Genomic DNA, 56887 nt, shown 5'->3' with positions numbered 1-56887 from the left:
AGAGAACCGTGCCGCGCGTCGGCGGCAGCAGTCCCAGCAGGCAACGGGCCAGCGTCGTCTTGCCCGAGCCGCTCTCGCCGATCAGGCCCAGGCCGTACGGCCCCTCGGGCAGCGTCAGGCTCACCCGGTCGAGTACCGCCGTGCCGCCGTACCGCACGGTCAGGTCGCGGGCTTCAAGCATCGGCCGTCCCTTCTCCGTGGGCGCACCTGCCCCCTGCACACCTGTCACCACCTGCGCACCTGCCACCACCCCCGCACCGATCACCGTTCCCGTCCCCCGGCCTGCCCCCCTCGTCTCGCGCCCTCGTTCCCGTCCCCGCTTCCGCCCTCACTCCCGTCCCTGCCTCCGCCGCCCCGGGCACCGCGGCCAGCAGCCGCCGGGTGCAGTCCGCCCGGGGTGCGGCGACCAGGTCCGCGGCGGGGCGGTCCTCGGCCACCCGCCCGCGGTGCAGTACCGCGATCCGGTCGCACAGCCCGGCCAGGAGGGCCAGATCGTGGCTGATGAACAGCACGCCCGTACCGTGCTCGGCGCGCAGCTCCGCCAGCAGCGCGCAGATCTGCGCCTGCGCCGTCACATCCAGCGAGCTGGTGGGCTCGTCGGCGACGAGCAGCCGTACCCCGAGGGCCGACGCCAGCGCGATCGCCGTCCGCTGGAGCTGGCCGCCGGAGAGCTGGTGCGGGAAGCGGGTCAGGTACGCGGCGGGCAGTCCGGCCCGCTCCATCCCGGCGGCGGCCCGCTGCCGTGCCTCCGCGCGCGTGCAGCCGTGCAGCCGCAGCGCGCGCAGCACGGTCGTACCGACCGACAGCACCGGGCTGAAGGCGGCGGCCGGGTTCTGCGGGATCAGCGCCATGACGGAACCGCGCAGCCGGCGCAGCCGCCGTTCCGGCATCCCGACCAGTTCCTCGCCGGCCAGCCGGATGCTGCCGGTCACCCGGGCGCCCGCGTGGCGGGTCAGTCCCAGCACCGTCAGCCCGGTCGTCGTCTTGCCCGCCCCGCTCTGCCCCGCGACGCCCAGGAACTCGCCCCGGCGCAACACCAGTCGGTCGATGTGCAGCACGGGCTCAGCCTGCTCGGGGCCGAACGAGACCCGTACGTCGCGCAGTTCCAGCAGGGGTGCGGCGGTCACGGCCGGATCCGTGGGGTGTGCCGCGGGTCGAGGCGGTCCCGGAGCACGTCCCCGAGCAGGAAGAAGAGGGCCGCGACCAGCATGATGGCCAGTCCGGGGAAGGTGCCGATCCACCATTGGGTGGTGAAGTAGTTCTGCGACTGCTCCACCATCAGGCCCCAGTCGGGGGTGGGCGGCTGCGGGCCGAGGCCGAGGAAGGACAGTGCGGAGGTGACGAGCAGCACCCCGCCGACATCGGTCGACGCCTGGACCAGCAGGGGGGTCGAGGCGTTGGGCAGGACGTGGCGGAGCAGGGTGCGCCGGTGGCCGAGACCGAGGGCCCGGCACGCCTCGGTGTACGGGCGGCCGGCGACCGACGCGGCCTCGCCGCGCACCAGCCGGGCGTACCACGGCCACCAGGTCACGGTGAGCGCGACGGTCAGCCCCACCGGGCCGGGCGTCAGCACCGTGGCCAGGACCAGGGCCAGCAGCAGGGCGGGCACGGCCAGGAAGACGTCGGTCAGGCGCATGAGCGCCTCGTCGATCCAGCCGCCGAAATAGCCGGCCACCAGCCCCGCCGCGGTGCCCACGAGCAGCGAGACCGTCACCACGGCCGCCGCGACGACCGGGCCGACGCGCGCTCCGTACAGCACCCGGGAGAACACGTCGCGGCCCAGTTCGTCGGTGCCGAACCAGTGGGCCGCGGAGGGCGGGCGCAGGATCCGGCCGGTCTCGGTGCCGCCGGTCGCGTCCGCCGGATACGGGGCCAGCAGCGGCGCGAGCAGGGCGACGAGCACGACGAGCGCGACGCCGGCGGTGACGAGGACCAGTGCCGTGCGGCCGCTTCCGGTGCCGCGTGTCATCGCCATCCCCTCACCGCCATGTCCTCACCGCCATGTCCTCACCGCCATGTCCTCACCGCCGTCCCCTCACCGCAGGGTGATGCGCGGGTCGAGGGCCGCCTGGGCCAGGTCGACGGCCAGGTTCGCGGCGAGGTACAGCAGGGCGACGAGGAGCGTCACGCCGACGACGGCCGGTGTGTCGAGGGACTGCACCGCGTCGGCCGCGTACCGGCCGAGCCCCGGATAGTCGAACACCGACTCCACGAGGAAGGTGTTGACCAGCGAGTACCCGAAGATCAGCGCGAGGAGCTGCAGGACCGGGTTCCAGGCGAGCCGCAGGGCGAAGCGGCCGAGGACGGTCCGTTCGGGGAAGCCGAGGGAGCGCACCATCTGGATGTGCGGTTCGCCGGCCGCGTCCAGGAGGCTCGCCCGCACCATGCGGGCGACGACGGCCGCCGGGTAGGAGGCCACGACGAGGGCCGGCAGGAGCAGGTGGTCGAAGAGGTCGGCGGCGGCCGCGCCGTTGCCGGTGAGGACGGCGTCGAGCAGGGGCAGGCCGGTGACGGTGGTCACCGGGTGCGCGGCGAGCACCGCCCGGTCGTGGCTGCCGGCGATCGGCAGCAGGCCGAGCCGGCTCGCGAGGAGCGTCTGCAGGAGGAGTGCCAGCCAGAACGTCGGGATCGCGGCGCTCAGCAGCGCGCCGGACCGCACCAGCCTGTCGGGGGTCCTGCCGTGCCACCGTACGGCCGCCAGTCCCGCGGGGAGGCCCACCGCCAGCCCGATGACCAGTCCGGCGAGCACCACTTGGAGGGAGTTGGGCAGCAGCGTGAGCAGATCGGTGAGGACGGGACGGTGGGTGAGGACCGACAGGCCCCAGTCGCCGCGCAGCACCCCGGCCACGTACGAGACGATCTGCTCGGCGACCGGGCGGTCCAGCCCCAGTTCGGCGCGGATGCGCGCCCGTTCCGCGGCCGAGGCCCGCGGTCCGGCCCAGACCCCGGCCGGGTCGCTGGGCACCACCCGGGCGATCAGGTACGTCAGCACCACCACCCCGAGGGCTACCAGGGCCGAGAGCACCGTACGGCGGGCCGCGTAACGGATCACCGGCAGGCCGCGGCCGTTCCGGGCACGCTTCATGTCCACCCCCGGGCTGGTGCAGGCGGCTACTGGTGGGTGAGGTCGTGGACGAACACGACGTTCGCGTACGCCGGGTTGTCCACGTAACCCTTGACGTCGCTGTCCAGCACCCGCTGATAGATGTTGGTGCCGAGGAAGAGCTGCACCGCGTCCCTGATGATGATCTCCTGCATCGTGCGGTAGGTCCGCACGGCTTCGTCCGGGTCCGTCGCCGTGAGCGCGCTGACTTGGTCGATGAGCCGGTCGAGCTCGGGGTTGGAGTAGTAGGCGAGGTTGTAGGAGATCTCCTCCTCGGTCCGGAACACGTTGCGGAAGTACGACAGCGGCTCGGGGTCGTCCGGCCACCACCACATGACGAAGATGTCCTGGCGCTTGTCCGGGTCCTTGCTCTTGGCGCGCGGCCACTGCGCCGACGACCAGGCCAGCCCCTGGACCTTCAGGTCGATGCCGAACGGGCGGAGCTGAGCCTTCATCAGGTCGCCGAGGGTGCGGATGGTGTCCTCGCCCGCGGGATAGGTCATCTCCAGCTCGATGGTCCGGCCGCTGCCCGGGCCGTACCCGGCCTCCTTCAGCAGCTTCCGGGCGAGGTCCTGGTCACCCGGCAGGTCCAGCGTGGTGGTGTGTCCGAACATGCCCTCGGGGATGACGCCGTCGGAGGCGACGAGGGCACCCCTGCTCGCCTTGATCAGTTCCTGGTAGTCGAGCGCGTTCGCGACCGCCTGGCGCACCCGGATGTCGTCCAGCGGCTTCTTCTGGGTGTTCATCAGGCCGATCAGGGTCTGCCACGAGGGCCGTTCGTACACGGTCAGGTTCGGCCGGCCGCGCAGCGTGTCCACGAGCTGCGGCGGCAGCCCGCCGGCGAAGGTTCCCTCGCCCGAGCTCATGAGCTGCGCCGACGTGGACGACTGCGGCACCGCCTGGAAGACCACCTTCGTGTAGCGGTTGCCGCGCCACCCGCCCCAGTAGTCCTCGAAGGCGGTCAGCTCCAGTTCGTTCTCGCTGCCCGGGTTCCACGAGGCGACCGTGTACGGCCCGGTGCCGCGGGCGGTGGCCCGGTAGTCCTTCGCGTCGTCGGCGTCGTCGGGGATCTCATAGATCCAGGCCGCGTAGGTGGCGGAGGCGATGATGTCCAGCGGCGCCGGGCGGGACAGCTCGAAGCGGACCTGCCGCTTCCCGACCGGGGTGATCTTCTCCACCGGGTCCCACACGTAGGAGGCGCTGGCCTTCAGCCTCATCGTGCGGTCGATCGCCGCCTTCACCGCGTCGGCGGTCAGCGGGCGTCCGGAGTGGAAGCGCACGTTGTCCCGCAGGGTGAAGGTCCAGGTCCGGCGGTCCTCGGACGTGGTCCAGCGGGTCGCGAGCACACCCTCTGTCTTCCCGGTCCCGGCGTTGTACCGGGTGAGGGTCTCGTACATGTTCGCCAGCGCCACGACTTCGTCGGAGTACGAGCGCGCCGGGTCCCACTCGGTCACCAGCCCCCTGCTGGACAGGTACACGAAGGTGTCGTCGTCGCTCCCTCTCTCGCCCCCGCCGGAACAGCCGGCCACCAGGAGCGCCACGACCATGGCGACGGCCGCTGCGAGAACACGGACCCACGGGCGCCGGCGCGCGGGACGACAACCGGGGAAGGGCCGTAATGACATGACTGACCGAGCCTTCCGGGACAGGTCCTGTCAGCCTGGCACGCGGGCCCGGTGGACCGGCAGCCGTCTTTGAGCTGATTCGGGCCCCGGCCGACGGGGACGCGGGGAGGGGACGCCCCGCGTCCCTCCGGCCGGGCCGGCCCTCAGCCGATGCCGAAGGCCCCGTCGGGCGGCTCGGGCGACGGTACGGCGTCCTCGTCGCGCACGGGTACGGCGGCTCCGATGAAGTCGCGCAGCGCCCCGCCGTGCTCGACGCGGGCCGGGAAGGCGTCGGCGGCGGTGCGGCGGGCGAGCGGGGCGATGTCGAGCGGGTGGTGGGCGGCGAGGAGCACGGCGTTGCCGAAGCGCCGGCCGCGCAGGACGGCCGGCTCGGCGACGAGCGCGAGTTCGGCGAAGACCGTGGCCAGCGTGGCCAGCTGGGAGCGCAGGAAGGCGAAGGGCGCGGCGTCCGCGAGATTGGCCAGGTAGACCCCGTCGCCGCGCAGCACGCGGGCGGCCGCGCGCGCGTACGCCACCGTCGTCAGGTGCGCCGGGACGCGGGAGCCGCCGAAGACGTCCGCGATCAGGATGTCGGCGGAGCCGGCCGGTGCCGCTTCGAGCCACTCCCGGGCGTCGGCGCCGTGCAGCGCGATCCGCGCGTCACCGGGCAGGGGCAGGTGCTCGGTGACCAGGTCCAGCAGCCCCCGGTCGGCCTCGACGACGTCCTGGCGCGAGCCCGGCCGGGTCGCGGCGACGTACCGCGGCAGGGTGAGCGCGCCCCCGCCGAGGTGCAGCACGTCGAGCGGCCGTCCCGGTTCGGCCACCGTGTCCAGCGCGTGCCCGAGCCGCCGCGCGTACTCGAACTCCAGATGGGTCGGCTCGTCGAGATCGACGTACGACTGCGGTGCCCCGTCGACCGTCAGCAGCCAGGCGCGCTCCCGGTCGACGTCCGGCATGAGCTTGGCGGTCCCGTGGTCGGTGACCCGGGTGACGGGTATGGGCTCGTTCACGCGACCCATTGTGCCGCCGGGACGGGGGTGCCCGTCCCGTCCGGAAGCGGACGGAACGGGCACCCTTACCACCGGTGTCACCCGTACCACTGGTGTCACCAGCGACACCGGTGTCACCAGCGCCATGGGTGACACCGCTCAGCCGACCGAGGTCACCGTCCCCGCGCCGACCGTGCGGCCGCCCTCGCGGATCGCGAAGCCGAGACCGGCCTCGAGCGGCACGTCCCGGCCCAGCTCGACCGTCATCGTGACGGTGTCGCCGGGCCGGGCGACCGCCGCCCCGCCGAGGTCGATGTCGCCGACCACGTCCGCGGTGCGGATGTAGAACTGCGGCCGGTAGCCGGTCGACACCGGGGTCGTACGGCCGCCCTCCCGCGCCGAGAGGACGTACACCTGCGCCGTGAACCGGCGGCTGGGCGTGACGCTGCCGGGCGCGGCGACGATGTGCCCGCGCCGTACGGCGTCGCGCGGGACGCCGCGCAGCAGCAGCGCCACGTTGTCGCCGGCCTGTGCCTCCTCCATGGGCTTGCCGAACGTCTCCAGGCCGGTGACCACGGTCTCCAGCTCCGCGCCGAGCACCTCCACGCGGTCGCCCACGCGGATTGTGCCCCGCTCGACGGCGCCGGTGACGACCGTGCCGCGGCCGGTGATGGTGAGCACGTTCTCGACCGGCAGCAGGAACGGCGCGTCCAGGTACCGCTCCGGCATGGGCACATACGTGTCCACCGCGTCGAGCAGCGCCTCGACGGCCGCCGTCCAGCGCGGGTCGCCCTCCAGGGCCTTCAGCCCGGAGACCCGTACGACCGGTACGGAGTCGCCGCCGTAGCCGTGCGCGGTGAGCAGTTCGCGGACCTCCAGCTCGACCAGGTCCGTCAGTTCCTCGTCGCCCGCGTCGGCCTTGTTGAGGGCGACGACGATGTGGTCGACGCCCACCTGCCGGGCGAGCAGCACGTGTTCGGCGGTCTGCGGCATGATCCCGTCGACCGCGGAGACGACAAGGATCGCCCCGTCGAGCTGCGCGGCCCCGGTGACCATGTTCTTGACGTAGTCGGCGTGACCCGGCATGTCGACGTGCGCGTAGTGCCGGGTGTCGGTCTCGTACTCGACGTGCGCGATGTTGATGGTGATGCCGCGCGCGGCCTCCTCCGGCGCCTTGTCGATACGGTCGAACGGGACGTAACGGGTGCCGTCGCCGGAACCGCGCTCGGCGAGGACCTTGGTGATGGCGGCGGTCAGGGTGGTCTTGCCGTGGTCGACGTGGCCCATCGTGCCGATGTTGAGATGGGGTTTCGTGCGGACGTAAGCCGTCTTGGGCATGGCGGTACCTCGAAGCCTGTTCAGTGGTACTCAGATGACGGTCCCGGCGCGGAACTGAGACGGCCGGAACGGGGACCCCGGGGTCTGGCCGACCCTCCCCCTGCGGGGTCCGCCGGACGATCCGGGGAGGGTCAGCTTCGGGCGCCGTCTGCGGCGGCCTCGACGATGAGAAGGGCAGCCTTCGGGGCATCCGCGACTGCCGCGGATGCTGCGAGGACGAAGGCCTGCCGGAACATGACGTCGATCATCGTCGACACGTCCGTCCGCGTCGAATGATTTTCGCGACGGGCGGGACCACGGGGGCGGACGGTCCGAAAGCGGTGCGCCGGACGTCTCCCGGCGAGAGATGCTTCACACGGTGGGGGCTCGGAGGGGGTGGCGGGAGGCACCTGCGCGTTCGCCGGGGACCCGCGGCGGCGGGTACGCCGGTCCGGCGGCCGGCCTTGCCGGAAGCGGACCGCCGATGAGCCAGGCCAAGTCCCGTGCACCCGCGTCCTACCAGGTCAGCGAGGGACGCGCGCCATGTCCCGCAGCACCACGCACGGTGCGGCAGCCCGCCCGGAACGGTCACGGGTGTGTACAGAAGGGTGGAGCGTGCCCATACGGTGCCGGCGAAAGGGGCGTACCGGCGCCTCGGCCCGCGCAGCCGCTGTTCGGCATCCTGTGACACCCCTGTGACGCCCGTGAGACGCTCCATACGGCGATCACACACATGGGTCGGTTACTGTCACCAGATGCTCGATGCCACCACCCGCTCTGGGGGCACCGCGGCGGCCACCTCCCCGCCCGTCGCATCCGTCGCACCGGTCACACCCGTCTCCCCAACGGGTCTCGCCGCACGCTGCACCCGACTGCTGCTCTCACCATGGGCGAGACTCTCGCTCCTCGTACTGCTCCTCGCGGGCGCCGCGTCGAGCGTGCTGCTGTTCGAACCACAGCGCCTGCTGGCCGACGGCTGGCCGCCCCATCTGGGCGGCGCCGCCGCGGCGGTGGTCTACGCGGCGGCGTACGGGCTGTGCACGGTGGCGTTCGTCCCGCGGCCACTGCTCAACCTGGCGGCGGGCGCCCTGTTCGGCTCCGCACTCGGGCTGGGGGCCGCGCTGGCGGGCACGGTCCTCGGGGCCGGGATCGCCTTCGGACTCGGCCGGGTGCTCGGGCAGGACGCGCTGCGGCCGCTGCTGCGGGGCCGCTGGCTGAAGGCGGTCGACGGGCAGCTCAGCCGGCACGGCTTCCGCTCAATGCTGGCGGCCCGGCTGTTCCCCGGGGTGCCGTTCGCGGCGTCGAACTACTGCGCGTCCGTCTCCCGCATGGGCTGGCTGCCCTTTCTGCTCGCCACGGGACTCGGCTCGATCCCGAACACCGCGGCGTACGTGGTGGCCGGCGCCCGCGCCTCGACGCCGACCTCGCCCGCGTTCCTGATCGCCATGGCGTGCATCGCCGTCCCCGCCCTCATCGGCGCGGTGGTGGCCTGGCGCAAGCGCCACCACCTGCGGGTCCGGTGACCGCGTCACCAGCGGCTCGTCACGTCCCCCGGTAGACGTCCAGCCGCCCGCACATCCCGAACTTCCCGTACTCCACGGGCTGTTCCGACCGTACGACCGCGTCGGCCAGGTGGGACACGTCACCGCGCTCCAGGCGGTCCAGCTGGTCACCGGTGGCCGCCGCGGCCGCGCGGGCGCCGTGCTCCCAGCGCTTCCGCCAGTGCGCGAGCCGGGGCCGTACCAGCGCGGCGGCGGCCCGGTGGAAGGCCGCCAGCGGCTCCGGACCGCCGGCGTCCCGCAGCGCCCGGTAGCCCTCCAGGGCGAGATCGCGCCGGGTGCGGACGATCCGCTCCCGTTCCTCCTCGGGAACGTCCGCCGGGACCGCGGTCGCGGCGGCGTACGTCTCCGGATCGGTGAGGTACTCCGGCGGCAGGGTGAGCACGGCGTCGCCCGCCTCGGGGAGCCCGTCGTTCTGCATGAGGACGGTGATGCGCAGGTCGTCCTCGTCGACCAGCCGGTGGACGGTGCCGGGCGTGAACCAGGCGACCGTGCCGGGCACGAGGGGCGTGACCTCGTACCCGGACACGGTCAGCGTCTGCACCGCGCCGCGCCCGCCCGTGACGACGTACGCCTCCGAACAGGTCAGGTGCAGGTGAGGGCTTCCGCCGCACACGCCGTCGGCCGCCGGCCAGTCGTACACGGACAGATGGGAGACGGCGACCGCGCCGGGCAGTCCGGGGAAGCCGGACGCGACGCGGCCGGCTCCCTCCGCACTCACCACGGGTGGTCCTGCAGGTACTTGGCGATCTCCTCCCGCTCCCAGGCCCCGTCGGCCACGACGACCCGGTAGCGGCGGGTGAGGGTGTCGCCGGGCGCGAGCTCCAGCTCGTCGAAGAAGGCCCAGGACGGGGCGACGGCGGCGAAGGGCTCGTTGCGCACGAACCAGTGGGCGGGGTGGGTACCCCCGGTTCCGGCGTGGTCGTTCTCGGGGGCGTGCGCGAAGACGAGCGTGGCGTGTCCGTCGGTGCCGTCGTGCTCCGCCGAGTAGGCGAGCCAGGGCGCCTGGCCGCCCATCAGCCCGGGACCCTCGCCCTCGGGTCCGAGGATCCGGCCGTCCCGGAAAGCCCGCGGGCCGCGCCAGAACAGACCCGTGTAGCCCGCCGTCTCGCGTCCGGCGGTGGTCGGGCTGCCGAAGCGCAGCGGTTCGTCGCGCCGGTTGGTGATGGCACTCGTCCAGGTCAGCGCCCAGGACCCGGCCGCCGGATCGGCGTCGTGCACCTCGATGCGGCGCTCCTCGTCGGCCCACAGTTCGCCGGTGTACGGGTGCCAGGTGAGCCGCTCGGCGATCACGGCACGGTCGCCGTCGGAGGACACCTCGTCGAAGGCCGCATGTGCCATCGACCCCACCCGCTCCGGGAGGGCGAGATACCCCTCACCGTGCACATATGTGTTCCCGCCCCATAGGTTCTGCCCGGACAGATGGGAGGCCGTCAGCTGCAGACCCTTGTGCCAGCGGTGGTCGTTGGGCCGGTAGTCGGTGACGACGTCGCCCTTGAGGGTGCGGACCGGGTGCAGATACGGCTTGGGCGCCTCCCAGGCCGCCTCGGGCCGGTACACGTAGCTGAACAGCTCGACACCGGTGGTGGGTTCGGTGACCGTGATGCGGTCGCCGTGGGCGTGGACGATGCGCAGGCCGTCGCAGGCGGTCATACGGAGACCTCCTGGCTCTCGGCGGTCGCGGAGGTCCCGACCGTGGCGGCGTCGGTCGCGGGCGCCCAGCCGGGCGCCCCTCCGTGCAGCGCGGTGTAGTACGGGTCGCCGGGCCCGATCTCCCCGGCCCGTACGGTCGTGTCCGTGAACGCGGACTTGTAGAGCGCGGTGATCAGCTCCAGGCTCGTCCGCCCGTCGGCACCGCTCGCGCGCGGCCGCGTCCCGGCGCGCATGCTCGCCACCAGGTCCCGCAGCTGCGCCAGATGCGAGCTCGGCACGTCCGCGCCGAAGTCCCGCCAGGCCGCCACGTCCGCGTCCGGCACGTCCGGAGCCGGGGTGATGCGCCAGTTGTCGTTGCTGTGACCGTACAGGTGGGTGAGCTCGACGGTGGCGCGCTCACAGTCGATACGTATGCGGCTGACCTCGTCGGGGCTGAGGACGCTGTTGACGATCGTGGCCATCGCACCGTTCTCGAAGCGCACGAGGGCGGTCGAGACGTCCTCGGTCTCCAGGTCGTGCACCAGCCGCCCCGCCATGGCGCGCACCTCGCTCCACGGGCCCAGCAGGTCGAGCAGCAGATCCATCTGGTGGATGCCGTGGCCCATGGCGGGGCCGCCGCCCTCGGTCTGCCAGCGGCCGCGCCAGGGCACGGCGTAGTAGGCGGCGTCGCGGTACCAGGTGGTCTGGCAGTGCGCCACGAGCGGGCGCCCCATGGTCCGCTCGGCGAGCAGCCGCCGTACGTGCCGCGACCCCGAGCCGAAGCGGTGCTGGAAGACGATCGAGGCGTACGGGCCGCCGTCGGGGCCCTCCTCCGCCTCCACGGCGTCGAAGTCCGCGAGCGTGGGGACCGGCGGCTTCTCGCACCACACCCAGGCCCCGGCCCGCAGCGCGGCCACGGTCTGCTCGCGGTGCAGGGTCGGCGGGGTGCAGACGGTGACCAGGTCGGGGCGCTGCTCCGCGAACATCCGGTCCAGGTCGGTGTACGGGTGCGGGATGCCCGCGTCGGCACAGAAGGCCCGTACCGCGTCGGCGTCGATGTCGACCGCGGCGACGACCTCCGTCTCGCCCTCCTCGGCGAGCGCGGTCAGCGCGGGCAGATGGCAGCCGCGGGCGATGCCGCCGGTGCCGACGATCGCGACCCGGATGCGGCGGCCGTCCGGAACGGGGCCCGGTGAGTTGTCGGGACCGGATGTGTCGCTGGGTGTGGGCATGGACGTGATCAGCACTCCATCGGTCGTGACGGCACAGGTGGTGAGGGCGCCAGCCCTGGGCGGCATGGCGGATCACCCATGGCGGACCACCCATGGCGGACCACCCATAGCAAGCGCTTTCTCCCCGCTGCAACGTATGCCGCGCCACAATGACCGGTCAACACCCCGGACCCGCCCGCTCCGCCGGGGCCACACCCCGCGCCCAAGCCCGGAACGGCGCCTTCCGGACACCGCACGGGAATCTGTGGGGTTCCCGCGAAGCCCCTGTGGCGAGCCCGTCATCTTGGGGCGCTACGCTGCCCCCCAGCACCCGTGATCAGCGCGCACAGCGGCCACGGCGTGCCCGTCGGCCCTCCCCCGAGCAGCGCTTGGACCACGTACTCCATGTCTTGGTTTGAATCCCTCATCCTTGGACTCGTCCAGGGGCTGACGGAGTTCCTCCCCGTCTCCTCCAGCGCCCATCTGCGCCTGACCGCGGCGTTCTCCGGCTGGGAGGACCCCGGTGCGGCCTTCACCGCGATCACACAGATCGGCACGGAGACCGCGGTGCTGATCTACTTCCGCAAGGACATCGCGCGGATCATCTCCGCGTGGTTCCGGTCGCTGACGAACAAGGAGGCGCGGCGGGACCACGACGCGCAGATGGGCTGGCTCGTCATCGTGGGCTCGATCCCGATCGGCGTGCTGGGCGTGACGCTCAAGGACCAGATCGAGGGGCCGTTCCGCGATCTGCGCATCACCGCGACCATGCTGATCGTCATGGGCATCGTCATGGGTGTCGCGGACCGGCTGGCGGCCCGTGACGAAACGGGCGGCAGACACCGGGCGGTGAAGCAGCGCAAGACACTCGACGCGCTGAACGCCAGGGACGGCCTGATCTACGGCGTCTGCCAGGCCATGGCCCTGATCCCGGGCGTCTCCCGCTCCGGCGCCACCATCAGCGGCGGCCTCTTCATGGGCTACTCCCGTGAGGCCGCGGCCCGTTACTCCTTCCTCCTCGCCATTCCGGCGGTGCTCGCGTCCGGTGCGTTCGAACTCAAGGACGCGGCGGAGGGCGGCCATGTGACCTGGGGACCGACGATCTTCGCCACGATCGTGGCCTTCGGCGTGGGCTACGCGGTCATCGCGTGGTTCATGAAGTTCATCTCGACCAAGAGCTTCATGCCGTTCGTCTGGTACCGCATCGCGCTCGGCATCGTCATCATCGTGCTGGTCGGCATGGGCGTGCTGAGCCCGCACGCGGGTGAGTCGGCGCACTGACGGAACAGCGGTGCGCGGCACGAACCCGGGGCGGATCCCGGGCACTTGACCGCGCACCGGAGGTCCTTGAACCGTGACCAACCGCATACGGTGCCCGTAGCCATCCGGTAGCGCTGTGTCAGTCGGCGGGCATAGGCTGATGGCATGTCCCCCGAATCCGCCACTCCTGGTTCCCCGCGGTCCGCCGCCGCGGTGAACGAGCAGATACGAGCGCTGTGGAAGCGCGCGGGTGGTTCCCTCTCGGACCAGGAGCGGGCCGAGTACGAACTGCTGGTCGTGGAGTGGGCCACGGCGATGCGCGGAGAGGTCGTCGAGGCGGCCTGAGACAGGACCCGGTCGGCCCGCCGACCCGTCGGTTCGCCGACCCGTCGGTTCGCCTGTGCCTGTCGCCGGCCCGCCGGGCCGCTGCTCCACCTGCCGCCGGTCCCCGCTCCATCTGCCGCCGTTCTGGCGTTCCGCCTATCGCCGCAGATGGGCGAGCACGTCGTCGTCCAGCGGGTACGGCTCCTCGGCCGGCAGCAGCCGTGCCGCGCGGTCGAGTTCGCCCTTCCCCACCAGGCCGTGGATCTCCCGTGCCAGCGGGGTCACGTCCTCGATGCCCACGATCCACTCGTCCGCGTACCGGGCCGCCGCCTCCCCGGACAGGCCGAGCTGGAGGGAGCGGTACGGCAGCGGGCTGAGCCGGAGGTCCCGCTCGGGGTCCCACTGCACCCGCGCGGGCGCCCTCCGCAGCTCCTGCTTCCACGTCTGCTCGTCCGCGTGCAGCGCGGGAACGTAGTGCGACAGACAGGAGTTCCGCAGCGCCCAGACGAAACCCTCACGTGTGATCTCGACGGCCAGGACGGTCTCCTGGTTCTCCTTCGTGCCCCAGCCGCAGCGGTACATCATCCACAGGAACGACGGCTTGATCCACGTCATGCGGTCCCGCTTCCACCGCGACGGGAACCGGCCGGTGCGGGCCGCGGCCCGGCCGATCCCCGGAGGGTACGCCTGGTAGACGGTGACCGTGGACTCCGTGTGACGGGCCCGCACACGGAACATGGGCTCTTGTACAACCGACTGATCGTTCACGGGTACAGGATCGGCGCGCCGCTGCCCCGGTGGCCAGCGAATATCCACGCGCCCCCTGGGCTCCGGCGCCCTCCCACTGTCGGTGATCGTCCACGGAGCGCACACTGGGAGCTACGCACGACCGGGGAGGGAGGCCCTGCATGAGGACGGCCGACCGGTGGCTCGCCTCCCGGTGGCGGCGCGGCGTCCTGGCCGTGCCGGCCGGCGCACTGCCCATGTTCGCGTTCCCGGCCCCGTCGCTGTGGTGGTTCGCGTACGTCGCGCTGGTCCCGTGGATCCTGCTGATCCGTTCCGCCCCGACGGCCCGCCGCGCCGCGTACGACGGCTGGCTGGGCGGCTCCGGGTTCATGCTGGCCGTGCACCACTGGCTGCTGCCGAACCTGCATGTGTTCACGTTCGTGCTCGCCGCGCTGCTCGGCGCGCTGTGGGCTCCCTGGGGTGCGCTGGTCCGACGGTTTCTGGGCGGGGCGCCGTCGGCCGGGCGCGTCACGGCGGCGCTCGTCGTCGTGCCGTCGGGCTGGCTGACGGTGGAGCTGGTCCGGTCCTGGGAGCGGCTGGGCGGCCCCTGGGGGCTGCTCGGGTCCAGCCAGTGGCAGGTGGAGCCGGCGCTGCGGCTCGCCTCGGTCGGCGGGGTGTGGCTGCTGAGCTTCCTGGTGGTGGCGGTGAATGTCGCGGTCGCCGTGCTGGTGGCGGTGCGCCCGGCCCGTGTGCCCGCCGTCGCCGGGCTCGTCGCGACGGCCGCCGCCGCCTCCGCTGCCTGGGTGGGGGCGCCGCGCCCCGCGGTGGACGGCCTCGTGCGGGTCGCCGTCGTCCAGCCCGGCGCCGCCGCCGGCATCGGCAGCCCCGGCAAGCGGTTGGCCCGTGAGGAGGCCCTCACCCGCGGGCTCGCCGGGCGGGACGTCGACCTGATCGTGTGGGGTGAGAGCAGCGTCGGGTTCGACCTCGCCGACCGCCCCGATCTCGCGGACCGGATCGCCGCCCTGTCCCGCGCGACCGGGGCGGACGTCCTGGTGAACGTCGACGCCCGCCGCGCCGACCGCCCCGGCATATACAAGAGCTCCGTGCTCGTGGGCCCGGACGGCCCGACCGGCGACCGCTACGACAAGATGCGGCTGGTCCCCTTCGGCGAGTACGTCCCGGCGCGGTCCGTCCTCGGCTGGGCCACCTCGGTCGGCGAGGCGGCCGGGGAGGACCGCAGGCGCGGTACCCGGCAGGTCGTGATGGACGTCGCGGACGGACCGCGGGGAAGCGGCAGCCTGAGGATCGGACCGATGGTGTGCTTCGAGTCCGCCTTCCCCGACATGAGCCGCCAACTCGCCGCCAACGGCGCCGAGGTGCTGATCGCCCAGTCGGCGACCTCCACGTTCCAGCGGAGCTGGGCCCCGGAGCAGCACGCCTCGCTGGCCGCGCTGCGGGCCGCCGAGACCGGCCGCCCGATGGTCCACGCGACGCTGACCGGCGTCTCCGCCGTCTACGGTCCCGACGGTGAGCGCATCGGCCCCCGGCTGGGCACGGACGCGAGTACGCGCGCGGTGTACGAGGTGCCGCCGGCGAGCGGTGTCACGCCGTACGTCCGCCTCGGCGACTGGCCGGTGTACGCCGCGCTGCTGGCGCTGGCCGTCACGGGCGCCGCCGGAGCCGTACGGACCGTACGAGCCGTGCGGCTCAGGCGGGCGGGTCCTGAACCGCCCGCACCACCCGCTCGCACAGATCGTGAGTCGCCAGCGCGTCCCGGGCGCTGAGCGTCCTGCCCGCCCGCACGGCGTCGAGGAAGGCGAGCACGGCCTGTTCGATACCGCGCTGCCGGGACACCGGCACCCAGTCGCCGCGCCGCCGGGTCGTCGGCTGGCCCTTGTGGTCGACGACCTCGGCGAGATTGACGACCTGGCGCTTGGTGTCCTGCCCGGACACCTCCAGGATCTCCTCGGCGGAGCCGCTGAGCCGGTTCATCACACCGAGCGCGGTGAAGCCGTCCCCGGACAGCTGGAGCACGACGTGGTGCAGCAGGCCGTCCGCGACGCGGGCGCGCACGGTCACGTCGTCGACCGGGCCCGGCACCAGGAAGCGCAGGGTGTCGACGACGTGGATGAAGTCGTCCAGGACCATCGTGCGCGGCGCCTCGGGCAGGCCGATCCGGTTCTTCTGCATCAGGATCAGCTCGCGCGGATGCTCCGCGCACTGCGCGTACGCGGGCGCGTGACGCCGGTTGAAGCCCACGGCGAGCGAGACGTTCCGCTCCTCGGCGAGCCGTACCAGACGTTCGGAGTCGGCGAGCTCGTACGCGAGGGGCTTGTCGACGTATGTCGGGACGCCCGCCTCGAGGAGCCGGGTGACGATCTCCGGGTGTGCCGTGGTCGGTGCGTGCACGAAGGCCGCGTCGAGGTCCTGGGCCAGCAGGGCGTCGAGATCGGAGTGCCGCTGCGCCTGCGGCAGATGCAGGCTGTCGGCCACCCGCGTGAGGGTGGCGGGCGTACGCGTCTGAAGATGCAGCTCGACCCCCGGCTGTGTGCCGAGCACCGGCAAATACGCCTTGCACGCGATGTCGCCGAGCCCTATGCAGCCGACCTTCACAAACGTCCCCTGTCCTACGGTGTGCCGACGCCTTGCGGGGTGCCGACGCCATATGTGGTGCCGACACCCTACGTCGCCTGCGGAGACATGCGCCGGATCACCCATGTGTCACCGCCCCATGACGCGATCACACACATGCGCAGGCCCCATGGCGCGTCGGCACATGTGCCGACGTTTCAGGGCACGACGACACCTGCCTCCTCGGAGGCGTACGTCCGGCGCGGCGGGCGCCAGTCGGCGATCCCGTCGAAGCCGCGCAGGAAGAGCGCAGGTCCGGCCTGGGAGAGCACGGCGATCGCCGCGTTGCGGACGGCCGTGCCGACCGGGTGGGACATCATGTTCAGCCGGGCGACGCGGACCGCCCTGCGGGTGATCGCCGTCGTACGGGGCTGCCGTGCCGCCGTGTACGCGGCGAGCGACTCGGCGACGGGAGCACCCGCGCCGGGGCGGAGCCGCGGAACGGACAGGGCGAGCACGATCGCGTCCTCGATGGCCTGGTTGCCGCCCTGACCGAGGGTCGGCGGCATGGCGTGGGCGGCGTCCCCGAGCAGCGCGACCCTGCCGCGGTGGTGGGCGGGCAACGGCTCGGCGATGTGGTGCACGTCGTGGCGCAGCACGTCCTCGGGGCGGGCCGCGGCGAGGACGGCCGGGATCGGGTCGTGCCAGTCGCCGAACCGGCGCACGAGTTCCGCCCGCTCGTCGTCCGGCGCCTGCTGCCCCTCGGGCGTGACGGCGGCGGCGTACGCGTACGTCCTGCCGTCCTTGAGCGGATGCGTGCCCCAGATACGGCCCTGGCCCCAGGTCTCGTGCGAGGCGAGGGTCGAGGAGGTCAGCCCCGGCACGGGAAGGACGACCCGCCAGGTGGTGAAGCCCGAGTAGACGGGACCGGGGTGGTCCGGGAAGAGCGCGCCGCGCACGCCCGAGCGGATCCCGTCGGCCGCGACGACCAGGTCCGCCTCCAGTTCACCGTCGGCTGTGCCCACGCGGGCGGGGCGGCCGGGACCGCCGCGGTCGACGAGCGTCGCGGCGGTGGCCAGGCGTACGGTGCCGTCGGGCAGCCGGGCCGCCAGGCGCTCGATCAGCGTGGCCCGGTGCAGGAGGACGAGCGGCCCGCCGAAGCGCTCGGCCGCGGCGGCGGTACTGGACCGGGCGAGCCAGCGACCGCTCGGTACGCGCACCCCTCCCTCGTCCCCGGCCACGCCCGTACGGGCGGGACCCGCGCCGTCCTGCCAGGCGGCGAGACCGCGGATCTCGTCGCCGAGCCCGATCACGTCGAGAGCGCGCAGCGCGTTGGGGGCGAGGGAGATCGCGGCGCCCACGGGGTCCAGGGAGCCTGCCCGCTCCAGGACGGTGACGCGCCAGCCGTCGCGGTGGAGAGCCGCCGCCGCGGTCAGACCCCCGATCCCGCCTCCGATGACGACGGCGTGCGCGGTCCGGCCCGCCGTCGTGTGCTCGTCCGCCATGACTTCTCCTTGTCGTCGTCGCGTTCCCGCGCCGTCGCGCGTCGCTCCGTCAAACAGGTCACTCCCAGCGCTCACTACAGCTGTAGTAACCGCACACCTCGACCGTACTACAGATGTAGTTCGACGGGTAGGTTGGCCCCATGTCCGCACTTTCCACCGGCACCTCGCGCACCGATCTCCTCGCCGACGCCGCCCTCCGGCTGCTCGCCGAGCGCGGGATGCGGGGCCTCACCCATCGGGCCGTCGACGAGGCGGCCGGCCTCCCCCAGGGCTCGACCTCGAATCACGCGCGCACCCGGCAGGCGCTGCTGGAGCTGGCCGTACGGCGGCTGGCCGAGCGGGAGGCGCAGGTCCTTCTGCCCGCGGAGATGCCGGCACCCGGCGGCGGACCCGACGCGCTCGCAGACGCACTGGCCCTGGCGCTGCACCGCTATGTGACCCGGCACCGCGCATTGCTGGTCGCCCGCTACGAACTCGCGCTCGAGGCCACTCGCCGGCCGGAGCTGCGGGAGGTGTTCGACACGGCCGGCAAGCGGTTCCGCGACCCGGCGACCGCCATGGTCACCGCCGCGGGTTCGGCGGATCCCGTCCGGCACATGCTGTCACTGGTGGCGTGGTGCGACGGGATGATGTTCTCCTGTGTGGCCGGGTCGTTCCACGCGACCGTGCCCACGCTCGGCCAACTGCGCGACAGCATGCGGGAGTTGCTCGGCGGGATGCTGCGCGACCGGCCCGCGCGGGACCTTCCCGGCGGGAGGGGGGAGCCGGGCCCGTAGGGAACCGCGCACCGAAAATGAGATGAGCGCCCACCACCCGCCCGGACAAGATACGGCGCATGACAATCGAACGCACCGTACCCTCCGTCACCGCCGATGAACGGACCATGCTGGAAGGGTGGCTGGACTTCCACCGCCGGACGCTCGCCATGAAGTGCGCGGACCTGGACGACGCCCAGCTCAGAACCGCCTCCGCCGCGCCTTCCGAGCTTTCCCTGATGGGGCTGGTGCGGCACATGGCGGAGGTGGAGCGGAGCTGGTTCCGCAGAGTGCTGGCGGACGACGACGCCGGGCGGATCTACAGCACCGGCGAGAACCGGGGCGGTGAGTTCCGCCTCAGCGAGTCGGACACCTGGCAGGAGGCTTACGCCACCTGGCAGGCCGAGATCGCCGTCGCCCGCGACAACGCCGCGCGCTTCACTCTGGACGGCATGAGCACCGGCCGGAACCGGTACACCGGCGAGGCCGTCAGCCTGCGCTGGATCTACACCCACATGATCGAGGAGTACGCGCGGCACAACGGTCACGCGGATCTGATCAGGGAGCGCATCGACGGGGCAACCGGGGACTGAGTGGAAGCGGGCCGGGCGCGTCCCTCCGCGCGGGCCGGGGACAAGAGACCACAGGCCGACGCGGGAGACCACGCGGGAGGGAAACGGAAGTTCACACCGGCGGGGAGGGCAAACCCACGCAGACGGCCGCAGCCGTCACCCGTGCGGGGCATCCTCCGCCTGTCCTCTCCTCAAACCGGGTCCGACGCAGCAGAGTTGCGCGGGTGCATCGTACGACCACTACAGCAACGCTCCTGGTCACCGTGGCCGTTTCGGCCGCGTCTGCCGTCTCGGCCCTCTCCGGCTGCACCGGCGGGCAGCGCCCGCCCGCACCCGACGTGCCGGCCGGCCCGCCGCGTCCGGCCGCGCCCCGCCCGGACGGTCCTGCCGAGCCGCGGATCGTGCAGGCTCCGGCACGGGAGGCACTGGAACTCATCCGCCTCCCCCGGACTGCCGAGCCGAGCACTTCCCCGAAACCCCGGGCGACCGCCTCGGTGCCCGCCGCCGCGCCGACGGCCGGCGACCCGGGCCGACCGCGCCCCACCGCCGTCCCTCCCGTGCGGCCGTAGTCCCTCCAGCGTTCGTCGTCGTCCTCGTCCCCGTTCCGGCCGTGGGCGGCCGTTCCCGGCGGCTTCTCCGGGCCTCTTCCCGAGCCCACCGACGTAGGCGCACCCTCAGCAGGCACTACGGGTGCTGTCTCGGCGGGCGAGGCGCCCCCGGCCCCGGCGGCTCCGACGATCCCTCTCCGGTCGTGCCCTCTTCCGTCGTGCCCCCTCCGTTCAGCTGGTGCTCCAGACGGTCCATCGCTGCCCGGACGCCGTTTCCGTAGGCGTCGTCCGCCAGCGCGTCGACCGCCCCCCGCGCCAGCCGGAGATGGCTGCGGGCGGTCTCGGCGCGGCCGAGTCTCGTGTAGTCCGCCGCGAGGTTCAGATGCAGCGACGGGTAGAAGGCGCGCATCACGAGCGAGCGGTGGTGCTCCGCCACTCGCCCGTCGGTCAACTCCTCGGCCGCCGCCAACGCCCGCAGATCCCAGGCGAGTTCATCGGCGGGGTCGTCCTGGGCGTCCGCCATGTAGTGGGCCAGGGTGCAGCGGTGCAGCGGGTCGCCGTCCTCGCCGATCTCGGCCCACAGATCCAGGAAGCGGCTGCGGGCCTCCTCGCGGTCGCCTCCGTGGTGCAGCATGACGACCTGGCCGATCCGCGTCATCACGGCGTCCGGCGCCGCTGTCCCCTGTTGCTCCGCCACCGCTCGTCCTCTCTGCGCTCCGTCGTTGCCACGACGCTAGCCGCAGGCGCTGACAATCACGGGCAGGCCGCTCCGTGGGCCGACGGGCCCGGGCCGGTGACGCCCTACCCGGTGACGCCCGGCCCTGGTGGACGCGCCGCGGCATCGGCCGGAACCGAGCCTTGCGGTGCGGTGCGGTACCGGCCGGAGCGGAGCCCGTACCGCGGAAGGCGCGACACCGGCCGGTCGGAGCGGAGCACGGCTGCGCCGACCGGAGGTACGGCACCGCGGGCGGCCTCGGCGGTCAGCCGAGGTTCGGAATCGTCCAGTCGATGGGCGTGTGGCCCTGCGCGGCCACCGCCTCGTCGATCTGGGTGAACGGACGGGAGCCGAAGAACTTCTTCGCGGACAGCGGCGAGGGGTGCGCGCCCTTCACCACCACATGCCGCTCCTGGTCGATCAGCGGGAGCTTCTTCTGCGCGTAGTTCCCCCACAGGACGAAGACCGCCGGGTCGGGCCGGTCCGCGACCGCGCGGATCACCGCGTCCGTGAACTTCTCCCACCCCTTGCCCTTGTGGGAGTTGGCCTCGCCGCCACGCACCGTGAGGACCGCGTTGAGCAGCAGTACGCCCTGCTCGGCCCACGGCATCAGGTACCCGTTGTCGGGGATCGGCGTACCCAGCTCCGCGTGCATCTCCTTGTAGATGTTGCGCAGGGAGGGCGGGACCTTCACCCCGGGCCGCACCGAGAAGCACAGACCGTGCCCCTGGCCCTCGCCGTGATACGGGTCCTGCCCGAGGACCAGCACCTTCACGCGCTCGTACGGCGTGGCGTCGAGCGCGGCGAAGACCTCCTCACGGGGAGGGTAGACGGGACCCTTGGTGCGCTCCTCCTCCACGAACTCTATGAGTTCCTTGAAGTAGGGCTGCTGCAGCTCCTCGCCCAGGACGCCGCGCCAGGACTCGGGCAGCATGGCGATGTCGGTCACGTCAACTTCCTCCGATACGTGCTCATTTCACGGCCGGCCGCGGAAGACACGGCCGTGGACGGCCGCGTGCGGCACGGCCGCCGTCAGAACACAGAACCTACAGGCGGCCACTGACAACCGGGGCCGCCCGGGCAGGAACCGGGGGAAACCCGGGAGAACTACCAGCTCGTCTTCCGGTAGAGCTCCCACACGACCATGATCGTCGCCGGGTCCAGGGCCTGGTCCCCGCCGCCGATCTCCTCGCTGGCGGCCACGTACTGCTTGCCCTGCCACAGCGGCAGCAGCCGCGCGTCGTCGACGATGATCTGCTGGGCCTGCTCGAACTGCTCGGCCACCTTCCCGCGGTCGGTCTCCCGGCGCGACTGGGGCAGCAGCTCGGTGGTGATCTCGGGCACCGGGTACGGCGTACCGAGGGCGTTCTGCTCGCCCACGAAGGGGGCGACGAAGTTGTCGGCGTCGGGGAAGTCGGGGAACCAGCCCCGCCCGAACACCGGGTACTCGCCCTTCTGGTACCCCTCGACGTACGTCTTCCAGGGGCGGCTCTCGAGCGTGATGCGGAACAGGCCGGAGGCCTCGAGCTGCCGCTTCAGCTCCTCGAACGCCGGCTTGGTCTGCGAGCCGTAGCGGTCGGTGGTGTACCAGAAGGTCAGCGGCACGGGCTCGGTGATGCCCGCGTCCAGCAGGAGCTCCCGTGCCTTGGCGGAGCTGGGCTCGCCGAAGTCGTCGAAGTACCCCGTGGTGTGGCCCACCAGCCCCTTGGGGATCATGGAGTACAGCGGTTCGACGGTGTCCTGGTAGACCTTGTGGGCGAGGGCAGGCCTGTCGACGAGCTGGGCGACCGCCTGGCGGACGGCGGGCTCTCCCGCCCACTCGTCCTGGGGGTTGAACACCAGGTAGCTGATCTCGGTGCCGGCGTGCTCGAGGAGCTGAAGGCCCTCCTCCTCGTGGTTGCTCTGCAGGTCGACGACGTCCGGGGCGGCCAGACCGCGGTACGTGACGTCGATCTTCTTCTTCCTGAGGGCGTCGACCATGTCGCCGGAGTCCTGGAAGTAGCGGATGGTCACCGCTTCGTTCCGGCGGTCCGCGAAGCCCTTGTAGCTGTCGTTGCGGACGAGCTCGGCCTGCTCGCCCTCGTCGTACGAGCTCAGGGCGTACGGCCCGGAGCCGGTGATGCCGCCGTCCGCACGGATCTTGTCCGCGGGGTAGTCGGCGGGGTCCACGAGGGACATGGCGGGCGTGGCGAGGACGAAGGGGAAGGTGGCGTCGGGTTCGTTCAGGTGGAAGACGATCTTGCGGTCGTCCTTCGTCTGCACGCGCGCGAGGTTGCCCAGCAGGCCTGCGGGGCCGCCGGTCACGTTGATGTTCCTGATCCGGTCGAAGGAGTGCTTGACCGCCTGCGCGTCCAGGGCGTGACCGTTGGAGAACTCCAGGCCCTCGCGCAGCGTGCAGCTGTACACGGTGTGGGAGGTGTCCGTGAACGAGCAGGACTCGGCGGCGTCGGGCTCGGGCTCGGACGCCCCGGTGGGGTAGTTCAGGAGGGTCTGGTAGACGTTGCGGAACAGCTCCCAGGAGTTGTCCCAGGAGGCCGCCGGATCCAGGGTGCTCGGAGAACTGGTCGTTCCCACGACGATCGGCTCTCCGTCGTCGGAGGAGTCCGAGGAGAGGACACCGCATCCGGCGACGAGGGATATGGACGTGATCGCCGCCAGCTGACGCAGGCATCTGTCCCGGTTGAACACGCGCACGCTCCTCGATCGGCCATGCCACAAGAGTTGGCAGACCATACCGCAGCGCCCGACCGGTTGACCGTCCCCTCGTAAAGGCCGCCTGATCAGCGCGTATGTCCTTTTGTCGACAAGCCTATGCCTGGCTCCGCGCGCCCGGCGCGACGGGCGCCCGCGCGGTCCCGGCCAGGTCCGCGCGGGCGCCTGCCGGCCGACATGGGCCGGGGACTTCGGGCGGCGACCTCGGGCGGCGACCTCGGCCGACGGCATCACCGGTTCCGGTGGGCGGCTTGGGCGGCCGGTTCCGGCGGCCGGCTCCGGGACGCGGCGCCCGGGCTCCGCCCGGAGCCCGGTACCGTCGGCCGGCTTCGTCAGCCGACGCCGGCGTTGAGGAAGATGCCGCCGTCCACGACGAGCGTCTGCCCGGTGATCCAGTCCGACTGCTCCGACGTCAGGAACGCGGCGGCGCCGCCGATGTCGGAGGGCACGCCGAGCCGTCCCATCGGGTACGAGGCGGCGGCCTCCGCCTCCCGGCCCTCGTACAGGGCCTGCGCGAACTTGGTCTTGACCACGGCGGGCGCGATCGAGTTGACCCGGACCACCGGGGCGAACTCGTGCGCCAGCTGGAGGGTCAGATTGATCATCGCGGCCTTGCTGATGCCGTACGCGCCGATGAACGGCGAGGCGGAGACACCGGCGACGGAGGCGATGTTCACGATCGCACCGCCGTTGTCCTTCTGCCAGGCCTTCCAGGTGAGCTGGGCGAACCCGAGCGCCGAGACGACATTGGTCTCGAAGACCTTGCGGGCCACGTCCAGGTCGAGGTCGGCGATGGGGCCGAAGACCGGGTTGGTACCGGCGTTGTTGACCAGGAAGTCGACACGCCCGAAGGTCTCCATCGCGCGTTCCACGACGGTGACCCGGTGGGCTTCGTCGTGCGCCTTGCCCGCCACACCGACGGCCCGGTCGGCGCCGAGCTTCTCGACGGCCTCCTTGAGGGCGTCCTCGTTGCGGCCGGTGATGACCACACGGTCACCGCGGGCGACGAACGCCTCGGCCACGCCGTAGCCGATACCGCGGCTGGCGCCCGTGATCAGCGCCACCTTGCCCGACGGCTCCGGCAGTTCCACAGCAGTCATGTGCTTCTCGTCCCCCCGGCCTCAGTTGAGCGGTCCGCCGGCGACGTACATCACCTGACCGGAGACGAAGCCCGCGTCGTCACCGGTGAAGAAGGCGATCGCGTTCGCGATGTCGTCCGGGCGGCCGACGCGCTGCACCGGGATCTGGGTCGCGGCCGCGGCCTGGAACTCCTCGAAGCCCATGCCGACGCGGGCCGCGGTGGCGGCGGTCATGTCGGTGACGATGAACCCGGGCGCGACGGCGTTGGCGGTGATGCCGAACTTGCCGAGCTCGATGGCGAGGGTCTTGGTGAAGCCCTGCAGACCGGCCTTCGCGGCGGAGTAGTTGACCTGGCCGCGGTTGCCGAGCGCGGAGGACGAGGACAGGTTCACCACCCGGCCGAACTTGGCGTCGACCATGTGCTTCTGGACGGCCCTGGTCATCAGGAAGGCACCGCGCAGGTGCACGTTCATGACCGTGTCCCAGTCACCGGCGCTCATCTTGAACAGCAGGTTGTCGCGGAGCACGCCCGCGTTGTTCACCAGGATCGTCGGCGCGCCGAGTTCCTCGGCGATCCGGGCGATGGCGGCCTCGACCTGGGCCTCGTCGGACACGTCGCAGCCGACCGCGAGCGCCCTGCCGCCGGCGGCGGTGATCTTCTCCACGGTGTCCTTGCACGCGGCCTCGTCGAGGTCGATCACCGCGACGGCGCGGCCCTCCGCGGCCAGTCGTACGGCGGTCGCGGCGCCGATGCCGCGCGCGGCACCGGTGACCACGGCGACACGCTGCTCAGTGGTGGACATTGCTGCTTCTCCTCGCCCTCGGAAAGCCTGTGGACGGTCCCCTGAACCCGGGAACAGTCCATGGTGAGCTTGCGGCTCCACGGCCGCCCCTCAGGTGAGCGACCGCTTAGTACCTTGCCCGCACGTGACGCTAGAGACCCTGGCACCCGGTGTCAACGGCGCGCGGGCGCAGTGTGATCGATTCACCTGCCGCGACGCGTGATCGAGTACCTGGCGCGACGCATGATCGATTGCCTGAACAGAAGCTCGTTGCCTCGACCAAGGGCTCGGCGGCCCGACCAGGAGGCCGCTTACCCGACCGGAAAGCTGATCACCCGACCAGGAGTCTGATCACCTGACCGAGAGACCGTGCACCTGACCGAGAGACCGCTATGTGACCCAGAGACCATTACCTGACCAGGAGGCCGAGCAGCCGCTCGGTCTCGGCGGCCGGATCGGTGGTGAACCCGGTGTGGACCGGTCCGGGCTGGATCACGGCGGAACGGGGCGCGATCAGCCAGCGGAAGCGCCGTCCGGCGTCGTCGCGCGCGGCCTGGCCCGCCGATTCGCCCCCGGCACAGAGGCTCTCGACGGCGCCCAGCGCGGCCCGTACGCCGGCCACATCGGCCTCCGGGTCCAGCGCGAGCAGCTTGGTCTCGTCGAGGTGCGTACGGGCACCCACGAAGGACTTGGCGCGGCAGTACACCAGCACACCCGCGTTGAAGCACTCGCCGCGCTCGACACGGGGCACGACGCGCAGCAGCGCGTACTCGAAGACGTCCTGCCCGGTCGACCGGGTCGCCAGAGTGCGCTCGGCCATACGCCCGGCCAGGTGCTCGGCCATGCTCTCGGCCATGTGCTCGCTCACGCGCTCGCTCACTTGATCCCCTCGATGCGGTCGTGGATGACGGCGGCGCGCGCCAGCAGCGGCTCCGCGTACGCCCGCCGCAACGCGTCCGCGGTCTCGAATCCCGGCTCGTCCGCCAGCCACACATCGGGGATCTCGGCGGTGACCTCCGCCAGCAGGTCCTCGGTGATGCGGGGCGCCAGTTCGGCGGCGGCGCTCGCGACGTCCGGCCCGAAGGGGGCGAGGGCGTGGTCGGAGGCGTCGTACGGGCGGTCGGCGAGGGTGCGCGCGCCGGACCAGTTGTGGTGCCAGATCATCGTCGCGCCGTGATCGATGAGCCACAGGTCGCCGTGCTGGACGAGAAGGTTGGGGTTGCGCCAGGAGCGGTCGACGTTGTTCACCAGCGCGTCGAACCAGACGATGCGCCCAGCCTCCTCCGGGTCCACCCGGAAGGCGAGGGAGTCGAAGCCGATCGCGCGGGTCAGGAACCGCATGCCGAGGTTGGTGCCGCCGCTGCGCCTGAGCAGTTCCTGCACCTCCTGGTCGGGCTCGCCGAGGCTCAGGACCGGGTCGAGATCGAGGGTCACCAGGTCGGGCACGCGCAGCCCGAGCCGCCGGGCGAGCTCACCGCAGACCACCTCCGCGACGAGTGTCTTGCGGCCCTGCCCCGCACCGGCGAACTTCATGACGTACGTCGCGCGGTCGTCGGCCTCGACGAGTCCCGGCAGCGAACCGCCCTCACGCAGGGGCGTGATGAACCGGGTCGCGGTGAGTTCCTTGAGCACTCGCCCAGGTTACCGGCGCGGCCCCGGGCGCCGGACGTGGCTCCCGCACGGATCCGCTGCGCGCCCCGTACGCCTTCCGCTGCGCGCCCCGCACGGATTCCGTGCGCTCCAGCACCGCACACGCTGCGGAATCACTGCGGGATCCCCCGCGGCTTACGCCACCTTGATACCAGTAAGGTCAAAGTCTCAACCATCCCTTGGACTGAGCAGCAGAGGACCACGGTCCGTACTTCCGTACAGCTCATGACGCACCCATGGAAGGGAACCCCAGCATGACCAGCGCACCGCTTCAGCCCGCATCGTCACCGGCTCGCCGCACCGTGATGACGGCTGCCGGCGCGGCGGGACTCGCCGTCGCGCTGACCGCGTGCGGATCGGACGACTCCTCAGCCTCCTCCGACGGGCAGAACGGCGGCGGCTCGGGCGGAGGCGGGAACGCCGTCGCGGGCACCGAACTGGCGAAGACCTCCGACATCCCGGAGGGCGGCGGCAAGGTCTTCGAGGGTCAGGGCGTGGTCGTCACCCAGCCCACCGCGGGCACTTTCAAAGCCTTCTCGTCCACCTGCACCCACCGTGGCTGTGCCGTGCAGAGCGTCGCCGACGGTGTCATCAACTGCCCATGTCACCAGAGCAACTTCTCGATCACGGACGGCAGCGTGAAGAGCGGCCCGGCGATGACGGCACTGCCCGCCAAGAAGATCACCGTGGACGGAGACACGATCAAGCTCGCCTGAGCGAGCACGTCTGATCAAGCTCGCCTGATCGAGCACGTCTGATCGAGCTCCTCTGACCGAACTCGTCTGATCGCTCCCTCCGGACCGTGGTGATCGGGGACGGGGTCCTGCACACTGCTGCGGAGCACCGGACCGGCGTTCCGCAGGGGCCGGGAAGATCGGCGGGAGCCGGGAGATCGGCCGGAGCCGGGAAGAGGGGACCGCATGAGCGTCACGCAGCGCCGCGGCCGGAAGATCATGATGGCGCCGGCCGAACTGGACGCGTTCCTGACCGCGCAGCGCACCTGCCGGGCGGCGACCGTCTCGGCGGACGGCTCCCCGCACGTCAGCCCGCTCTGGTTCGTCTGGGACGGCACGTCGCTCTGGCTGTACTCACTCATCCGCAGCAAGCGCTGGGCCGCCCTGCGCCGGGATCCGCGGGTCGCCGTCGTGGTCGACGCGGGTGAGGAGTACGGCGAACTGCGGGGCGCGGAGCTGTCCGGCACCGTCGAGGTCGTCGGGGAGGTCCCGCGCACGGGCGAGCCGGGCGAGCCGTGCCCCGAACTGGCGGCGGTGGAGCGGCTGTTCGCCCGTAAGTACTTCGGCATCGACGAACTGCCCCACGACGGCCGGCACGCCTGGCTGCGGCTGACACCGGAGAGGACCGCCTCGTGGGACTTCCGCAAGTCGGCGCAGCGGCTGTGAGCGGGCGGCGAAGCCCGTACTCGCCTCTCCGGCTCCCACCGTTCCTACCGCGCCGGCCCTCACCGTGACGCAGCGGCCCCCGTCGCCACTCCCGCCCCTCGCAGTGCCTCCACCGCCGCCCTGATCGACGGACGGCGGTCGGCGTCGGAGCGCCACACCGCGTAGACGTGACGGGAGACCCGGTGCCGCACGGGCACGGTGCGCACCCCCTCCGGCAGCGGATCACGACCGAGCCGGGGGGCGACACAGACGCCCAGTCCGGCGGCGACCAGAGCCAGTTGCGTGTGGTGTTCCTGGGCGCGGTGGGCGATATGGGGCTCGACGCCCTTGGCGCGCAGCATGTAGAGCAGCCACTCGTGGCAGAACTCGCCGTCGGACCAGGCGACCCACTCGTCGTCCGCGAAGTCCGCCAGGTCGACCTCGTCCCGGTCGGCCAGCGGGTGCTTCTCGGGCATCGCGATGTCCACGGGGTCGTCCAGGACGGCCGCCCTGGCGAGCCCTTCGGGCATGGGCAGGGGCTTGTTGTACCAGTCCATGACGACAGCCAGGTCGACGTCGCCCCGGACCACCGCGTTGACCCCGAACGCCGGCTCCAGTTCCCGTGAGGACACCCGGAGCGCGGGGTGCCGCTCCCGGAGCGCGCTCAGCACGGCGGGGAACAGTCCGCGCATCGCGGTGGGGAACGCGGCCAGCCGCAGCTCGCCCACCACCTGTCCGCGCTGGGCCTCCAGGTCGGCCTGGGCCAGCTCGACCTGCGACAGGATGCGTGTGGCGTGGTCGGCGAGCAACCGGCCCGCGTCGGTCAGACGTACCCCGCGTCCGTTCTTGGCGAGGAGCTGCTGCCCCACTTCCCGCTCCAGTTTGGCCATCTGCTGGGAGACGGCCGAGGTGGTGACATGCAGACCCGCCGCCGCTCCGCTGACCGAGCCGTGCCGGGCGAGGGCGTCCAGGGTGCGCAGGCGCTCCAGGTTCAACATATAAGCGATGCTACGAGGAATCGCTAAAAAAATCTCGCTTGTGCTACAGAATCATCCGAAGCATGGTTGCGTGCATGACCAGCACCGCCCCCTCCTCATCACGCGTGTCTCCGGCCGCGACCGCCACGGCCACTCCCCCAGCCACGGTTACTCCCACGGCTGCGGTTACTCCCACGGCTGCGGCCGCTTCCACGGCCAAGGCCGCTCCGACGGCTGCGGCCACCGAACGCCGCCGTCGCCCCGCCGTCGACTGGCGGCTCCGCTTCGCTTTCCTCTCCGTGGTCTGGGGGTTCAGCTTCCTCTTCATCAAGGTGGGCACCGACGGCTACGCCCCCTTCCAGGTCACCCTGGGCCGGCTGGTGTTCGGTACGGCGGTGCTCATGGCGGCGATGGCGGTGAAGCGGGAACGGCTGCCCGGCGGCGCCCGTGTGTGGGGTCATCTCGCGGTCGCGGCGCTCCTGCTCAACGCGCTGCCGTTCTCCCTCTTCGCGTACGCGGAGCTGACGATCCCGTCCACGCTCGCGGGAATCTGCAACGCGACCTCTCCCCTGTGGGGCATGGCCCTGTCCCTGGTGGCCCTGTCGGAGGACCGGCCGACACGGATACGGGTCGCCGGCCTGGGACTGGGCTTCCTCGGTGTACTGACGGTGCTGGGCGTCTGGCAGGGCTTCGACGGCCTGAACGCCTCCGGCACGGCACTGGCACTGCTGGCCTCGCTGAGCTACCCGGTCGGTTGGATCTACGTCCGCCGCACCCTGGCCGGCACCGGGCACTCGAACCTGTCGCTGACCGGAGGCCAGTTGCTGCTGGCCACCGCCCAACTGGCCGTGGTCACTCCCCTGTTCACCTCCCTGCCGACCTCCTTCCCGGTGCTGCCGCTGCTCGCGGTCGCCGCGCTGGGCGCCCTGGGTACGGGGCTCGCCATGCTCGTCCAGTACGGACTGGTCGCCGAGGTGGGGCCGACGACGGCCCAGATGGTCACGTACTTCACGCCGGTGATCGCCACGGCCGCGGGGGTGGCGCTGCTCGGCGAGTCGCTGACCTGGTCGACACCGGTCGGCGCGGTGATCGTCCTGGCGGGCGCGGCGCTGACCCAGGCCAAGGCCCGCTCACGAGGCGCCTGACGGACGACCGTACGCGGCAGGCCGCCGACAGATGACCGTGAGCGATAGGCCGCTGACGGTCGGCCGGCGCGTGAGCCCTCCTGACGGTCGACCGCAGGCGTGATGCGTAATGCGCGATGCATGATGCGGGATGCGGGATGCGGGATGCTCTTGACGGTCGACCGCGTCCACCTCGTCACCCGTAACGTCGCGTCGTCACCCGTAACGTCGCGCAGGAGCGGGACCGATCGCCGCGGCCACCGCGTCCGCCAGCCGCTCGATCTCGTCGTCGCGCTCGTCCTCTGCCAGCGACGAGACGGTGATACGGATGCCCGGTGGCGCGCTCGTCCGGAAGCGGGCGCCGGGTGCCACCGCCCAGCCGGCGTGCAGCAGCCGGGCGACCGCGCCGGTCTCGTCCGGCACGGGTATCCACACGTTCATCCCGCTGCGCCCGTGCGCCGCGACACCGCGCCGGGCGAGCGCGGCGATCAGCGCGTCCCGCCGTCTCCCGTACGCGGCCGCCACGGCCCGCCCGTCCACGGCGCCGTCGGCCCAGAGCCGGACCACGGCCCGCTGCAGGAGGCGGCTCACCCAACCCGGTCCGAGCCGTTGCCTGCCGCGCACCCGGTCGACGGTGACGGGGTCCCCGGTGAGCACGGCGAGGCGCAGATCGGGCCCGTACGCCTTGGCGGCGGAGCGAACGACGGCCCAGCTGTGCGTGGTCCCGGCCAGCGGATGCAAGGGCTGATCAACGATCTTGTATCCGTGGTCGTCCTCGATGAGCAGGGTCTCCGGATGGCCTTCGAGCACCGAACGCAGGGCACGCGCGCGTGGGGCGGTCACCGCGGCACCGGTCGGGTTCTGCGCGCGGTCCGTGACGACCAGGGCGCGTGCGCCACCCACCAGGGCACGGCCGACGGCCTCGGGGAGGGGGCCCTCGTCGTCGACCTCCACGGGGACGGTGCGCAGTCCGAGCGCCGGGACGAGGTCGAGCAGGCCGCCCCAGCCGGGGTCCTCGACGGCGACCGCGTCGCCGGGCCGGAGGTGCGCGGCCAGGACGCGCTCGACGGCGTCGAGCGAGCCGGAGGTGACGGCGACCGGTCCGTCCGGAACGCCGTCGGCGGTCAGCTCCGCGCGGGCGATGCGCGCCAGCTCCGGCTCGACGAGGGCGTCGCCGTACAGGACGGGCTCGCGGTCGCCCTGCTCGGCGGCGGCCGCGAGAGCAGGCGCGAGCGGCGGCAGGAGCGCCGGATCGGGGTTGCCTCCGGTGAGATCGCGCGTGCCCTCCGGTACGTCCACCCGGATGTACTCGCGGCCCGTGGTGGCCGGCCTCGGGCGCACCCGGCTGCCCCGGCGCCCGTCGGTCTCGATGACTCCGCGCTCGCGCAGCGTGCGATAGGCGGCCGCGACCGTGTTGGGATTCACGCCCAGCCGGACCGCCAACTCCCGCATGGAAGGCAGCAGTTGACCCGGCTCCAGCTCCCCCGAGCCCACCGCGCGCTCGACGCTCGCCGCGATATCGGCTGCACGCCGCCCCTCGATCCGATAATCTCCTAGCACAAAGTCAAGTATGCACTAGTGCAATGGAGAGCGCAATGCAGGGAGCCGAGCAGCGGACACCACCGCCCGCCGCCTACACCCCGACCGACCGCACCGTCCCCACGCGCTCCGCGCACAGGGCGTCGTACGACAAGGAACTGGTGCACGCGATACTCGACGAGGGGTACGTCTGCCACCTCGGCTTCGTGCGGGACGGTGCGCCGGTCGTGCTGCCCACCCTCTACGGCAGGGTCGGCGAGCGCCTCTACGTGCACGGCTCGACGGGTTCGCGCCCGCTGCGGACGGCGGGCAGGACGGACGCGGGGCCGGGACTCGCGGTCTGCCTGACGGTCACCCACGTCGACGGCCTGGTCCTCGCCCGCTCCGCCTTCCACCACTCGATCAACTACCGCTCCGTCGTGGTGCACGGCGTCGCCCACCAGGTGACCGACCCCGAGGAGAAGCGACTCGCCCTGGACGCGCTGGTCGACCACGTCGTGCCGGGCCGCTCGCGCGACGCCCGGCCCGCGGACGCCAAGGAGTCCGCGGCCACGGCCGTGCTCCGCCTGGAACTCGGCGAGGTCTCCGCCAAGGTGCGCACCGGCGGCGTCAACGACGAGCCCGAGGACCTGTCCCTCCCCCACTGGGCCGGCGTCGTCCCGCTCCGCAAGGGGTACGGAACCCCGGTGCCGGACGCCGCGCTGACCCCCGGCACCGAACTCCCCGGCTATCTGGCGGCTCTGTCGTCCTGATCCGTTCCTGCTCGTTCCCACCGCCCACTGGAGAGGAACGGCGCCGGGGTACGAGGCGTACGGGTCGTACGGGGCGTACGGGGCCATGAGGCCCCGTACCCGATGGGCGGTCGGCCCGACGCCGCACACCGGCCACCGTTCACTCGGCCGCCTCACCCGGCCGCCCCTCACCCGGCCGCCCCTCACCCCGTCGCCGCTCAGCCGGCCGCCCTCAACCGAGCGCGGGCTGCTCCGCGGCCGTGCCCCGCGCCTCCGCCGCGGCGAGGCCCGCGACCGAGCCGAGCATCAGCAGGGTGCCGAGGAGCGTCGCCGCCGTGAGGTGCTCGCCGAGCAGGACCACGGCGAGCACCGCCGCGCTCACCGGCTCCAGCAGCATGATCACGGAGACCGTGGCCGACCGCACCACGGCCGCGCCCGCGAAGTACAGCGCGTACGCGAGGGCCGTGGGGATCGCCGCCATGTAGACGACCAGTCCCAGCAGCAGCAACGGCCGGTCGGTGCCCGGCAGGAGCCCTTCGGCCAGGGCGAACGGCAGCAGACACCCGCTGGTCACCGCGAACGCCCACATCGTCGTACTCGCGGAGTCCACCGCGCCGTCGCGCCCCCACCACCGAGTGAGCAGCGTCATCGCGGAGTACCCCGCGGCGGACAGGACGGCGAGGAGCACGCCCGACGGACGCACGGTCGCCGCGCCACTGCCGAGCACCAGCACGGCGAGGCCCGCGAGCGCCCCGGCGACGGCGGCGAGACCGCCGCCGCCCAGCCGTTCATCCATCGTCAGCCGTGCGCCCAGCGCGATCATCACGGGCCCGGTACCCAGCGTGACAACGGTCGCCACGGCGAGACCGGTCTCCTCGACGGCGGCGAAGTAGGCGGTCTGGAAGACGGCGAGTCCGACGCCCGTCGCACCGACCCGCAGCGCCCTCCGGCCGAGGGGTTCACGGGCGGCGCGAGGTACGGCACCGGCGGACCGGGTCCGGGCACGCAGGCGGTGCACGGCGAGCAGCAGGACGACGCCGACCGCGCAGCGCCAGAAGGACAGGGCGATCGGCCCCATGTCACCGGCCCGGAAGACCAATGAGGCGGCCGCGCCCGCGGTGCCCCAGGCGGCACCGGCGACGATCAGATAAAGGAGGCCTCGCCCGACGGGCAGGCCGACAGCAGTGTTCGACACGTGTTCTCTCCGCAGACACAGAAGTGCACGAAAGACGCGAGAACGCGCTGCATGCGCTGAAGTGCGCGAAATCGCTCGGACTTCATCTGCGGGCAGCACCGTTCCCCGCTCCACCGACAGCGGAGCGTCATGTTCCGGAGGCCCGCCTCAGGCGGCCGGGGGCGGAAGGACGAGTGCGGTCGACTGCATGATCGTCACCTTACGCACCGGGCCCGCGGCCCGACAACTCCCGCTCGCCACGGCCCGCATCGGCTGCCCCGGCCGCTCCGTCCCCGTCCGCCACCGCTTCGTCGGCCCCTCCCACGACCAGCCCCTGCGAGGCCTTGGCCGACGTGGAGGACTGTGCGACGAGGGCACCCATCAGGACCACGGCGCCGCCGAGCAGCTGGGGGGCCGAGAGGTGCTCGCCGAGCAGTACCCAGGCGAGAACCGTCGCGATGACCGCCTCCAGACAGGCGACGACGCCCGCGACCTGCGGGGAGAGCCTGCGTACGGAGAGCACTCCGGTGACGTACGCGACGACGGTCGCGATCAGCACGACCCAGGCGAGCAGCAGCCACGCGGGGACGGGGGTGCCGTCCATGCGGGCGGAGCCCGCGAGCAGCGACCAGTCCATGGTCCAGGGCCGGGCGACGACGGTGAGCACGAGGGCGCCCACGAGCAGGCCGTACGCGATGACGCCGAGCGGGTGCGGCGCCTCCTCTCCCGCGTCGGCACCCTGGTCGGACAGGACGAAGTAGCCGGCCTGACAGCAGGCGGCGGCGAGGGCGAGCAGCAGCCCGACGGCGTCGAAGCCCAGCCCGGACCACACCTCGACGACGCACGCGAGCCCGCCGACCGCAAGGACGACTCCGACGGCCGCGCCGCGCGCGACCCGCCGTCGCTGTACGAACCGCACCCAGCCGAGCACCAACGCGGGCCCGAGATACTCCACGAGCAGCGCGACTCCGACGGGGATACGGGAAATCGCGGCGAAGTAGCACGCCTGGACGCCGGCCACGGCCAGCAGGCCGAACCCGGCGAGCAGCGCGGGCCGGCGGCGCAGCAGAGCACGATGCCGCACGGCCAGTGGAAGCATCACCAGCGCGGCGCCGGTCACCCGCAGCCAGACCACGTGAAGCGGGTCCAGGCCCGCCTCGATCAACGGTTTGGCCGCGATCCCCGATCCGCCGAAGGCGACCGCCGACGCGAACGCGAGCCCGAGGCCGACGCCCCTCGCACGGTGCCCCTGAGGCCCCTGAGACGTATGCACCGGCACATGATGACAGGCAACAACATGAGCGTCACTTGAAATGACACCTGTCCCAGCAACTGGGGCGCCGACGAGACCCGCCGGTCAGGCGGGTGAGAGACGCCGGACGGGCCGACGCGCCAGGACAACGGCCCACGTGACAGGCTCGACGGGCCCGCCGATGACCTACGCGTCAGGCTCGGCGACACCGAGCGCGCACCGGACGGCCCCGGCACACTTCGCCGGCCGGGACCCGTCCCGCGTCAGCCGTTCTCCCCGCCCGCCACACAGCCCGTCGCCCGGCGCTCGATCCGCTCCGGCAGCGCTTCCGTGTCGACGCCCGCGCGCCGGAGGACCTCGACGGCGCGCGCGTCGGGGGCCGCGACGAGTGCGGCGAGCAGGTCGGTCCCGCGGGCGTGCGCCTCCCCACGGCGCTCGGCGCGCGCACACGCGTCCTCCATCGCTCCGGAGGCCACCGGCGACCAGCCCGTCACCCCGGTGAACACGGGCAGGGCGCCGGAGTCCTCGGCAGCGCTCTGCCAGCGCAGTCCATAACCGATACTCCGCTGCACCAGATAGCCGAGCAGCCGCGCGACCTGCGGTCCGCCCTCGAAGACGGCACGCACCTCGGGATCCGACTCCAGGAGCGCATGGAGCAGATGAGCGGTGTCGATCTGCTGGTCCCCGTCCCTGAGCGCCCGCCTGCGCGCACTGCTGACCACCGCTGCCAGCTCGTCGGTGAGCCCGGCAACGGCCTCCACATGGCCATGGCTGTGACCATGACTGTGGTCGCGGCTGTGACCATGGCCACGGCCTTGATCGGCGGCCGCATGCCGAGGAGATCGGGATTGCACACCCCCACCCCACCAGCCGCACCGCATCGAGGCATCCTCGCCGGGCAGCATTCTCACGTCCCACGCAGGTTGGGGGTGGGCGAGAGGTTGTCCTCCTTACGGATGACTTGACGCCGCCCACGGACGGCACGGCTCCCAAGTCCTCAACCCGCAACCCGCAGTCCTCAGCCCTCAGTCCTCAGTCCTCAGTCCTCAGTCCTCAGTCCTCAGTCCTCAGTCCTCAGTCCTCATCGGCGAGGATCAGGTACAGCTTCTTCCGGGCCTCGTTGACGACCGCCAGCGCCTTGTCGCGCTGCTCCTTGCTCCCGGTCTTCCAGACCTGCCCGAACGCCTCCATCAGACCGAAGCCGGCCTGCCGGATCTCGCTCAGCGCTTCCCAGTCGACCCCGCGCGAGGCCTCTTCCCACGGCGCGTCGGAACCCTCGTCGGCCGCCGTACGGCCGGCCTCGGTGAGCGAGAACAGCTTCTTGCCCCCCTCGCTCTCACTGGCGATCAGCCCTTCGTCCTCCAGCAACTGGAGGGTCGGGTAGACCGATCCCGGGCTGGGCTTCCACGCCCCGCCGCTGCGCTCGGCGATCTCCTGGATCATCTCGTAGCCGTGCATCGGCCGGTCCTTCAGAAGGGCCAGGATCGACGCCCGGACGTCACCGCGCCGCGCCCTTCCCCTGGGTCCGCCCCTGCCGCGCCCACCCCACGGTCCCGGGCCGAAGCCGGGGAAGCCGGGGCCGCCGTGCCCCGGGCCGAAGGGCCCGAAGGCACCGCGCAGCGCCTCATGACCGCCGCCGGGACGTCCATGCGGGCCGCGCCCACCGTGACGCCCGTGTCCGTGCTCGAATCCGTAGTCCTCTCCACGGGTACGCATCGCAACCACTCCATTCCATCGTTGATCTGTCGCGATGCCTCAACGATATATCGGGACCTGGCATGCGACAACCCCCTTGGGCCTCGCCGCTGAAAACGATGCGCCGGTGATCCCGCCCGGAGCCGGCAAGCCGAGGCAGTCACTCCTCACCGTCTAGCCGAGGCAGTCACTCCTCACCGTCTAGCCGAGGCAGTCACTCATCACCGTCTGCCGTGGTCGCCGCCCCGACCGCTCGAAGCAGTGGCTCGACCGGCTGTCGTGCCCGTCGTGCCATGCCACGTTCGCGTCCGTCCGCACTTCGTCGGCACGAGCTCAAGGCTTGCCAGTACCCCCGGAGCACCGCCGAAACAGGTCCAGCGCCCGCGAATTGGCCTTGGCCTGCGACTTCACCGAGCCCTTAGCGTCGGACCATGCGCATTCGAATCGTCGACGCCTTCACCGACCGCCCCTTCTCCGGCAACCCGGCCGGGGTCCTCCTCCTCGACGCCTTCCCGGACGACGCCTGGCTGCGGAACGTGGCCCGCGAGGTCAACCACCCCGAGACGGCCTTCGCCCACCCGCTGCCCGGGGACGGCGAGGCCGACTGGGCGCTGCGCTGGTTCACCCCCGCCACCGAGGTCGCGATGTGCGGCCACGCGACGCTGGCCACGGCGCACGTCCTCGCCACCACCGGTGCCCACTCCGGCCCGGTCAGGTTCGCCACTCTCAGCGGCGTACTGATCGCGACGCCGCACGAGGACGGGTCCATCACCCTCGACTTCCCGACGGCACCCCTCACCCCGGTCGACCTGCCGGACGGCGTGGCCGACACACTGGGCGCCGAGCCGCTGACCGCCCTCGACACCGGGCCGTCCGTCGGTGACCTGCTGCTCGAACTCCCCGACGAGAAGACCGTCCTCGGCCTCGCGCCCGACTTCAAGGCACTCGGCCGGTACTCCGAGCGCGGCATCATCGCGACGGCGCGCGCCGAGGACCCTGCCGCCCGGGGCTACGACTTCGTCTCGCGCTGTTTCTTCCCGAACGTCGGCATCGACGAGGACCACGTCACGGGAAGCGCCCACACGGCCCTGGCCCCGTTCTGGTCCGAGCGGCTCGGGCACCCGGTCCTCACCGGTCTGCAGGCTTCCCCCCGCTCCGGCCTGGTCCGCACCGAGGTCCACGGTGACCGCACCCTGCTGACCGGCCGCGCGGTCACGGTCATCGAGGGCGAACTACTGGCGTGACAGCTACTGGCGTGACAACCCCCGGCGGGAACGGCGCGGCCCGATCCGGGTAGTCCCCACCGGCACCACACGCCCCACGCTTCGCGTTCCACGTCTTACGTCTTACGTCTCTCGCGTCCCGTCACCGGGTACGCGCTCACGCCGTCGGCAGCCACTCCACCTTGCCGGCCAGCAGCGCGTACCCGACGAACGCCCCGACGTCGAGCAGCGTGTGCGCCACCACCAGTGGCCCGACCCGCCCCCAGCGCCGGTACAGCCAGACGAACACCACGCCCATCACCAGATTGCCGACGAATCCACCGATGCCTTGGTAGAGGTGGTACGAGCCGCGCAGCACCGACGTCGCCATGAGCGCGGTCCCCGGACTCCAGCCCAGCTGGCCGAGCCTGCGCAGCAGGTATCCGACGACGATGACCTCCTCCAGGACCGCGTTCTGGATCGCGGAGAGGATCAGGACCGGGTACTTCCACCACACGTCGGGCAGCGCCTCCGGCACCACGGTGAGGTTGAACCCGAGTGCGCGGACCGCCAGGTAGAACGCGATGCCCGTGCTGCCGATCACCGCGGCGACCGCCGCCCCGCGCCCCAGGTCGGACCAGGGCTTCGTACGGTCGAAGCCGAGCGTGCGCAGCCCCGCGCCCTCCCGCAGCAGGAAGTGCGCCACGAGGGCCACCGGCACCAGCGCCGTGGCGATGCCGAAGAGCTGCCAGGCGAGGTCGAGCCAGGGACGGCCGGGCGCGGCGGAGGCGTTGAGCGTCGCGGCCTGGTCCTTGAGCCCTCCCGGCTTGGTGACCGACCCGACAAAGCTGATCAGGGCGGACACCCCGCTCGCACCGAGCGAGACACCCAGCACGAGCAGTGTCTCGTCCCGGAAGATCCGCCGGGTCAACCGCTCCGACGGCAAGGCACCGTCCACCGACCCCGCGTCCACCCGCACTCCCACCTTCAGTCGGACATCCCAGCCGTCACAGCATGCCCGATGACGATGAGCCCGGTACCACCGCCCCGCACCCTCGCGCCGGCCCGGCCCGGCAGTCCCTCACCCCAACGGCACAGCCTCCGGCAGCCCCACCGGCCAGTTGTGCACCGGCTCCCCGGAGTGCATCAGCTCGCAGTACCTGCGCGTGGTCGCGGCCAGCGCGGCATCGCGTCCCAGCCCCTTCTCCAGCGCGCGATGAAACGTTTCCGCTTGCCAGCTCGCCCCATTGACCCGCCGCCGGCACCGTTCCTCGATCACCCCGAGGTAGAAGTCCCGGTCCGCCGGCTCGACGCCCCAGGCGTCCAGGCCCGCCTCCGCCAGCGGCAGCAGCTCGTCCCGCACCAGACTCACCGCGTCCACTGCCACGGTCCCGCCGTACCGACCGCGCCGCGGCCACCGCAGCCGTGCCTCGATGCCGTGCCGGCACGCCTCGTCGAAGTTGGCGGCGGCGGCCTCGAAGGGCAGCCTCGTCCACACGGGCCGCGACTCCTCGGCGAGCGAGCGGACGACACCGTAGTAGAAGGCCGCGTTGGCGAGGACGTCCGTGATGGTCGGCCCGGCGGGCAGGACCCGGTTCTCCACCCGCAGATGCGGTACGCCGTCCGCGACGCCGTACACGGGCCGGTTCCAGCGGTACACCGTGCCGTTGTGCAGGGCGAGTTCGGAGAGTTTGGGCGCGCGTCCCTCGTCGATCACGCGCAGCGGGTCCTCGTCGTCGCAGATCGGCAGCAGTGCCGGGAAGAAGCGCAGGTTCTCCTCGAAGAGGTCGTACGCCGAGGAGATCCACCGCTCGCCGAACCAGGTGCGCGGCCGTACGCCCTGGGCCTGCAGTTCCGGCGGCCGGGTGTCGGTGGACTGCTGGAAGAGCGGGGGCCGGGACTCACGCCACAGTTCGTGCCCGAACAGGAACGGGGCGTTGGCGCCGACGGCGATCTGGGCGGCGGTCACCGCCTGGGCCGCGTTCCACACGTCGGAGAACCGGTCCGGCGTGACCTGGAGGTGCAGTTGCACGGAGGTGCAGGCGGCCTCGGGCGCGATCGATCCCGAGGTGCACACGAGCCGTTCCACACCCTCGATGTCGAGCTTGAACTCCTCTCCGCGGGCGGCCAGGATCTGCTCGTTGAGCAGCGTGTAACGGTCCACGTCGGAGAGGTTCGAGGAGACCAGGTCGTCCCGGCCGAGCGTCGGCAGGATGCCGATCATCACGATTCCGGCGTCGACTTCACCCGCTTTCCGATGGGCGTACGCCAGCGAGGTCCGCAACTCCTCGGAGAGCCGGTCGAATACCCGGCCGCCCAACCGGTGCGGGGCTATGTTGACCTCAAGATTGAACATCGCGAGTTCCGTTTGGAAATCACGGCTCGCTATTCGCTCCAGCACCTCTGCATTCAGCATGCGCGGCAGACCGTCGGCACCCGCGAGGTTCAGCTCGATCTCCAGCCCCATCAGGTTCTTCGGACGATCGAACCGCTTCTCCTCCAGCAGTCGCTCGAGTCCCGTCAGGCACTGCTGCAGCTTGTCGCGGTACCGCTGCCGGTCGGCCAGGTCGAACGGCCCCGCCACGACCTTCTCCCCCATCTAACTGTCCCTCCTCGGCGATGGGCAGGCCGATGATCGGCCGTCACTTGCCCCGGGTCACGGGGGATGATGCCCCGGCAACGCGATCGATAACGTCCCCCCGAGGAACCACTCGACAGCACTCCGGGCACACCCGCCACCCGCTAGGGTGGGTTGGGTACCCATCGCCTGATTCACCAGACACACAACCGCGCAGGAAATTCTCCCGCATCCGCCGTCCTCGTGAAAAACGCCGATGACAACCGGCCTACCGTTGCAGGACGAAATTCACAGGTCAACGAGGTCCAGGCCACCGGCAATCGGGATGAACACCGCATTCCAGAGACCGAATAGTGCCTTGCTCTTCATATGCGGAGCGGCTAGAGGAAACACCACCTGAACACGTGTCGTATAAACTCCGCAAACGAGGCAGAGAGTTGGCGCTCGCGGTCCTCGGTCTGCTGCCTGAACGATGTACGGCAGACCGCCCCCCTCATTCCCGCTCCGGACCTTCAGCCCCCGCCTCTCTGTCCCCAGAGAGCTGACAGCGCCGTCCGCCCCCCTCCCTCGCGCCACCGTGCCTGTCTGAATGAGAGGCGACCCACCATGCCGCTGCATGTCCCCGAGGCTCCCGCGCCCGCCCTGCGCACCGTCCTCACGGCACTCGGTTCCCCCACCGCCGTCAAAGAAGCCCGCACTCCCTCCCTGCGCAAGGCGCAGGGCCCCGTGACGCCCGATCTCCCGCTGCCCGTCCACGTCCTGGACCGGGTCGCCCCCGTCGGCGCCTCCACCACCCGGCTGTCCGGCTGGCGCTTCCTGATCCGCTGCGGCGAACGCGCGGTGGCAGCGGCCGAGACCCGGCTGACCCCCGACGGCTGGGCGTTCTCCCACTTCTTCGAAGGCCCGTACGTCGCCGCCACCGAACGCGCTTTGCGTCAGGCCGAGTCCGTGCCGCAGCCCTGCCAGGCTCGGCTGCTGTCGGTGCCCGAGCTGTACATGCTGACCCTGTGGCTGCACGGCGACTGCACCGCCGACGGCGCCGCCGGCCGCCTCGCCCCCACCGACATCCTGATCCCGCTGGCCCCGGCCCCGCCCGGCATCGCCGCCCACCGCCCGCACCGGGTCGCGGAACTGATGCCGCTGCTCACCCACCGGCTGACCCCCGCCCCCTTGCTCAGCGCCTGACCGCCCACACCGGAGGAACGCGTATCCACATACCCGCGCACCGAACACACATCCGCGAGGATTCGCGCGCAAATTCGCGCGAATCCTCGCGGATCTTTCTTTGCGAGTCCTCCCGATTTCCCGCCACCCGTGCACCCCGCTCTTCCGGGCGCTCATACGCTCGTACGAGCCTCGAAAACGCCCCCCTGACCCGTCTGGACTAGCCCCATCCGGCCCCCGCGAACCACCCGATAGGACAAGGGAGTTGGACTGAACCGTCCGCACGGGTGATGCGTCATGAACCTGTGAGAAGCGGTGCTGTGAAATCCCTGCGAATTGACGCCCGTGGGGCAACACTGGAACCGACCGACTCATCACAACGGGGGGCGGCCATGAACAAGGCTTCACGCCGCGGGACTGACAAGACGGCCAACTCATCCACAACGACACACCGAGAGATCCCAACCACCATGTGCCAGCACCAGCCACCGTGCCCGACAGCCGAATCCGCCGACCGGGAGTCCGCCCGCCTCGTGGCGCACCACCCGGAGCAGGGATGGAGCCTGCTGTGCAACGGCGTTCTGCTCTTCGAGGACACCGGTGAGCTCCTGCCGGACGGCCAGATCATCGCCCCGCACCGCCCGCTCGGTGCGGACCAGGTGATGACGGCCGCCTGAGCGGCGGCAGTCACGGGGCGACCGGCCTGACACAGCGCGACCGCCCGGACAGATGAGGGGCCGGCCCGGAGAACCATTCTCCGAACCGGCCCCGACGCGTGCCCGGCGTCACTGGGTCACTGGATCACTGGGTCCACGATGTGTCGACGACGCCGTGACATGACCGTGCGGCGACTACTCCTCGTAGGCGTCCAGCGGCGGGCAGGAGCAGACCAGGTTGCGGTCGCCGAAGGCCTGGTCGATACGGCGCACCGGCGGCCAGTACTTGTCCGCGGCCCCGACCCCGGCCGGGAACACGGCCTCCTCACGCGTGTACGCGTGCTCCCACTCACCGCCGACCGAGGCGGCGGTGTGCGGGGCGTTGCGCAGCGGGTTGTCGTCCGCGGGCCACTCGCCCGCCCCGACCTTCTCGATCTCCCCGCGTATGGCGATCATCGCCTCGCAGAAGCGGTCGAGTTCGGTGAGGTCCTCGGACTCGGTCGGCTCGATCATCAGCGTCCCGGCCACCGGGAACGACATGGTGGGCGCGTGGAAGCCGTAGTCGATCAGCCGCTTGGCGACGTCGTCGACCGTCACGCCGGTCGCCTTGGTCAGCGGCCGCAGGTCGATGATGCACTCGTGCGCGACAAGCCCGCCGGGACCGGTGTAGAGCACCGGGTAGTGCGGCTCCAGGCGCTTGGCGATGTAGTTGGCGGACAGTACGGCGATCTGCGTCGCACGCTTCAGCCCCTCGCCGCCCATGAGCCGGACGTACGCCCAGGAGATCGGCAGGATTCCCGCGGACCCCCAGGGCGCGGCGGAGATCGGGCCGACCCCCGTCTCCGGACCGGCCGCGGGCTGCAGCGGGTGGTTCGGCAGGTACGGCGCCAGGTGCGCGCGCACCCCGACCGGGCCGACGCCCGGACCGCCGCCGCCGTGCGGGATGCAGAACGTCTTGTGCAGATTCAGGTGCGAGACGTCACCGCCGAAGTGCCCCGGCTTGGCGAGACCCACCAGGGCGTTGAGGTTGGCCCCGTCGACGTACACCTGACCGCCGGCGTCGTGCACCGCCGCGCAGATGTCGGCGACGTGCTCCTCGAACACGCCGTGCGTGGACGGGTACGTGATCATCAACACGGCCAGCTCGTCGCGGTACTGATCGATCTTCGCCCGCAGGTCCTCGACGTCGATCTCGCCGTCCCCGGCGGTCTTCACGACGACGACCTTCATCCCGGCCATGACGGCGCTGGCGGCGTTCGTGCCGTGCGCGGAGGACGGGATGAGGCAGACGGTCCGCTGCTCGTCGCCGTTGGCCCGGTGGTAGCCGCGTACGGCGAGCAGGCCGGCCAGCTCGCCCTGCGAACCGGCGTTCGGCTGCAGCGAGACCTTGTCGTACCCGGTGACCTCGGCGAGACGCTCCTCCAGCTCGGTGATGAGCGTGAGGTACCCCTCCGCCTGCTCGGCGGGCGCGAAGGGGTGCAGCTGCCCGAACTCGGGCCAGGTGACCGGCTCCATCTCCGTGGTCGCGTTGAGCTTCATGGTGCAGGAGCCCAGCGGGATCATGCCGCGGTCGAGCGCGTAGTCGCGGTCCGCGAGCCGGCGCAGGTAGCGCAGCATCGCCGTCTCGGAGCGGTACTGCCCGAAGACCGGATGGGTCAGGTACGCGTCGGTGCGCAGCAGCGCGTCCGGCAGGGCGTCCCCGGTCTCCGCGTCCAGCGCCTCGACGTCGCCCCCGACACCGAACGCGGCCCACACGGCGGCCAGCTGCGCGCGGCCGGTGGTCTCGTCGCACGCGATCGACACGAGGTCGGCGTCCACGAGACGCAGGTTGACCCCGCGCTCGCGCGCGGCCGTGACGACCTCGGCGGCCCGGCCCGGCACCCGCACGGTGAGGGTGTCGAAGTACGCGCCGTGCACGACCTCGATCCCGCCCGCGGTGAGACCGGCGGCGAGGATCGTGGCGTACCGGTGGGTGCGCCGCGCGATGGTCCTGAGCCCCTCGGGCCCGTGGTACACGGCGTACATGCCGGCCATCACGGCGAGCAGCACCTGCGCCGTGCAGATGTTGCTGGTCGCCTTCTCCCGCCGGATGTGCTGTTCCCGCGTCTGCAGGGCGAGCCGGTACGCCTTGTTCCCGTCCGCGTCCACGGAGACGCCCACGAGCCGTCCGGGCAGGCTGCGCGCGAACTTCTCGTGCACGGCCATGTAGCCGGCGTGCGGCCCGCCGAAGCCCATGGGCACGCCGAAGCGCTGCGTCGTACCGACCGCGATGTCGGCGCCGAGCTCGCCGGGCGAGGTGAGCAGGGTGAGCGCGAGCAGGTCGGCGGCGACGGTGACGAGCGCGCCGAGCTCGTGGGCCCGCTCGATGACGGGCCGGAGGTCGCGTACGGCACCGGAGGCGCCCGGGTACTGCAGCAGTACACCGTTGATCTCACGCTCGGCGATCTCCGCCGGGATGCCGTCGCTCAGATCGGCGACGACGACCTCGACACCGGTGGGCTCGGCACGCGTCTCGATGACGGCGATCGTCTGCGGCAGCGTGTCCGCGTCGACGAGGAAGAGGCCCTTCTTGTTCTTCCCCATACGTCGCGACAGCGCCATGGCCTCGGCGGCCGCGGTGCCCTCGTCGAGCAGGGACGCACCGGAGGTCGGCAGCCCGGTGAGGTCGGCGACCATGGTCTGGAAGTTGAGCAGCGCCTCGAGCCGCCCCTGGGAGATCTCGGGCTGGTACGGGGTGTACGCGGTGTACCAGGCGGGGTTCTCCATGACGTTCCGCAGGATCACCGGCGGGGTGAACGTCCCGTAGTACCCCAGGCCGATCATGGAGTGCAGCACCTGGTTGCGGTCCGCCAGCGAACGCAGCTCGGCAAGGACCTCGGCCTCGGTGCGCGCGTCCGGCAGCTCCAAGGCGTCGGCGCTCTTGATCACTTCCGGTACGGCGGCCGCCGTGAGCTCGTCGAGGGAGCCGTAACCGACCTGCGCGAGCATCTTGGCCCGCGCCTCCTGGTCGGGCCCGATGTGGCGCTGCTCGAAGGGGATGCCCTGTTCGAGCTCGGAGAGCGGAGTGCGGTGGACGGTCATTGCGGAGGCCTCCTGGTCTGACGCGACCTGCGAGGGGCACCACGGCACGGGTGCCCGAACGGCCTCCCCCTCTGTCATCTCAACCTGAGAGCTTCGCCGGACCCCCCATGGGCCTCCGACTTTCACCGTCGGTGAGAGCGGAAGCCGTCGACACCCGCTCTGCTTTCCAGAGTGACCTCGTCCGTGCGGTACGTGAGCCTGAGAGATTCCGGGGAGGAGTTGCTCCTTCGGCGCCTCCGGTGGCCTTCGGAGGACTCTCCCGCACGGGGTCAGCAGCCGTTGTCAGCCTACCAGCGAGGGCAACGCACGAGCTTTCGAGTGGCCGCCTTTCCCAAAGTGCCTTTTCGTAGTGGTTGGGGACGAGTTGCGACCCGTGGCGACCCACTGGAGGGCCCGTGCAGAGCGATATCGATCCGCGCAACCTGATCGGCCGCAAGGCGTTCGACCGCAAGGGCACCAAGATCGGCACGATCGACGAGGTGTACCTCGACGACGCGACCGGCCTCCCCGAGTGGGCGGCGATACGCATGGGCCTGTTCAGCAGGGACGCCTTCGTGCCCCTGGAACCCAGCGAACTGGTCGGGGGGATCCTCCACGTCCCGTTCGACCGGACCCTCATCAAGGACGCCCCCGACTTCGGCGTCGGCCGCCATCTCTCCCCCGAGCAGGAACTCCAGCTCTACCACCACTACGGACTCGATGTGGCACCTCCTCCTCCGCTCGACAGCGAGTTCGGCCGGCTCGCGGGCACGGAGGAGGTCTGAGGCACCTTCCACGCGCCCTACGCTTCTCCCGCCCCCCATGCCTCGCTCACCGCAAGCCCTGCCTCACACCGAGGGCTCCGTGACCGCCCCCGGAGTCACCGGTCCCCCGGGGGTCAACGGCAGCGGATCCGCCGGCTCCAGGGCCGGATCGTCGGTCCGGAAGGTCCGGACGCGTCCCGGCGCCGAGTCGGGTGTCTCGAAGCGCACGGTGACCCGTCCGAGCCCGCTCCCCTGCACCCACCCGTGCCCGTACTCCGCGTGCCGCACGTCGTGCCCGGCCGGCCACCGCCGTTCCGCGGGCCCGGCCACCACCTCCGCGGGCTCCTCCGCCGCTACCTCCTCCTCGAACCGCTCCTCTCCCGCCGCCTGCGCGAACAGGTCCTCCTGCGTGAAGTCGGCGAGCCCGCTGACACCCACTCCGAGCAGCCGCACCCCACCGGTGGTGTCCACGGACTCCAGCAGCCGCGCGGCGGCCTCCCGCACCACCGCCGGATCGTCCGTGGGACCCCGCAGCGTCTCGGACCGGGTCAGCGTCGAGAAGTCGTATCTGCGGACCTTCAGCACGATCGTCCGCCCCGACAGCCCCGCGCCGCGCAACCGCCGCACACACCGGTCCGCGAGCCGCTGTACCTCCAGCCGCACGCGTATCCGGTCGTGAATGTCCACGTCGTACGTGTCCTCCACCGACACCGACTTCGTGTCCCGCTCGGCCACCACGGGCCGCTCGTCGCGCGCCAGCGCCATGGCGTACAGCCCGTGCCCGTGCGCCTTCCCGACCAGCCGCACGAGCTCGTCCTCACCGGCCTCCACGATCTCCTCGACGGTCGTGATCCCGGCACGCCGCAGATGGTCGCCCGTCGCGGGCCCCACCCCCGGCAGGATCCGCACCGACATCGGCCCCAGCAGTGCCCGCTCGGTCCCCGGGCGGATGAGCACGAGCCCGTCCGGCTTGGCCTGCTCCGACGCGATCTTCGCGAGCATCTTGGAGGCGGCGAGCCCCACGGAGCCGGTCAGGCCGGTCCGGTCCCGTATGTCGGCACGCAGCCGCTCCCCGGCGAGCCGCGCCGACTCCTCGTCCCAGGCCGCTCCCCCGGCCTCCAGATCCACGAACGCCTCGTCCAGGCTCAGCGGCTCGACCAGCGGCGACAGGGCGCGCAGCAGCCGCATGACCTGCTCGCTGATCGCCCGGTAGAACAGGAAACGGGGCACGAGATAGGCGGCGTTCGGCGCGAGGCGGCGCGCCTGCGCCATGGGCATCGCCGAGTGCACGCCGAAGACGCGCGCCTCGTACGAGGCGGTGGCGACCACACCGCGTGGCCCGAGCCCGCCCACGACGACGGCCTTCCCGCGCAGGCTCGGCTTCGACGCCTGCTCCGCGGAGGCGAAGAAGGCGTCCATGTCGAGATGCAGAATCGTGGGCGCGGTTCTCACATGTCCGATGCTGCCCTACGCCACTGACAATGCCAGGGGACGACCGGCGTCTGCCTCTGTCTCTGCGGCCGGCTCTGTCACCGCGGCCGCCTCTGTCCTTGCGGCTACCGCCGCATCTGCGGCTGCTGCCTCGTGTGCATGTGCATGTGCTGCCGACAGCACGGGCCGCCGGGTCCGTAATCTCAGACGGCCCGGTTCCGCCGGCGGGCCAGTTCGTCCGAGGGGTGGTGGCCGACGAGCGTCTCGCCCGTGTCGACCCGCTCTCCGTGCAACTGCGAGAGCGCGCTCTCCACGTCCCGCCAGACCACGCCCACGGCGATGCCGAAGATGCCCTGTCCGCCCTGGAGCAGGGCGTGGACCTCGTCGGGGGACGTGCATTCGTACACGGTCGCACCATCGCTCATCAGCGTCATCCGCTCCAGATCCCGGAAGCCCCGCTCCCGGAGGTGCTGGACGGCGGTGCGGATGTTCTGCAGTGACACGCCCGTGTCGAGGAACCGCTTGACGATCTTCAGGACGACGACGTCCCGGAAGCTGTACAGGCGCTGCGTACCCGACCCGTACGCGGGCCGCACGCTCGGCTCGACGAGCCCGGTGCGGGCCCAGTAGTCGAGCTGTCTGTAGGTGATGCCGGCCGCCGCACACGCGGTGGGCCCGCGGTAACCGATCTGCTCGGACGTCTCGCACGTCTCGGACGCCCCACCGGTCACCGGTACGGCCATCGCCTTGCCCGGAACGTGACCGGCCGCATCACCGTGCTGGGGATATCCCCTGCCCGGGCGGAGCCGAGAGCTCGGGGGAGGGTACGGGCCGTTCTCCCCCGGACTGTGTCCGCGGGCACCCCCTGCCGTACCGTCGCCGCTGCTTCTCACGCCGACCTCCGTCCTTGACCTGCCTTCTCGACGGTAGGCAGTCACCAGGGGTGCGTCAACGATCGCCACACTCGGCACGCCGAGTGATAATGACCCAAGGAGTGGTTTCTCATGCCTTTCCGCGGGGAAAGGCTAGCCGAATGTCCTTCGGACAGGACGCGGGATGCATGACGCCGCATCCCTGCCGCGTCTGTGCGCCGAATACGTGAACCCGGCCGCCTCGTCCTTCGTCCCGCCTCTCCGCGGCCGTCCCGCCGGCCGCCCGCGCCGGACTCCACACCCACGCGGGTCGCTTCGAGCCCACTCCTCGCACGGCACGCTGATCCGCTGTGCCGCCTGACGGCCCCCGACTGTCCGCGTCGAGACCGGATGAGTACCGCTGGGCTCTACCCAGCTCCACACGGCCTCGAACGTCCGGCCGTCACCTCCTGCGTTCCGCGGTCCGGCAACGCCCCGCAACCTCATCCACCGACGACTGCCCGGGCCACCGCGCCACGACGGCAACGACCACAGCGACCGCCTGCCGTCCGACCCACCGTTCCCCGTGGCCACCGACCACGCATCCGCAGACCGCTCGGGACCCGGCCCGCCTGCCTCCCGGCGCGGCGGGTACGGCCTCACTGGCTGCTGGTCCCGAAGTCCTCCGGCGAGATCTGGTCGAGGAACTCGCGGAACTTCTCCACCTCGTCCTCCTGCTCGTCCGGAATGGCGATACCGGCGTCGTCGAGCACCCCGTCACTGCCGTAGATCGGCGTGCCGGTGCGCAGGGCGAGCGCTATGGCGTCGGACGGCCGGGCACTCACCTCGACTCCGCTGGCGAACACCAGTTCCGCATAGAAGACGCCCTCGCGGAGATCCGTGATGCGTACTTCGGTGAGCTCCTGGCCGACGGCCTCCAGCACGTCCTTGAACAGGTCGTGGGTCAGCGGTCGAGCGGGCGCCATGCCCTGCTGGGCGAAGGCGATCGCTGTAGCCTCCCCCGGCCCGATCCAGATGGGGAGGTAACGGTCGCCTCCCACTTCACGCAGGAGCACGATCGGTTGGTTGGAGGGCATTTCGACCCGGACACCTACGACATCGAGCTCGTTCACACAGCAACCCTAGGCCGTGCGCGGGACGTTTGGGTAGTCGGGCAGGGACTGACCCCCCGGCCCGGCATCCAACCGGGGCAATCGTACGCCCGGGCGAAGACGGTCGCACCACCGCTTCCCCGCCCGTGCTGCGCGGACGCGGGCACGCTCAGGGCAACCGCACGCCGAGCGCGGACCGCACCAGCGCGGCGTGCAGCTTCACCGTGAGCCCCGCCAGTTCCTTCGTCCGGGCCTCCGCATGGGCCCTGGTCTGCGGATTCCGGTGGCGCCGCAGAGGCGCCACCACCTGGTCCACCAGGCCCGCCTCACGGTCGGCGGCAGCCTTCATCGCCCGTAGATGACGCGGCTCGATACCGGATCGCCCGAGTTCTAGCAGAAGTGTGGCGACGGTGACCGCCTCGGCGTCGTACGCCCCGTCCTCCAGCGGACTGACGAGCCCGTACGACTCCCACTCCGCCAGTTGCTCCTCCTCGATCCCGACGGCCGCCAGGAGCTCCGAGCGGCCGAGCCGGGCCGCCACCGGCTCCTCCGTCTCACCGAGGAACACGATGAACCGCTCCTCACCGTCCTCCGCGTCACGCTGACGCCCCAGAACCGGCAGCCGCAGGGGCTCACCGCGCTCCAGGGCGTCGAGATACTCACGGATCACCTTGAGCGGCAGATAGTGGTCCCGTTGCATCCTCAGCACATGACCGAGCCGCTCGACGTCCTGGGCGCTGAACTTGCGATACCCCGAGGGGGTGCGCTGCGGCTCGACCAGCCCCTCCGACTCCAGGAAACGGATCTTGGAGATGGTGACCTCCGGGAACTCGTCCCGCAGCATGGTCAGCACGGTGCCGATGCTCATCAGTCCGCTGTCCGCGGCGGCGGTGCCGTGGCCGGCACCGCCGCTCGGTGTGTGAAGCATGGACCTTCCTGGGGGTCCCCCCGGACGGAGTCCGGGGGTGAGTCAGATGCCCCGCTGGCTCGCGTAGAAGACCAGCCGGTACTTACCGATCTGCACCTCGTCGCCGTTGGAGAGCGCGACCTCGTCGATCCGCTCCCGGTTGACGTACGTGCCGTTGAGGCTGCCGACGTCCGCGACCGTGAAGCTGCCGTCCGGGCTGCGGCGGAACTCCACATGACGGCGCGAGACGGTCACGTCGTCCAGGAAGATGTCGCTCTGCGGGTGGCGTCCCGCCGTGGTGAGATCGCCGTCCAGGAGGAAGCGGCTGCCCGAGTTGGGGCCGCGGCGCACCACCAGAAGGGCCGAGCCGAGCGGCAGCGCGTCGACGGCCGCCTGCGCCTCGGGAGAGAGCGCCGGGAGCTGAGTCTGGCCCGTGGCCTCGGCGTCGTAGGCCTCGAGGCCCGAGATGGAGATCGTGGAGGTCGTCTCGGAGGCACGCTCAGCGGCCACCCCGGGACGCAGTGGCGCACCGCAGTTGGAGCAGAACCGGCTGTTCTCCGCGTTGCGGTTCCCGCACCTCGTACACACCAGGGCCGACATGGACGGATCCTCCTGCCGCGGCTGCCCCGCCGGGGCGTTGGACGCGTACGGGCCGGAGGCGAACCCTCCACCCGTACCTGAGGTTGACGGTTCCCCGAAACCTATGCGGCCGGACTGGGCAGGGTCAACAGACGGCGCGCCCTGACCTCCGGAAATGTCACCACCCGGACCAGCCACCTGGTCCCGGAACATCGGGCGTCCGCCGCCCTGGCTCTCCGCCTGGGACGGCTGTGCGCGGTGGCGAGCGGTCGCGTTCTCGCTGCCCTCTCGCGCGCTCTTGCCGAACAATTTCGCAAACAACTTCACGGGCGATTCCCCTTGACCGAAACAGACCCGCCCGTGGGGCAGGACGAACCCTGATTGAACACACCGGCCGACTCGGACATCCTCACAACGTCCGTATCCACCAGACAGTTTCCACCACGCACCACCCGATCGGTGCGCCGACCCCCCGCAACCTCATGCCCCCGCCTGACGGCCCCCATGCACCCCCTGTTCACTGGGAGGACGACCGAGCGTAGTCAGGCCGCTCCGCCGCCCGCAAGGCGTCCACGACGATCTTGTCCGCCCGCGCCACGGTCACGGTGGCCTGCTCCTTCTCCAGTGTCTGCACCACGCCTCCCGGGATGTTCAGCGCGGGCTCGAGGTCCTGCGGTTTGCCGATGACCTTGAAACGATAGGGCTGGGTGATCTTGTTCCCGTCGACGCTGATCCCGTCGTCGGAATCCGTCAGATAAGTCCCTGCCACCACCCTGACACCGTTCACCTGGATCGCCTCCGCGCCGGCCGCGCGCAGCTCCTGGATCGCGTCGAGCAGCATGTCCGCCTCGACCGTCCCCTTCGTGTCGTCGATCCTCACCGTGATGCCGGGTCCCTGCGCCGCCACCGTTCCCGCGAGGACGCCGAGCTGCCGCTCCTTCTCGACCGTCTGCCTGCGGGCTTCCTCGGCCTGGTCGGAGCTGTTCTCCAACTCGGTGCGCTGGTCCTCGAGCCCCTGCTTCTCCTCCTCCAGACGCTGTGTACGGTCATCCAGTTCATCGAGGATGCGTACAAGATCTTCCTGACGCGCGCCGCGCAGGGCGCCGTCGCCCTCGCTGTTGGACGTCACCTGCACGGCGAGGCCGAAGCCGAGGCCGAACAGCAGGAGGGCGACGATGAGTTGGGCACGGGTGACGCGCGGCGGCCACAGCCCGTTGACCAGCCGCTGACGACCGGTCAGGGCGGGCTTCTCCGCCTGCTGCCCGGCGCCCCCGGCCGGCCCGGCGGGCGCCGCGGGCACCTCGGCTGGCAGTTCCCTGCGCAGCCGTGTGGTGGGGGTCTCGTCCTGGTCGCTCATCGGTCTCACGTCCTCACGCCCGGAAGACGTGCCGCCGGATCGCGGCGGCGTTGGAGAAGATACGGATGCCGAGCACGACCACGACACCGGTGGACAACTGCGCTCCGACGCCGAGCTTGTCCCCCAGGAACACGATCAGCGCGGCCACGACCACGTTCGACAGGAACGACACGACGAAGACCTTGTCGTCGAAGATGCCGTCCAGCATCGCGCGCAGGCCTCCGAAGACGGCGTCGAGGGCCGCCACGACGGCGATGGGGAGATACGGCTCTACCACCGCCGGAACCTCGGGCCCGACCAACAGGCCGGCCACGACTCCCAGGACGAGGCCCAGTACGGCGATCACGATGTGCCCTTCTCCACTCTCGGTTCTGCTGTTCGTACAGTCACGCGCGGCGCGGCGGGCACCCGGACGTCGTCCTCCACGGACAGGGCGGTCCGGATCCCGAAATTCTCCTGCAGAGCATGCAGATACAGCCCGTCGGGGCTGTCCTGGAACTCACTGCCGAGCCGCTCCCCGTCCCCCACGGCGAGCACCTCGTACGGCGGCACGAGCGGCTTGTTGTCGACCAGTATCGCGTCACCCGCGGCCCGGATCGCGGACAGCGCCGTCAGCCGCTGGCCATTGATCGAGACGGCTTCCGCACCCGACTGCCACAGCCCGTTCACCACGCGCTGCAGATCGCGGTCCCGTACACGTCCGGTGTCGGAGAAACCTGACGTCCCGCGCGGATCGCCGTCCCCACCGGATGTGGCTTCCTTGGCGTCGTTGACGACGAGCTTCACGCCCGGCCCGTGCACCTCGACGGCTCCCGCCAGAATGCCGACGAGCTCCCTGCGGTCACTTCCCCCGTCGTCCTTCAGTACTTCGCGCTGTCTCGCGCTCACCTCGTCACGGAGATCGTCGACGCTCTCCTCGAGCCGGTCCGCGGCCGCGGTCTCGCGCTCGATGCGGTCGATGAGTTCCTCGCGCTCCTTGGCCATCACGGGCGCCGTGACACGCGCCTGCGCCGCTCCGACGGTCACGACGAGGGCGGCGAGCACCAGCCCGGCGGCCAGCCCGAGCTTGGCCCGCACCGTCTTCGGCAGGCCTCCTCCGGTGCCCTGCTTCCGGGCGGCTGCCTCGGCGTACCCGTCGTCGAGACTGTGATCCATGACATTGGTGAGCAGCGACATGGAAGCGTCCACGCGCGGGGGACGCGTGGGAATGCTCCGAACGGGGGGCTGCTGCGGCATGCCGCACATCGTCGCACGTCGTGGCCAGTACCTCCGAATGGCCCCACCGGCGTGCCGGACAGGCCCCGTTGGGGGCACTTGTCCGGCACGCGCGCGTGTTGCGGTTTATTACCGGCCGGCGCTGTCCACGACCGCCGACCACTCGTCGAGCAGGGCCTGCGCGGACGCGTCGTCGGGTCCCTCGGCCCACAGATGCGTGACGGCCTCCGCGGGGTCCGGCAAAACCATCACCCAGCGTCCGTCGGTCTCCACGACCCGCACGCCGTCGGTCGTGTCGACAAAGCGGTCCCCGGCCGCCTCCACGACCCGCCGCATCACGAGTCCCTTCACGGCCCACGGGGTCGCGAGATCCCGCTTGAGGACGTGCGCCCGCGGTATCCGGGCGTCGATCTGGCTGAGCGTGAGCTGGGTCCGGGCCACCAGCCCGATGAGCCGGACGAAGGCCGCGGTGCCGTCGAAGACGCTGCTGAACTCCGGGACGATGAATCCGCCGCGCCCGTCACCGCCGAAGATCGTCGACTCGTCGCCGCCGACCCGTGTCAGGTCGTCGGGCGACGTGGTCGTCCACTCCACCTGCGTCCCGTGGTACGCCGCCACCTGCTCGGCGATCCGGGTCGTGGTGACCGGCAGCGCCACACGCCCGCTGCGCCGCTCCGCGGCCACCAGGTCGAGCATGACGAGCAGCGCCCGGTCGTCCTCGACGATCCGCCCCTTCTCGTCGACGAGCGAGATCCGCTCGCCCACCGGGTCGAACCGCACGCCGAACGCTGCCCGCGACGACGCCACGATCTCACCCAGCCGCACCAGGCCCGCGCGCCGCATCTCAGCGGTCTCCGTCGGCCTGGACTCGTCGAGACCGGGGTTGATCGTCAGCGAGTCCACCCCGAGCTTGCCGAGCAGGCTGGGCAGCACGAGCCCCGCACTGCCGTTCGAGGCGTCCACGACCACCTTGAGCCCCGACTCGGCGATACCGGTCGTGTCCACGTCCCGCAGCAGCGATCCGGTGTACGAGTCGAAGACGCTGGACGGGAAGTGCAGGTCGCCGATCTCACCCGGGAACGCACGCCGGTACTCCTGCCGCGCGAAGACCCGGTCCAGCTTCCGCTGACTGCCCTGCGACAGATCCGCTCCCTGCCCGTCGAAGAACATGATGTCGACCGAGTCCGGCACTCCGGGGGTCGTCCGGATCATGAGCCCGCCGGCGCTGCCCCTGGCGGTCTGCTGCCGCGCCACCGGCAGCGGTACGTTCTCCAGGTCGCGTACGTCGATGGCGCTGGCCTGGAGCGCCGAGATGACGGCACGCTTCAGCGCACGGGCACCTCTGGAGTGGTCGCGGGCGGTGGTGACCGTGGAGCCCTTCTTGAGCGTCGTCGCGTACGCTCCCGCGAGCCGTACGGCCAGCTCCGGAGTGATCTCCACGTTCAGGATGCCCGACACGCCGCGCGCGCCGAAGAGATGCGCCTGGCCCCGCGACTCCCAGATCACCGAGGTGTTGACGAAGGCACCGGCCTCGATCGTCTTGAACGGATAGACCCGTACGTTGCCCTGCACGATCGATTCTTCACCGACGAGGCATTCGTCGCCGATGACGGCACCGTCCTCGATCCGCGCGGCTCGCATGATGTCGGTGTTCTTCCCGACGACGCAGCCCCGGAGATTGCTCTGCTGCCCGATGTAGACGTTGTCGTGCACGACGGCCTTGTGCAGGAAAGCCCCGCTCTTCACGACGACGTTCGATCCGATGACCGTGTGTTCACGGATCTCGGCCCCGGCCTCCACCTTGGCGTAGTCACCGACATACACCGGCCCGCGCAGTTCGGCGTCCGGGTGCACCTCGGCGCCCTCGGCGATCCACACACCGGGCGAGAGCTCGAATCCGTCGATGTCCACATCGACCTTGCCCTCGAGAACGTCGGCCTGCGCCTTCACATAGCTCTCGTGCGTGCCGACGTCCTCCCAGTAGCCCTCGGCGACATAACCGTAGATCGGCTTGCCTTCCTTCATGAGCTGCGGGAAGACATCACCCGACCAGTCGACCGGAACATCGGGTTCGACGTAGTCGAAGACCTCGGGCTCCATGACATAGATGCCCGTGTTCACCGTGTCCGAGAAGACCTGCCCCCAGGTCGGCTTCTCCAGGAAGCGTTCGACCTTGCCCTCGTCGTCCACGATGGTGATACCGAACTCGAGAGGGTTCGGCACCCGCGTCAGGCAGACGGTGACCAGCGCGCCCTTTTCCTTGTGGAAATTGATGAGCTCGGTGAGGTCGAAGTCGGTCAGGGCATCGCCGGAGATGACGAGGAACGCGTCGTCCTTAAGGGCTTCCTCGGCGTTCTTCACGCTCCCGGCAGTACCGAGTGGCTTCTCCTCATTGGCATAGGTGAGCTCCATTCCGAGCTCTTCACCGTCACCGAAGTAGTTCTTGACCAGTGAGGCAAGGAACTGCACGGTGACCACGGTCTCATTGAGCCCATGCTTTTTGAGCAGCCGCAGCACATGCTCCATGATCGGGCGGTTGACCACCGGCAGGAGCGGCTTGGGCATACTCGAGGTCATGGGGCGAAGGCGTGTGCCTTCGCCACCGGCCATCACGACGGCCTTCATGTCGGAAGCGTCCTCCTTGAAGAGACGGTCTGACCGACTTCACCCGTCCAAATTGTCCCGCACTTTTACGACGCGGGCCATCGGGGCCACTGGGCGCCCAATCCGGGCGAGCTCAATCGGCCATGGCGTCCGCACGAACCAAGCGGCGGACTTGTACCACGTAGAGGACTCCTGCCCACCAATACAGCGTTGTACCCCATCCGGCGAACGCCCATCCGAAAATCGCAGCGAGTGACGAGATCCAGCCACTTCCGTCACTGAGGAGCAGCAGCGGGAAGGCGTACATCAAGTTGAAGGTAGCCGCCTTCCCCAGGAAGTTCACCTGGGGCGGTGGGTAGCCGTGCCGCCTGAGGATGCCCACCATCACCAGCAGGACCAGTTCCCTGGACAGCAGCACGATGGTCAGCCAAAGCGGAAGGATCTCCCGCCAGGTGAGCCCGACGAGGGTCGACAGAATGTACAGCCGGTCGGCTGCGGGGTCCAAGAGCCGGCCGAGGCTGCTGATCTGATTCCAGCGCCTGGCCAGCTTGCCGTCGAGGTAGTCACTGACGCCGCTGAGAGCCAGCACCAGCAATGCCCAGCCGTCACTCTTGGGGCCACCGAACTCCGGCCAGAGAATCAACCACAGAAAGACGGGCACGCCTACGAGCCGCGCCATGCTGAGGATGTTCGGGATGGTGAGGATCCGATCCGTCTGGATCTGGGTCTCCTGGACCTCCACCCGGGGGCCTCCTGTGGGGAAAAGAACCAATGATGCCCCCCGACCTTACCTCAACGCAAAAAAGCTCTGGCTCTCGGGCATGATGCCCGAGAGCCAGAGCTCTAAAAGAAGTTCGGCGGCGTCCTACTCTCCCACAGGGTCCCCCCTGCAGTACCATCGGCGCTGTAAGGCTTAGCTTC

At 71.2% G+C, this 56887-nt stretch carries 54 protein-coding genes, 1 rRNA gene and 1 riboswitch (1 of these 56 cut by a window edge); of the genes, 14 read left to right on the top strand and 41 right to left on the bottom strand.

All coding sequences use genetic code 11. The features are described 5' to 3' along the window. From IE242_RS35990 to IE242_RS38740, 8 genes are all read right to left on the bottom strand, one after another. On the bottom strand, window positions 1-181 hold the beginning of the coding sequence (locus IE242_RS35990; RefSeq protein ID WP_189867047.1) for an ABC transporter ATP-binding protein. It extends 566 nt beyond the left edge of the window; 181 of the gene's 747 nt are visible here — the first part of the coding sequence; the start codon lies at window positions 179-181; its stop codon lies off the left edge, out of view. After that, window positions 174-1127, bottom strand: coding sequence for an ATP-binding cassette domain-containing protein (locus tag IE242_RS35985; protein ID WP_189867045.1), 954 nt, complete (start codon window positions 1125-1127; stop codon window positions 174-176). The genes IE242_RS35990 and IE242_RS35985 overlap by 8 nt, the downstream gene beginning before the upstream one ends. Then, the gene (locus tag IE242_RS35980; protein WP_189867041.1) at window positions 1124-1969 is read right to left on the bottom strand and encodes an ABC transporter permease; all 846 of its coding nucleotides are present in this window, start codon (window positions 1967-1969) and stop codon (window positions 1124-1126) included. The genes IE242_RS35985 and IE242_RS35980 overlap by 4 nt, the downstream gene beginning before the upstream one ends. Before the next feature lie 66 nt (window positions 1970-2035). Further along, window positions 2036-3085 (bottom strand): ABC transporter permease, encoded by a 1050-nt coding sequence (locus IE242_RS35975; protein WP_229859932.1) that lies wholly within the window; start codon window positions 3083-3085, stop codon window positions 2036-2038. A 26-nt stretch (window positions 3086-3111) separates the two neighbouring features. Continuing rightward, window positions 3112-4650 (bottom strand): ABC transporter substrate-binding protein, encoded by a 1539-nt coding sequence (locus IE242_RS35970; RefSeq protein WP_189867040.1) that lies wholly within the window; start codon window positions 4648-4650, stop codon window positions 3112-3114. Between the two features lie 221 nt (window positions 4651-4871). Next, window positions 4872-5717 (bottom strand): spermidine synthase, encoded by an 846-nt coding sequence (locus IE242_RS35965; protein ID WP_189867039.1) that lies wholly within the window; start codon window positions 5715-5717, stop codon window positions 4872-4874. Window positions 5718-5855: 138 nt separating this feature from the next. Then, entirely contained in the window at window positions 5856-7034 is a 1179-nt protein-coding gene (gene tuf, locus IE242_RS35960; RefSeq protein WP_189867038.1) for an elongation factor Tu, read from the bottom strand. A gap of 131 nt (window positions 7035-7165) precedes the next feature. Further along, entirely contained in the window at window positions 7166-7291 is a 126-nt protein-coding gene (locus IE242_RS38740) for a hypothetical protein (RefSeq protein WP_268249540.1), read from the bottom strand. Between the two features lie 477 nt (window positions 7292-7768). Between IE242_RS38740 and IE242_RS35955 the strand changes: the two genes are divergently transcribed. Continuing rightward, window positions 7769-8536 (top strand): TVP38/TMEM64 family protein, encoded by a 768-nt coding sequence (locus IE242_RS35955; RefSeq protein ID WP_189867037.1) that lies wholly within the window; start codon window positions 7769-7771, stop codon window positions 8534-8536. A gap of 19 nt (window positions 8537-8555) precedes the next feature. On the opposite strand, the gene IE242_RS35950 is transcribed toward IE242_RS35955, so the two are convergent. From IE242_RS35950 to IE242_RS35940, 3 genes are read right to left on the bottom strand one after another with little or no spacing between them, the layout of a single operon-like run. After that, on the bottom strand, window positions 8556-9293 hold the full coding sequence (locus IE242_RS35950; RefSeq protein WP_189867036.1) for a cupin domain-containing protein: 738 nt from the start codon (window positions 9291-9293) through the stop codon (window positions 8556-8558). Beyond that, the gene (locus IE242_RS35945; RefSeq protein WP_189867035.1) at window positions 9290-10225 is read right to left on the bottom strand and encodes a DUF6807 domain-containing protein; all 936 of its coding nucleotides are present in this window, start codon (window positions 10223-10225) and stop codon (window positions 9290-9292) included. The genes IE242_RS35950 and IE242_RS35945 overlap by 4 nt, the downstream gene beginning before the upstream one ends. Next, the gene (locus tag IE242_RS35940) at window positions 10222-11436 is read right to left on the bottom strand and encodes a Gfo/Idh/MocA family protein (protein WP_189867033.1); all 1215 of its coding nucleotides are present in this window, start codon (window positions 11434-11436) and stop codon (window positions 10222-10224) included. The genes IE242_RS35945 and IE242_RS35940 overlap by 4 nt, the downstream gene beginning before the upstream one ends. A 384-nt stretch (window positions 11437-11820) precedes the next feature. On the opposite strand from IE242_RS35940, the gene IE242_RS35935 reads away from it, so the two are divergent. Both IE242_RS35935 and IE242_RS35930 read left to right on the top strand, forming a co-directional pair. Beyond that, entirely contained in the window at window positions 11821-12696 is an 876-nt protein-coding gene (locus IE242_RS35935) for an undecaprenyl-diphosphate phosphatase (RefSeq protein ID WP_189867031.1), read from the top strand. 144 nt (window positions 12697-12840) lie between these two features. Beyond that, a complete protein-coding gene (locus tag IE242_RS35930; protein WP_189867029.1) occupies window positions 12841-13020 on the top strand; it encodes a hypothetical protein in 180 nt (59 codons plus the stop codon). A 135-nt stretch (window positions 13021-13155) separates the two neighbouring features. Here the strand turns inward: IE242_RS35930 and IE242_RS35925 are convergent, their stop codons facing one another. Then, window positions 13156-13737 (bottom strand): DUF4291 domain-containing protein, encoded by a 582-nt coding sequence (locus IE242_RS35925; protein WP_189867027.1) that lies wholly within the window; start codon window positions 13735-13737, stop codon window positions 13156-13158. 170 nt (window positions 13738-13907) lie between these two features. Between IE242_RS35925 and lnt the strand changes: the two genes are divergently transcribed. Beyond that, complete coding sequence (gene lnt / locus IE242_RS35920; protein ID WP_189867025.1) at window positions 13908-15509, top strand: apolipoprotein N-acyltransferase; 1602 nt, start codon at window positions 13908-13910, stop codon at window positions 15507-15509. Here lnt and IE242_RS35915 read toward each other — a convergent pair. Then, window positions 15433-16338, bottom strand: coding sequence for a Gfo/Idh/MocA family protein (locus IE242_RS35915; protein ID WP_189867023.1), 906 nt, complete (start codon window positions 16336-16338; stop codon window positions 15433-15435). The genes lnt and IE242_RS35915 overlap by 77 nt on opposite strands. Before the next feature lie 176 nt (window positions 16339-16514). Next, a complete protein-coding gene (locus tag IE242_RS35910; RefSeq protein WP_189867021.1) occupies window positions 16515-17801 on the bottom strand; it encodes an FAD-dependent monooxygenase in 1287 nt (428 codons plus the stop codon). 140 nt (window positions 17802-17941) lie between these two features. Here IE242_RS35910 and IE242_RS35905 point away from each other — a divergent pair, with 140 nt between their 5' ends. Then, entirely contained in the window at window positions 17942-18577 is a 636-nt protein-coding gene (locus tag IE242_RS35905) for a TetR/AcrR family transcriptional regulator (protein WP_189867019.1), read from the top strand. A 59-nt stretch (window positions 18578-18636) separates the two neighbouring features. Next, window positions 18637-19149 (top strand): DinB family protein, encoded by a 513-nt coding sequence (locus tag IE242_RS35900; RefSeq protein ID WP_189867016.1) that lies wholly within the window; start codon window positions 18637-18639, stop codon window positions 19147-19149. 663 nt (window positions 19150-19812) lie between these two features. On the opposite strand, the gene IE242_RS35895 is transcribed toward IE242_RS35900, so the two are convergent. The 7 genes from IE242_RS35895 to IE242_RS35865 form a co-directional block, all read right to left on the bottom strand. Continuing rightward, the gene (locus tag IE242_RS35895; protein ID WP_229859930.1) at window positions 19813-20373 is read right to left on the bottom strand and encodes a hypothetical protein; all 561 of its coding nucleotides are present in this window, start codon (window positions 20371-20373) and stop codon (window positions 19813-19815) included. 283 nt (window positions 20374-20656) lie between these two features. Continuing rightward, window positions 20657-21340, bottom strand: coding sequence for a uracil-DNA glycosylase (ung, locus tag IE242_RS35890; RefSeq protein ID WP_189867014.1), 684 nt, complete (start codon window positions 21338-21340; stop codon window positions 20657-20659). 158 nt (window positions 21341-21498) lie between these two features. After that, window positions 21499-23079: an ABC transporter substrate-binding protein gene (locus IE242_RS35885; protein WP_189867012.1), complete on the bottom strand. Its 1581-nt coding sequence runs from the start codon at window positions 23077-23079 to the stop codon at window positions 21499-21501. A gap of 356 nt (window positions 23080-23435) precedes the next feature. Beyond that, entirely contained in the window at window positions 23436-24203 is a 768-nt protein-coding gene (locus IE242_RS35880; protein WP_189867010.1) for an SDR family oxidoreductase, read from the bottom strand. A gap of 21 nt (window positions 24204-24224) precedes the next feature. Further along, window positions 24225-24986 (bottom strand): 3-oxoacyl-ACP reductase FabG, encoded by a 762-nt coding sequence (gene fabG, locus IE242_RS35875; RefSeq protein ID WP_189867008.1) that lies wholly within the window; start codon window positions 24984-24986, stop codon window positions 24225-24227. 388 nt (window positions 24987-25374) lie between these two features. Beyond that, entirely contained in the window at window positions 25375-25785 is a 411-nt protein-coding gene (locus IE242_RS35870; protein ID WP_373299684.1) for a DUF3037 domain-containing protein, read from the bottom strand. Between the two features lie 56 nt (window positions 25786-25841). Continuing rightward, window positions 25842-26597 carry a HipA family kinase gene (locus IE242_RS35865; protein ID WP_189867006.1) on the bottom strand — a complete coding sequence of 252 codons (756 nt, stop codon included), beginning with the start codon at window positions 26595-26597 and terminating at the stop codon, window positions 25842-25844. Window positions 26598-26869: 272 nt separating this feature from the next. Between IE242_RS35865 and IE242_RS35860 the strand changes: the two genes are divergently transcribed. Together IE242_RS35860 and IE242_RS35855 are read left to right on the top strand one after the other, a co-directional pair. Beyond that, complete coding sequence (locus IE242_RS35860) at window positions 26870-27331, top strand: Rieske (2Fe-2S) protein (protein WP_189867004.1); 462 nt, start codon at window positions 26870-26872, stop codon at window positions 27329-27331. A 204-nt stretch (window positions 27332-27535) separates the two neighbouring features. Further along, a complete protein-coding gene (locus IE242_RS35855) occupies window positions 27536-28015 on the top strand; it encodes a pyridoxamine 5'-phosphate oxidase family protein (protein WP_189867002.1) in 480 nt (159 codons plus the stop codon). 59 nt (window positions 28016-28074) lie between these two features. Here IE242_RS35855 and IE242_RS35850 read toward each other — a convergent pair whose 3' ends face one another. Then, window positions 28075-28992, bottom strand: coding sequence for a LysR family transcriptional regulator (locus tag IE242_RS35850; protein WP_189867000.1), 918 nt, complete (start codon window positions 28990-28992; stop codon window positions 28075-28077). Window positions 28993-29066: 74 nt separating this feature from the next. Between IE242_RS35850 and IE242_RS35845 the strand changes: the two genes are divergently transcribed. Next, the gene (locus IE242_RS35845; protein ID WP_229859928.1) at window positions 29067-30116 is read left to right on the top strand and encodes a DMT family transporter; all 1050 of its coding nucleotides are present in this window, start codon (window positions 29067-29069) and stop codon (window positions 30114-30116) included. A 195-nt stretch (window positions 30117-30311) separates the two neighbouring features. Here IE242_RS35845 and IE242_RS35840 read toward each other — a convergent pair whose 3' ends face one another. Beyond that, window positions 30312-31655: an aminotransferase class I/II-fold pyridoxal phosphate-dependent enzyme gene (locus IE242_RS35840; RefSeq protein ID WP_189866996.1), complete on the bottom strand. Its 1344-nt coding sequence runs from the start codon at window positions 31653-31655 to the stop codon at window positions 30312-30314. Between the two features lie 35 nt (window positions 31656-31690). On the opposite strand from IE242_RS35840, the gene IE242_RS35835 reads away from it, so the two are divergent. Beyond that, complete coding sequence (locus IE242_RS35835; RefSeq protein WP_189867078.1) at window positions 31691-32386, top strand: pyridoxamine 5'-phosphate oxidase family protein; 696 nt, start codon at window positions 31691-31693, stop codon at window positions 32384-32386. A 211-nt stretch (window positions 32387-32597) separates the two neighbouring features. Here the strand turns inward: IE242_RS35835 and IE242_RS35830 are convergent, their stop codons facing one another. From IE242_RS35830 to IE242_RS35815, 4 genes are all read right to left on the bottom strand, one after another. Continuing rightward, the gene (locus tag IE242_RS35830) at window positions 32598-33560 is read right to left on the bottom strand and encodes a DMT family transporter (RefSeq protein ID WP_189866995.1); all 963 of its coding nucleotides are present in this window, start codon (window positions 33558-33560) and stop codon (window positions 32598-32600) included. 199 nt (window positions 33561-33759) lie between these two features. After that, the gene (locus IE242_RS35825) at window positions 33760-34818 is read right to left on the bottom strand and encodes an EamA family transporter (protein ID WP_189866992.1); all 1059 of its coding nucleotides are present in this window, start codon (window positions 34816-34818) and stop codon (window positions 33760-33762) included. Between the two features lie 236 nt (window positions 34819-35054). Beyond that, on the bottom strand, window positions 35055-35645 hold the full coding sequence (locus IE242_RS35820; protein ID WP_373299680.1) for a Clp protease N-terminal domain-containing protein: 591 nt from the start codon (window positions 35643-35645) through the stop codon (window positions 35055-35057). Window positions 35646-35865: 220 nt separating this feature from the next. Next, complete coding sequence (locus IE242_RS35815; protein ID WP_189866990.1) at window positions 35866-36507, bottom strand: PadR family transcriptional regulator; 642 nt, start codon at window positions 36505-36507, stop codon at window positions 35866-35868. A 410-nt stretch (window positions 36508-36917) separates the two neighbouring features. Between IE242_RS35815 and IE242_RS35810 the strand changes: the two genes are divergently transcribed. Beyond that, on the top strand, window positions 36918-37730 hold the full coding sequence (locus IE242_RS35810) for a PhzF family phenazine biosynthesis protein (RefSeq protein ID WP_189866987.1): 813 nt from the start codon (window positions 36918-36920) through the stop codon (window positions 37728-37730). 136 nt (window positions 37731-37866) lie between these two features. Here the strand turns inward: IE242_RS35810 and IE242_RS35805 are convergent, their stop codons facing one another. Continuing rightward, the gene (locus tag IE242_RS35805) at window positions 37867-38661 is read right to left on the bottom strand and encodes a CPBP family intramembrane glutamic endopeptidase (RefSeq protein ID WP_373299679.1); all 795 of its coding nucleotides are present in this window, start codon (window positions 38659-38661) and stop codon (window positions 37867-37869) included. Window positions 38662-38769: 108 nt separating this feature from the next. Next, window positions 38770-40287: a glutamate-cysteine ligase family protein gene (locus IE242_RS35800; protein ID WP_189866983.1), complete on the bottom strand. Its 1518-nt coding sequence runs from the start codon at window positions 40285-40287 to the stop codon at window positions 38770-38772. A gap of 585 nt (window positions 40288-40872) precedes the next feature. Here IE242_RS35800 and IE242_RS35795 point away from each other — a divergent pair. Both IE242_RS35795 and IE242_RS35790 read left to right on the top strand, forming a co-directional pair. Further along, a complete protein-coding gene (locus IE242_RS35795; RefSeq protein WP_189866981.1) occupies window positions 40873-41451 on the top strand; it encodes a hypothetical protein in 579 nt (192 codons plus the stop codon). Between the two features lie 449 nt (window positions 41452-41900). Then, entirely contained in the window at window positions 41901-42107 is a 207-nt protein-coding gene (locus IE242_RS35790) for a DUF5999 family protein (RefSeq protein WP_189866979.1), read from the top strand. A gap of 174 nt (window positions 42108-42281) precedes the next feature. On the opposite strand, the gene gcvP is transcribed toward IE242_RS35790, so the two are convergent. Continuing rightward, window positions 42282-45167: an aminomethyl-transferring glycine dehydrogenase gene (gcvP, locus tag IE242_RS35785; protein WP_189866977.1), complete on the bottom strand. Its 2886-nt coding sequence runs from the start codon at window positions 45165-45167 to the stop codon at window positions 42282-42284. A gap of 176 nt (window positions 45168-45343) precedes the next feature. Next, window positions 45344-45439, bottom strand: a riboswitch (glycine riboswitch). A 123-nt stretch (window positions 45440-45562) separates the two neighbouring features. On the opposite strand from gcvP, the gene IE242_RS35780 reads away from it, so the two are divergent. After that, window positions 45563-45931 carry a PRC-barrel domain-containing protein gene (locus IE242_RS35780; RefSeq protein ID WP_189866975.1) on the top strand — a complete coding sequence of 123 codons (369 nt, stop codon included), beginning with the start codon at window positions 45563-45565 and terminating at the stop codon, window positions 45929-45931. Between the two features lie 63 nt (window positions 45932-45994). Here IE242_RS35780 and IE242_RS35775 read toward each other — a convergent pair whose 3' ends face one another. The 11 genes from IE242_RS35775 to rrf form a co-directional block, all read right to left on the bottom strand. Further along, window positions 45995-47362: a DNA polymerase IV gene (locus IE242_RS35775; protein ID WP_189866973.1), complete on the bottom strand. Its 1368-nt coding sequence runs from the start codon at window positions 47360-47362 to the stop codon at window positions 45995-45997. A 182-nt stretch (window positions 47363-47544) separates the two neighbouring features. Next, window positions 47545-48234 (bottom strand): MerR family transcriptional regulator, encoded by a 690-nt coding sequence (locus IE242_RS35770; RefSeq protein ID WP_189866971.1) that lies wholly within the window; start codon window positions 48232-48234, stop codon window positions 47545-47547. Between the two features lie 617 nt (window positions 48235-48851). After that, window positions 48852-49325 (bottom strand): bifunctional nuclease family protein, encoded by a 474-nt coding sequence (locus IE242_RS35765; protein WP_004002801.1) that lies wholly within the window; start codon window positions 49323-49325, stop codon window positions 48852-48854. Window positions 49326-49473: 148 nt separating this feature from the next. After that, on the bottom strand, window positions 49474-50232 hold the full coding sequence (gene ftsR / locus IE242_RS35760) for a transcriptional regulator FtsR (RefSeq protein ID WP_189866969.1): 759 nt from the start codon (window positions 50230-50232) through the stop codon (window positions 49474-49476). A gap of 42 nt (window positions 50233-50274) precedes the next feature. After that, entirely contained in the window at window positions 50275-51225 is a 951-nt protein-coding gene (locus tag IE242_RS35755; RefSeq protein WP_189867075.1) for a zinc-ribbon and FHA domain-containing protein, read from the bottom strand. 82 nt (window positions 51226-51307) lie between these two features. Beyond that, a complete protein-coding gene (locus IE242_RS35750; protein WP_189866967.1) occupies window positions 51308-52147 on the bottom strand; it encodes a DUF881 domain-containing protein in 840 nt (279 codons plus the stop codon). A gap of 13 nt (window positions 52148-52160) precedes the next feature. After that, window positions 52161-52493 (bottom strand): small basic family protein, encoded by a 333-nt coding sequence (locus tag IE242_RS35745; RefSeq protein WP_030578925.1) that lies wholly within the window; start codon window positions 52491-52493, stop codon window positions 52161-52163. Beyond that, window positions 52490-53392, bottom strand: a complete 903-nt coding sequence (locus tag IE242_RS35740; protein ID WP_189866965.1) for a DUF881 domain-containing protein — start codon at window positions 53390-53392, stop codon at window positions 52490-52492. The genes IE242_RS35745 and IE242_RS35740 overlap by 4 nt, the downstream gene beginning before the upstream one ends. 99 nt (window positions 53393-53491) lie before the next feature. Beyond that, window positions 53492-55987 carry a mannose-1-phosphate guanyltransferase gene (locus tag IE242_RS35735; RefSeq protein WP_189866963.1) on the bottom strand — a complete coding sequence of 832 codons (2496 nt, stop codon included), beginning with the start codon at window positions 55985-55987 and terminating at the stop codon, window positions 53492-53494. 112 nt (window positions 55988-56099) lie between these two features. Beyond that, window positions 56100-56708, bottom strand: a complete 609-nt coding sequence (gene clsA, locus IE242_RS35730; protein WP_189866961.1) for a cardiolipin synthase ClsA — start codon at window positions 56706-56708, stop codon at window positions 56100-56102. A 110-nt stretch (window positions 56709-56818) separates the two neighbouring features. Then, window positions 56819-56887, bottom strand: a 5S ribosomal RNA gene (gene rrf, locus IE242_RS39525); the annotation flags it as partial.

The sequence above is a fragment of the Streptomyces poonensis genome, assembly GCF_014650915.1.
Classification (GTDB): Bacteria; Actinomycetota; Actinomycetes; order Streptomycetales; family Streptomycetaceae; genus Streptomyces; species Streptomyces poonensis.
This window is presented reverse-complemented; position numbering and strand designations above follow the sequence as displayed.

Excerpts from the sequence above, each read along its gene's own strand:
- IE242_RS35980 (WP_189867041.1), bottom strand. The coding sequence starts at position 1,969 with ATGACACGCGGCACCGGAAGCGGCCGCACGGCACTGGTCCTCGTCACC.
- IE242_RS35975 (WP_229859932.1), bottom strand. The coding sequence starts at position 3,085 with ATGAAGCGTGCCCGGAACGGCCGCGGCCTGCCGGTGATCCGTTACGCG.
- IE242_RS35970 (WP_189867040.1), bottom strand. The coding sequence starts at position 4,650 with ATGGTCGTGGCGCTCCTGGTGGCCGGCTGTTCCGGCGGGGGCGAGAGA.
- tuf (WP_189867038.1), bottom strand. The coding sequence starts at position 7,034 with ATGCCCAAGACGGCTTACGTCCGCACGAAACCCCATCTCAACATCGGC.
- IE242_RS35955 (WP_189867037.1), top strand. The coding sequence starts at position 7,769 with ATGCTCGATGCCACCACCCGCTCTGGGGGCACCGCGGCGGCCACCTCC.
- IE242_RS35945 (WP_189867035.1), bottom strand. The coding sequence starts at position 10,225 with ATGACCGCCTGCGACGGCCTGCGCATCGTCCACGCCCACGGCGACCGC.
- IE242_RS35940 (WP_189867033.1), bottom strand. The coding sequence starts at position 11,436 with ATGCCCACACCCAGCGACACATCCGGTCCCGACAACTCACCGGGCCCC.
- IE242_RS35935 (WP_189867031.1), top strand. The coding sequence starts at position 11,821 with ATGTCTTGGTTTGAATCCCTCATCCTTGGACTCGTCCAGGGGCTGACG.
- IE242_RS35930 (WP_189867029.1), top strand. The coding sequence starts at position 12,841 with ATGTCCCCCGAATCCGCCACTCCTGGTTCCCCGCGGTCCGCCGCCGCG.
- IE242_RS35925 (WP_189867027.1), bottom strand. The coding sequence starts at position 13,737 with ATGTTCCGTGTGCGGGCCCGTCACACGGAGTCCACGGTCACCGTCTAC.
- lnt (WP_189867025.1), top strand. The coding sequence starts at position 13,908 with ATGAGGACGGCCGACCGGTGGCTCGCCTCCCGGTGGCGGCGCGGCGTC.
- IE242_RS35910 (WP_189867021.1), bottom strand. The coding sequence starts at position 17,801 with ATGGCGGACGAGCACACGACGGCGGGCCGGACCGCGCACGCCGTCGTC.
- IE242_RS35905 (WP_189867019.1), top strand. The coding sequence starts at position 17,942 with ATGTCCGCACTTTCCACCGGCACCTCGCGCACCGATCTCCTCGCCGAC.
- IE242_RS35900 (WP_189867016.1), top strand. The coding sequence starts at position 18,637 with ATGACAATCGAACGCACCGTACCCTCCGTCACCGCCGATGAACGGACC.
- IE242_RS35880 (WP_189867010.1), bottom strand. The coding sequence starts at position 24,203 with ATGACTGCTGTGGAACTGCCGGAGCCGTCGGGCAAGGTGGCGCTGATC.
- fabG (WP_189867008.1), bottom strand. The coding sequence starts at position 24,986 with ATGTCCACCACTGAGCAGCGTGTCGCCGTGGTCACCGGTGCCGCGCGC.
- IE242_RS35870 (WP_373299684.1), bottom strand. The coding sequence starts at position 25,785 with ATGGCCGAGCGCACTCTGGCGACCCGGTCGACCGGGCAGGACGTCTTC.
- IE242_RS35860 (WP_189867004.1), top strand. The coding sequence starts at position 26,870 with ATGACCAGCGCACCGCTTCAGCCCGCATCGTCACCGGCTCGCCGCACC.
- IE242_RS35855 (WP_189867002.1), top strand. The coding sequence starts at position 27,536 with ATGAGCGTCACGCAGCGCCGCGGCCGGAAGATCATGATGGCGCCGGCC.
- IE242_RS35850 (WP_189867000.1), bottom strand. The coding sequence starts at position 28,992 with ATGTTGAACCTGGAGCGCCTGCGCACCCTGGACGCCCTCGCCCGGCAC.
- IE242_RS35845 (WP_229859928.1), top strand. The coding sequence starts at position 29,067 with ATGACCAGCACCGCCCCCTCCTCATCACGCGTGTCTCCGGCCGCGACC.
- IE242_RS35835 (WP_189867078.1), top strand. The coding sequence starts at position 31,691 with ATGCAGGGAGCCGAGCAGCGGACACCACCGCCCGCCGCCTACACCCCG.
- IE242_RS35815 (WP_189866990.1), bottom strand. The coding sequence starts at position 36,507 with ATGCGTACCCGTGGAGAGGACTACGGATTCGAGCACGGACACGGGCGT.
- IE242_RS35810 (WP_189866987.1), top strand. The coding sequence starts at position 36,918 with ATGCGCATTCGAATCGTCGACGCCTTCACCGACCGCCCCTTCTCCGGC.
- IE242_RS35800 (WP_189866983.1), bottom strand. The coding sequence starts at position 40,287 with ATGGGGGAGAAGGTCGTGGCGGGGCCGTTCGACCTGGCCGACCGGCAG.
- IE242_RS35795 (WP_189866981.1), top strand. The coding sequence starts at position 40,873 with ATGCCGCTGCATGTCCCCGAGGCTCCCGCGCCCGCCCTGCGCACCGTC.
- IE242_RS35790 (WP_189866979.1), top strand. The coding sequence starts at position 41,901 with ATGTGCCAGCACCAGCCACCGTGCCCGACAGCCGAATCCGCCGACCGG.
- gcvP (WP_189866977.1), bottom strand. The coding sequence starts at position 45,167 with ATGACCGTCCACCGCACTCCGCTCTCCGAGCTCGAACAGGGCATCCCC.
- ftsR (WP_189866969.1), bottom strand. The coding sequence starts at position 50,232 with ATGCTTCACACACCGAGCGGCGGTGCCGGCCACGGCACCGCCGCCGCG.
- IE242_RS35750 (WP_189866967.1), bottom strand. The coding sequence starts at position 52,147 with ATGAGCGACCAGGACGAGACCCCCACCACACGGCTGCGCAGGGAACTG.
- IE242_RS35740 (WP_189866965.1), bottom strand. The coding sequence starts at position 53,392 with ATGTGCGGCATGCCGCAGCAGCCCCCCGTTCGGAGCATTCCCACGCGT.
- IE242_RS35735 (WP_189866963.1), bottom strand. The coding sequence starts at position 55,987 with ATGAAGGCCGTCGTGATGGCCGGTGGCGAAGGCACACGCCTTCGCCCC.